This window comes from Paenacidovorax caeni (assembly GCF_001298675.1).
Classification (GTDB): Bacteria; Pseudomonadota; Gammaproteobacteria; order Burkholderiales; family Burkholderiaceae_C; genus Paenacidovorax; species Paenacidovorax caeni.
This window is the reverse complement of the sequence record NZ_CYIG01000015.1, coordinates 1-56,193: the sequence shown is the minus strand read 5'-3', so window position 1 is coordinate 56,193 and position 56,193 is coordinate 1. Positions and strand designations below refer to the sequence as shown.

Annotated in this window: 52 protein-coding genes (1 of these 52 only partly in view); 35 read left to right on the top strand and 17 right to left on the bottom strand. The window is 64.6% G+C overall.

What is annotated here, in order from left to right; translation table 11 throughout:
* The 3 genes in view from BN2503_RS08590 to BN2503_RS08580 are tightly spaced (at most 4 nt apart) and all read left to right on the top strand, a layout consistent with a single transcriptional unit that may run on beyond the window.
* Positions 1 to 15, top strand: partial view of a DUF3833 domain-containing protein gene (locus BN2503_RS08590; RefSeq protein ID WP_054256238.1) — the end only. 522 nt of this gene lie to the left of the window's left edge; the window shows 15 of its 537 coding nt (coding positions 523-537); the start codon falls outside the window, past its left edge; its stop codon occupies positions 13 to 15.
* A 4-nt stretch (positions 16 to 19) separates the two neighbouring features.
* Positions 20 to 802, top strand: coding sequence for an SDR family NAD(P)-dependent oxidoreductase (locus BN2503_RS08585; RefSeq protein WP_054256237.1), 783 nt, complete (start codon positions 20 to 22; stop codon positions 800 to 802).
* Positions 803 to 804: 2 nt separating this feature from the next.
* Positions 805 to 1,302: a nuclear transport factor 2 family protein gene (locus BN2503_RS08580; protein ID WP_054256236.1), complete on the top strand. Its 498-nt coding sequence runs from the start codon at positions 805 to 807 to the stop codon at positions 1,300 to 1,302.
* 69 nt (positions 1,303 to 1,371) lie between these two features.
* Here the strand turns inward: BN2503_RS08580 and BN2503_RS21240 are convergent, their stop codons facing one another.
* Complete coding sequence (locus tag BN2503_RS21240) at positions 1,372 to 1,497, bottom strand: hypothetical protein (protein WP_267887047.1); 126 nt, start codon at positions 1,495 to 1,497, stop codon at positions 1,372 to 1,374.
* 2 nt (positions 1,498 to 1,499) lie between these two features.
* Entirely contained in the window at positions 1,500 to 2,717 is a 1,218-nt protein-coding gene (locus BN2503_RS08575; RefSeq protein ID WP_054256235.1) for an MFS transporter, read from the bottom strand.
* Positions 2,718 to 2,817: 100 nt separating this feature from the next.
* On the opposite strand from BN2503_RS08575, the gene BN2503_RS08570 reads away from it, so the two are divergent.
* From BN2503_RS08570 to BN2503_RS08560, 3 genes are all read left to right on the top strand, one after another.
* A complete protein-coding gene (locus BN2503_RS08570) occupies positions 2,818 to 4,794 on the top strand; it encodes a DNA topoisomerase IV subunit B (protein WP_054256234.1) in 1,977 nt (658 codons plus the stop codon).
* Between the two features lie 56 nt (positions 4,795 to 4,850).
* Complete coding sequence (gene parC / locus BN2503_RS08565; RefSeq protein ID WP_054256233.1) at positions 4,851 to 7,193, top strand: DNA topoisomerase IV subunit A; 2,343 nt, start codon at positions 4,851 to 4,853, stop codon at positions 7,191 to 7,193.
* Positions 7,194 to 7,321: 128 nt separating this feature from the next.
* The gene (locus BN2503_RS08560) at positions 7,322 to 9,127 is read left to right on the top strand and encodes a methyl-accepting chemotaxis protein (protein WP_054256232.1); all 1,806 of its coding nucleotides are present in this window, start codon (positions 7,322 to 7,324) and stop codon (positions 9,125 to 9,127) included.
* A gap of 68 nt (positions 9,128 to 9,195) precedes the next feature.
* Here the strand turns inward: BN2503_RS08560 and BN2503_RS08555 are convergent, their stop codons facing one another.
* Entirely contained in the window at positions 9,196 to 9,657 is a 462-nt protein-coding gene (locus BN2503_RS08555; protein WP_054256231.1) for a RidA family protein, read from the bottom strand.
* 59 nt (positions 9,658 to 9,716) lie between these two features.
* On the opposite strand from BN2503_RS08555, the gene BN2503_RS08550 reads away from it, so the two are divergent.
* The gene (locus tag BN2503_RS08550; protein ID WP_054256230.1) at positions 9,717 to 12,098 is read left to right on the top strand and encodes a DNA internalization-related competence protein ComEC/Rec2; all 2,382 of its coding nucleotides are present in this window, start codon (positions 9,717 to 9,719) and stop codon (positions 12,096 to 12,098) included.
* Between the two features lie 135 nt (positions 12,099 to 12,233).
* Positions 12,234 to 13,328: an acyltransferase family protein gene (locus tag BN2503_RS08545; RefSeq protein ID WP_003359536.1), complete on the top strand. Its 1,095-nt coding sequence runs from the start codon at positions 12,234 to 12,236 to the stop codon at positions 13,326 to 13,328.
* Between the two features lie 65 nt (positions 13,329 to 13,393).
* Here BN2503_RS08545 and rnk read toward each other — a convergent pair whose 3' ends face one another.
* The 10 genes from rnk to BN2503_RS08495 all read right to left on the bottom strand — a co-directional run bounded on the left by rnk (position 13,394) and on the right by BN2503_RS08495 (position 22,575).
* Entirely contained in the window at positions 13,394 to 13,807 is a 414-nt protein-coding gene (gene rnk, locus BN2503_RS08540; protein ID WP_054256229.1) for a nucleoside diphosphate kinase regulator, read from the bottom strand.
* A gap of 79 nt (positions 13,808 to 13,886) precedes the next feature.
* Positions 13,887 to 15,575, bottom strand: coding sequence for a phosphoethanolamine transferase (locus tag BN2503_RS08535; RefSeq protein ID WP_054256228.1), 1,689 nt, complete (start codon positions 15,573 to 15,575; stop codon positions 13,887 to 13,889).
* A 25-nt stretch (positions 15,576 to 15,600) separates the two neighbouring features.
* Positions 15,601 to 16,437: an S-formylglutathione hydrolase gene (gene fghA / locus BN2503_RS08530; RefSeq protein WP_054256227.1), complete on the bottom strand. Its 837-nt coding sequence runs from the start codon at positions 16,435 to 16,437 to the stop codon at positions 15,601 to 15,603.
* A 181-nt stretch (positions 16,438 to 16,618) separates the two neighbouring features.
* A complete protein-coding gene (gene gltA, locus BN2503_RS08525) occupies positions 16,619 to 17,914 on the bottom strand; it encodes a citrate synthase (RefSeq protein WP_054256226.1) in 1,296 nt (431 codons plus the stop codon).
* 22 nt (positions 17,915 to 17,936) lie between these two features.
* Positions 17,937 to 18,230 carry an FAD assembly factor SdhE gene (locus tag BN2503_RS08520; protein ID WP_054256225.1) on the bottom strand — a complete coding sequence of 98 codons (294 nt, stop codon included), beginning with the start codon at positions 18,228 to 18,230 and terminating at the stop codon, positions 17,937 to 17,939.
* 4 nt (positions 18,231 to 18,234) lie between these two features.
* The gene (locus tag BN2503_RS08515) at positions 18,235 to 18,939 is read right to left on the bottom strand and encodes a succinate dehydrogenase iron-sulfur subunit (RefSeq protein ID WP_054256224.1); all 705 of its coding nucleotides are present in this window, start codon (positions 18,937 to 18,939) and stop codon (positions 18,235 to 18,237) included.
* 23 nt (positions 18,940 to 18,962) lie between these two features.
* Positions 18,963 to 20,768 (bottom strand): succinate dehydrogenase flavoprotein subunit, encoded by a 1,806-nt coding sequence (gene sdhA, locus BN2503_RS08510; RefSeq protein WP_054256223.1) that lies wholly within the window; start codon positions 20,766 to 20,768, stop codon positions 18,963 to 18,965.
* A gap of 23 nt (positions 20,769 to 20,791) precedes the next feature.
* Complete coding sequence (gene sdhD, locus BN2503_RS08505) at positions 20,792 to 21,157, bottom strand: succinate dehydrogenase, hydrophobic membrane anchor protein (RefSeq protein WP_054256222.1); 366 nt, start codon at positions 21,155 to 21,157, stop codon at positions 20,792 to 20,794.
* A 30-nt stretch (positions 21,158 to 21,187) separates the two neighbouring features.
* Positions 21,188 to 21,622 carry a succinate dehydrogenase, cytochrome b556 subunit gene (sdhC, locus tag BN2503_RS08500; RefSeq protein ID WP_054256221.1) on the bottom strand — a complete coding sequence of 145 codons (435 nt, stop codon included), beginning with the start codon at positions 21,620 to 21,622 and terminating at the stop codon, positions 21,188 to 21,190.
* Between the two features lie 164 nt (positions 21,623 to 21,786).
* On the bottom strand, positions 21,787 to 22,575 hold the full coding sequence (locus BN2503_RS08495; RefSeq protein WP_054256263.1) for a GntR family transcriptional regulator: 789 nt from the start codon (positions 22,573 to 22,575) through the stop codon (positions 21,787 to 21,789).
* A gap of 207 nt (positions 22,576 to 22,782) precedes the next feature.
* On the opposite strand from BN2503_RS08495, the gene BN2503_RS08490 reads away from it, so the two are divergent.
* From BN2503_RS08490 to acnB, 4 genes are all read left to right on the top strand, one after another.
* Positions 22,783 to 23,769, top strand: a complete 987-nt coding sequence (locus tag BN2503_RS08490; RefSeq protein WP_054256220.1) for a malate dehydrogenase — start codon at positions 22,783 to 22,785, stop codon at positions 23,767 to 23,769.
* Between the two features lie 217 nt (positions 23,770 to 23,986).
* Positions 23,987 to 25,000, top strand: coding sequence for an HpcH/HpaI aldolase/citrate lyase family protein (locus BN2503_RS08485; RefSeq protein ID WP_411914293.1), 1,014 nt, complete (start codon positions 23,987 to 23,989; stop codon positions 24,998 to 25,000).
* Positions 24,997 to 25,602, top strand: coding sequence for a hypothetical protein (locus BN2503_RS08480; protein ID WP_054256218.1), 606 nt, complete (start codon positions 24,997 to 24,999; stop codon positions 25,600 to 25,602). Before BN2503_RS08485 ends, BN2503_RS08480 begins: the two co-directional genes overlap by 4 nt.
* A gap of 92 nt (positions 25,603 to 25,694) precedes the next feature.
* Positions 25,695 to 28,280 (top strand): bifunctional aconitate hydratase 2/2-methylisocitrate dehydratase, encoded by a 2,586-nt coding sequence (gene acnB / locus BN2503_RS08475; protein ID WP_054256217.1) that lies wholly within the window; start codon positions 25,695 to 25,697, stop codon positions 28,278 to 28,280.
* Between the two features lie 553 nt (positions 28,281 to 28,833).
* Here the strand turns inward: acnB and BN2503_RS08470 are convergent.
* From BN2503_RS08470 to BN2503_RS08460, 3 genes are all read right to left on the bottom strand, one after another.
* Positions 28,834 to 30,399: an alkaline phosphatase D family protein gene (locus BN2503_RS08470; protein ID WP_054256216.1), complete on the bottom strand. Its 1,566-nt coding sequence runs from the start codon at positions 30,397 to 30,399 to the stop codon at positions 28,834 to 28,836.
* Positions 30,396 to 31,922, bottom strand: coding sequence for a GGDEF domain-containing protein (locus BN2503_RS08465; protein ID WP_054256215.1), 1,527 nt, complete (start codon positions 31,920 to 31,922; stop codon positions 30,396 to 30,398). The genes BN2503_RS08470 and BN2503_RS08465 overlap by 4 nt, the downstream gene beginning before the upstream one ends.
* Positions 31,923 to 32,010: 88 nt before the next feature.
* Entirely contained in the window at positions 32,011 to 32,988 is a 978-nt protein-coding gene (locus BN2503_RS08460; protein ID WP_054256214.1) for an NADPH:quinone oxidoreductase family protein, read from the bottom strand.
* Between the two features lie 120 nt (positions 32,989 to 33,108).
* On the opposite strand from BN2503_RS08460, the gene surE reads away from it, so the two are divergent.
* The 23 genes from surE (at position 33,109) to BN2503_RS08345 (ending at position 55,191) form a co-directional block, all read left to right on the top strand.
* A complete protein-coding gene (surE, locus tag BN2503_RS08455) occupies positions 33,109 to 33,894 on the top strand; it encodes a 5'/3'-nucleotidase SurE (RefSeq protein WP_054256213.1) in 786 nt (261 codons plus the stop codon).
* Entirely contained in the window at positions 33,894 to 34,664 is a 771-nt protein-coding gene (locus BN2503_RS08450; protein ID WP_054256212.1) for a protein-L-isoaspartate(D-aspartate) O-methyltransferase, read from the top strand. Before surE ends, BN2503_RS08450 begins: the two co-directional genes overlap by 1 nt.
* Before the next feature lie 12 nt (positions 34,665 to 34,676).
* Positions 34,677 to 35,546: a peptidoglycan DD-metalloendopeptidase family protein gene (locus tag BN2503_RS08445; RefSeq protein WP_054256211.1), complete on the top strand. Its 870-nt coding sequence runs from the start codon at positions 34,677 to 34,679 to the stop codon at positions 35,544 to 35,546.
* Positions 35,547 to 35,557: 11 nt separating this feature from the next.
* Positions 35,558 to 36,568, top strand: coding sequence for an RluA family pseudouridine synthase (locus tag BN2503_RS08440; RefSeq protein ID WP_054256210.1), 1,011 nt, complete (start codon positions 35,558 to 35,560; stop codon positions 36,566 to 36,568).
* Between the two features lie 148 nt (positions 36,569 to 36,716).
* Positions 36,717 to 37,355: an SMC-Scp complex subunit ScpB gene (scpB, locus tag BN2503_RS08435; protein ID WP_082366534.1), complete on the top strand. Its 639-nt coding sequence runs from the start codon at positions 36,717 to 36,719 to the stop codon at positions 37,353 to 37,355.
* Positions 37,318 to 38,556, top strand: a complete 1,239-nt coding sequence (locus tag BN2503_RS08430) for a pseudouridine synthase (RefSeq protein WP_411914292.1) — start codon at positions 37,318 to 37,320, stop codon at positions 38,554 to 38,556. The genes scpB and BN2503_RS08430 overlap by 38 nt, the downstream gene beginning before the upstream one ends.
* 100 nt (positions 38,557 to 38,656) lie before the next feature.
* Positions 38,657 to 39,082 carry a nucleoside-diphosphate kinase gene (gene ndk / locus BN2503_RS08425; protein ID WP_054256209.1) on the top strand — a complete coding sequence of 142 codons (426 nt, stop codon included), beginning with the start codon at positions 38,657 to 38,659 and terminating at the stop codon, positions 39,080 to 39,082.
* A gap of 41 nt (positions 39,083 to 39,123) precedes the next feature.
* On the top strand, positions 39,124 to 40,242 hold the full coding sequence (gene rlmN / locus BN2503_RS08420) for a dual-specificity RNA methyltransferase RlmN (RefSeq protein ID WP_054256208.1): 1,119 nt from the start codon (positions 39,124 to 39,126) through the stop codon (positions 40,240 to 40,242).
* Between the two features lie 33 nt (positions 40,243 to 40,275).
* Positions 40,276 to 41,100: a type IV pilus biogenesis/stability protein PilW gene (pilW, locus tag BN2503_RS08415; protein ID WP_139235405.1), complete on the top strand. Its 825-nt coding sequence runs from the start codon at positions 40,276 to 40,278 to the stop codon at positions 41,098 to 41,100.
* A gap of 4 nt (positions 41,101 to 41,104) precedes the next feature.
* Complete coding sequence (locus BN2503_RS08410; RefSeq protein ID WP_233495034.1) at positions 41,105 to 41,986, top strand: helix-turn-helix domain-containing protein; 882 nt, start codon at positions 41,105 to 41,107, stop codon at positions 41,984 to 41,986.
* 8 nt (positions 41,987 to 41,994) lie between these two features.
* Positions 41,995 to 43,254, top strand: a complete 1,260-nt coding sequence (gene ispG / locus BN2503_RS08405; protein ID WP_082366533.1) for a flavodoxin-dependent (E)-4-hydroxy-3-methylbut-2-enyl-diphosphate synthase — start codon at positions 41,995 to 41,997, stop codon at positions 43,252 to 43,254.
* Positions 43,255 to 43,412: 158 nt separating this feature from the next.
* Positions 43,413 to 44,708, top strand: coding sequence for a histidine--tRNA ligase (gene hisS / locus BN2503_RS08400; RefSeq protein ID WP_054256261.1), 1,296 nt, complete (start codon positions 43,413 to 43,415; stop codon positions 44,706 to 44,708).
* A gap of 17 nt (positions 44,709 to 44,725) precedes the next feature.
* Positions 44,726 to 45,400, top strand: a complete 675-nt coding sequence (locus tag BN2503_RS08395) for a YfgM family protein (RefSeq protein WP_054256205.1) — start codon at positions 44,726 to 44,728, stop codon at positions 45,398 to 45,400.
* Positions 45,400 to 46,554 (top strand): outer membrane protein assembly factor BamB, encoded by a 1,155-nt coding sequence (bamB, locus tag BN2503_RS08390; protein ID WP_054256260.1) that lies wholly within the window; start codon positions 45,400 to 45,402, stop codon positions 46,552 to 46,554. The genes BN2503_RS08395 and bamB overlap by 1 nt, the downstream gene beginning before the upstream one ends.
* A 19-nt stretch (positions 46,555 to 46,573) precedes the next feature.
* Positions 46,574 to 47,914: a ribosome biogenesis GTPase Der gene (der, locus tag BN2503_RS08385; RefSeq protein ID WP_054256204.1), complete on the top strand. Its 1,341-nt coding sequence runs from the start codon at positions 46,574 to 46,576 to the stop codon at positions 47,912 to 47,914.
* An 85-nt stretch (positions 47,915 to 47,999) separates the two neighbouring features.
* Entirely contained in the window at positions 48,000 to 48,254 is a 255-nt protein-coding gene (gene hfq / locus BN2503_RS08380) for an RNA chaperone Hfq (protein WP_054256259.1), read from the top strand.
* 60 nt (positions 48,255 to 48,314) lie between these two features.
* Positions 48,315 to 49,493, top strand: a complete 1,179-nt coding sequence (gene hflX / locus BN2503_RS08375) for a GTPase HflX (protein WP_054256258.1) — start codon at positions 48,315 to 48,317, stop codon at positions 49,491 to 49,493.
* Between the two features lie 49 nt (positions 49,494 to 49,542).
* Positions 49,543 to 50,880, top strand: a complete 1,338-nt coding sequence (hflK, locus tag BN2503_RS08370; protein ID WP_054256203.1) for an FtsH protease activity modulator HflK — start codon at positions 49,543 to 49,545, stop codon at positions 50,878 to 50,880.
* A 9-nt stretch (positions 50,881 to 50,889) separates the two neighbouring features.
* Entirely contained in the window at positions 50,890 to 51,801 is a 912-nt protein-coding gene (gene hflC, locus BN2503_RS08365) for a protease modulator HflC (RefSeq protein ID WP_054256202.1), read from the top strand.
* A 20-nt stretch (positions 51,802 to 51,821) separates the two neighbouring features.
* Positions 51,822 to 52,010, top strand: a complete 189-nt coding sequence (locus BN2503_RS08360; protein WP_054256201.1) for a DUF2065 domain-containing protein — start codon at positions 51,822 to 51,824, stop codon at positions 52,008 to 52,010.
* Positions 52,011 to 52,092: 82 nt separating this feature from the next.
* On the top strand, positions 52,093 to 53,241 hold the full coding sequence (locus BN2503_RS08355; RefSeq protein WP_054256200.1) for an ATP phosphoribosyltransferase regulatory subunit: 1,149 nt from the start codon (positions 52,093 to 52,095) through the stop codon (positions 53,239 to 53,241).
* A 29-nt stretch (positions 53,242 to 53,270) separates the two neighbouring features.
* The gene (locus BN2503_RS08350; RefSeq protein WP_054256199.1) at positions 53,271 to 54,647 is read left to right on the top strand and encodes an adenylosuccinate synthase; all 1,377 of its coding nucleotides are present in this window, start codon (positions 53,271 to 53,273) and stop codon (positions 54,645 to 54,647) included.
* A 19-nt stretch (positions 54,648 to 54,666) separates the two neighbouring features.
* Positions 54,667 to 55,191: a phosphoribosyltransferase gene (locus BN2503_RS08345; protein ID WP_054256198.1), complete on the top strand. Its 525-nt coding sequence runs from the start codon at positions 54,667 to 54,669 to the stop codon at positions 55,189 to 55,191.
* Positions 55,192 to 55,312: 121 nt separating this feature from the next.
* On the opposite strand, the gene BN2503_RS08340 is transcribed toward BN2503_RS08345, so the two are convergent.
* Positions 55,313 to 56,107, bottom strand: coding sequence for an IS3 family transposase (locus BN2503_RS08340; protein ID WP_267887049.1), 795 nt, complete (start codon positions 56,105 to 56,107; stop codon positions 55,313 to 55,315).
* Between the last annotated feature and the right edge of the window lie 86 nt (positions 56,108 to 56,193).

The following is a 56,193-nucleotide window of genomic DNA, read 5'->3' as shown; positions in this document are numbered from 1 at the left end:
TTCTCCAAGGAGTAGCGCCATGCCCCTCAACCCTCCCATCACCGACTGGCGGGGCCGACGTGTGTGGCTGATCGGCGCGTCCAGCGGCATTGGGCGTGCCGTGGCTGCGCTGCTGCATGCGCGTGGCGCGCAGGTGTGTGTGTCGGCGCGCCAGCAAGGCTTGCTCGACGCCTTCGTGCGCGAGCATCCTGGCAGCCAGGCGCTGGTGCTGGATGTGACCGATGCGCAGGCCGTCGCCAGTGCGGCGCAGCAACTGCTCGCGGCGGCACCGCTGGATCTGGTGTGCTACTGCGCCGGCCACTACCGCCCGATGTCGGCCAACGCACTGGATCTGGCCGAACTGCTTCGGCACCAGCGCGTCAACGTCACTGGGGTGCTGCAGGTACTGGCGGCCGTGGTGCCCGCGCTGGTTCAGGCGGCAGCGGCGGGGCGTACGCCGCACCTGAGCCTGGTGGCCAGCGTGGCCGGCTGGCGTGGCCTGCCGCAAAGCCTGGCGTACGGCCCCACCAAAGCGGCGCTGATCAATCTGGCGGAAAACCTGTTTCTGGACCTGCGCCCCCAGGGGGTGGGTGTCAGCCTGGTCAACCCTGGCTTCGTCGATACCCCGCTGACGGCGCAAAACCAATTTTCCATGCCGGCGCTCCTCACGCCCGAGCAGGCAGCGCAGGCCATCGTGCGCGGCTGGGAGCGGGGGCAGTTCGAAATGCACTTTCCCAAGCGCTTCACGGGCGTACTCAAGCTCATGCGCTGCCTGCCCTACCGCTGGTATTTCCCCCTCGTGCACCGTATCACCGGGCTTTGAACATGGACACGTTGCCTCCCATCGCCAGCGCCGATACGCCATCCGCTGCACAGCGGTTGATCGCGTTTTACGAGCAGCTGTCGCCGACCCATCTGGCCGCGCTGGACACCTATTACGCGCCTGACGCACGCTTCAAGGACCCCTTCAACGACGTGCGCGGCGTGCCAGCCATCGCACAGATTTTTGCCCACATGTTCGCCACGCTGGACGAGCCGCGCTTCACCGTGACCCAGCATATCGAGCAAGGCGACCAGGCTTTTCTGGGCTGGGAGTTCCGTTTTCGCATGCGCCGCTGGCGGCCGCAGGTGGTGCAATGCATCCACGGGGCCACCCTGGTGCGCTTCGATGCGCAGGGGCGTGTGACGTTGCACCGCGACTACTGGGATGCCGCCGAGGAGCTGTACGAAAAATTTCCCTTACTGGGCGGACTGATGCGCTGGCTGCGCAAATCAGCTTCCGCCACTGCCAACGCCAAGGATTCGCGTGGCCCTGTGCCCTGATGCTCGCTGGCGCTAGGCGATACCTGGGTTCACAGAGCGGGCGTTCGCACAAGCCGGGAGCGATTCACGCTAGAAGCACGCCCAGAGCTGGTCCGCCAGGGTGATCAGGAACTCGGGCTGCGTGTACAGCCCGAACACCGCCAGCAACGCCACCAGGGCTGCAGCGTAGGCGAGGGCCTGGCGCTTGCTGGGCATGGTCAGGCGCCTTGGGGGGCTGCGCGTTGGATGGCGTTTTCGCGCACAGGCAAGTTCACCAGGCCCGCGAGCACGCCCAGTGCGATGGTCAGCAGCCACACAATGTCGTAGCTACCCAGGCGGTCGTACAGGTAGCCACCCAGCCATACGCCCATGAAGCTGCCGATCTGGTGGCTGAAGAAGACGAATCCGCCCAGCATCGACAGGTGGGCCACGCCAAAAATCTGCGCCACCACGGCCGTGGTTGGCGGCACGGTGGACAGCCACAGCATGCCCATCACGGCGGAAAACAGGTACACGCTCATCGGCGACAGCGGCGCCAGCAGGAACACCGTGATGACCACCGAGCGCGCAAAGTAGATGAAGGCCAGGATGTTCTTCTTGGGCAGGCGCTGGCCCAGCGAGCCGGCGGCATACGTGCCAATGACGTTGAACAGGCCCACCAGCGCCAGCGCATAGCTGGCCACCTGGGGCGACAGGCCCTGGTCCTTCAGGTAGCTGGGCAGGTGCACGCCGATGAACACCACCTGAAAACCACAGACGAAGTAGCCCGCCATCAGCAGCTGGAAGCTGGGGTAGCTGAACGCCTCGCGCAACGCTTGGCCAATGGTTTGCTCGCGTTTCAGCAGGGCACCGCCAGCAAAACCGGGCTCGCGCAGGCCACGCGCCAGCGGCACGATGAGCAGCGCCGCCATGCCCAGCAGCACCAGCGCCTGCTGCCAGCCAAACTGGCTGATGAGCCAGCCTTCGGTCGGCACCATCAAAAACTGCCCGAATGAGCCCGCCGCCGCAGCGATGCCCATGGCCCAGGAGCGGCGCGAGCCATCAACGTTGCGGCCGATCACACCGTAGATGACCGCGTAGGTGGTGCCCGACTGGGCCATGCCGATCAGTACCCCGGCCGTGATGGCAAACACCAGCGGCGTGGCCGAATACGCCATGCCCACCAGTCCCAGCGCATAAAGAACCGCACAGCCGACGATGACCTTGAAAGCGCCGAAGCGGTCGGCCAGCATGCCCGCGAAAATGCCCGTGAAACCCCACACCAGGTTTTGCACGGCGATGGCCAGGGCGAAGTCCTGGCGTGTCCAGTCCATTGCTTGCGTCATGGGCTGCAGCCACAGGCCAAAGCCGTGGCGAATGCCCATGGACAGCGTAACGATGAGTCCCCCGCAGGCCAGCACTTGGCCTATAGACAGTTTTTGATTTTGTTTATGCATCGTGCGAATGTAGCCAATCCGGGAAAACTCTGCAGCGCGCCCTTGACAACCTGTTTTTTCATCCAGTGAGGCGGCGCCTGCCGCACTACAATCCGCGCCCATGGCAGTCAAACCCCCTTCCGCATCCGACTATTCCGAGGGCTCGATCCGCGTGCTCAAGGGCCTGGAGCCCGTCAAGCAGCGGCCGGGCATGTACACCCGAACCGACAACCCCCTGCACATCATCCAGGAGGTGCTGGACAACGCCGCCGACGAGGCGCTGGCCGGTTTTGGCAAAAAGATCAAAGTGACGCTGCATGCCGATGGCTCGGTCAGCGTCGAGGACGATGGCCGGGGCATTCCCTTCGGCCTGCACCCCGAGGAAAACGCGCCCGTGATCGAGCTGGTCTTCACCCGCCTGCATGCCGGCGGCAAGTTCGACAAGGGCAAGGGCGGCGCCTACAGCTTCTCGGGCGGCTTGCACGGCGTGGGCGTGAGCGTGACCAACGCGCTGGCCACGCGCCTGGAGGCCACCAGCCACCGCGAAGGCCAGGTGGCGCGCCTGGTGTTTGCGGGGGGCGATGTGGTCGAGCCCCTGGTGGCGCGCCCGCTGGAGGCCGGCGAGCGCAAGCAGGGCACCACCGTGCGCGTATGGCCCGACGCCAAGTACTTCGAGTCGAGCAGTCTGCCCCTGGGCGAGCTGACGCACCTGCTGCGCAGCAAGGCCGTGCTCATGCCCGGCGTGGCCGTGACGCTGGTCAACGAGAAAAACCGCGAAACCCAGACCTGGCAGTACAAGGGCGGCCTGCGCGACTACCTGTCGCAGACCCTGAGCGCCGACCCGGTGATCCCCCTGTTCGAAGGCGAAGGCTTTGCCGGTGGCGCCGACGAGAGCTTTGCCGAGGGCGAGGGCGCCGCCTGGGCGGTGGCCTTTACGGAAGAGGGCGCGCCGGTGCGCGAGAGCTATGTCAACCTCATCCCCACCAGCGCCGGCGGCACGCACGACAGCGGCTTGCGCGACGGGCTGTTCCAGGCCGTCAAGGGCTTCATCGAGCTGCACAGCCTGCTGCCCAAGGGCGTGAAGCTGATGCCCGAGGATGTGTTTGCCCGCGCCAGCTATGTTCTTTCCGCCAAGGTGCTGGACCCGCAGTTCCAGGGCCAGATCAAGGAGCGCCTGAACTCGCGCGATGCCGTGCGCCTGGTGAGCAGCTTTGTGCGCCCGGCGCTGGAGCTGTGGCTGAACCAGCATGTGGAGTACGGCAAGAAGCTGGCCGAACTCGCCATCAAGGCGGCGCAGACGCGCCAGCGCGCCGGCCAGAAGGTGGAGAAGAAAAAAGGCTCGGGCGTGGCCGTGCTGCCTGGCAAGCTCACCGACTGCGAGAGCCGCGACCTGGCCTACAACGAGGTGTTCCTGGTCGAGGGCGACTCGGCGGGCGGCAGCGCCAAGATGGGCCGCGACAAGGAAAACCAGGCCGTGCTGCCGCTGCGCGGCAAGGTGCTCAACACCTGGGAGGTGGAGCGCGACCGCCTGTTTGCCAACACCGAGGTGCACGACATTTCAGTCGCCATCGGCGTCGATCCCCACGGGCCCGATGACACGCCGGATCTCTCGGGCCTGCGCTACGGCAAGATTTGCATCCTCTCGGATGCCGACGTTGACGGCGCGCACATCCAGGTGCTGCTGCTCACGCTGTTCTTCCGCCACTTTCCCAAGCTCATCGAGGCCGGCCATATCTACGTGGCGCGTCCGCCCTTGTTCCGCGTGGACATTCCGGCGCGCGGCAAAAAGCCCGCGGCCAAGCTCTATGCGCTGGACGAGGCCGAGCTGGCCTCCATCCTCGACAAGGCCGCCAAGGACGGCGTGCCACGCGAGAAATGCCAGCTCAGCCGCTTCAAGGGCCTGGGCGAGATGAACGCCGAACAGCTGTGGGAAACCACGCTCAACCCCGACACGCGCCGCCTGCTGCCGGTGCAACTGGGCAGCCTGGGCTTTGCCGACACCGAAGGCCTGATCACTAAGCTCATGGGCAAGGGCGAGGCCGCTTCGCGCCGCGAGCTGATGGAGCTGCACGGCGACGCCGTGGAAGTGGATATTTGATGTTTTTGGCCGCTAGGGCTTATCCATCAAGCGCTAGCAGCTCCTATTTTTGAAGCATGAGCGACTCTTCTCTCCTCCTTCCCCCCGCTCCCGAAGCGGGTGACGCGCTCGACTTGGGCGGCTACGCCCAGCGTGCCTATTTGGAATACGCGCTGTCGGTCGTCAAAGGCCGCGCGCTGCCCGATGTGTGCGACGGCCTCAAGCCCGTGCAGCGGCGCATTCTCTACGCCATGGACCGCATGGGCCTGTCCTACAGCGGCAACGCCCCGGCCAAGCCCGTCAAGAGCGCGCGCGTGGTGGGCGATGTGCTCGGCCGTTTTCACCCGCACGGCGACCAGTCGGCCTACGACGCGCTGGTGCGCCTGGCACAGGACTTCAACCAGCGCTACCCGCTGATCGACGGGCAGGGCAACTTCGGCAGCCGCGACGGCGACGGCGCCGCCGCCATGCGCTACACCGAAGCGCGCCTGACCAAGATTGCCGGCCTGCTGCTCGACGAGATCGACCAGGGCACCGTGCAATTCGTGCCCAACTACGACGGCAGTACCGAGGAGCCGCGCCAGCTGCCTGCGCGTTTGCCGTTTGCGCTGCTCAACGGTGCCAGCGGTATTGCCGTGGGCCTGGCCACGGAAATCCCCAGCCACAACCTGCGCGAGGTGGCCGACGCCTGCGTGGCGCTGGTCAAGAATCCACAGCTCACCGAGGACGAACTCTTTGCCCTGGTGCCCGGCCCTGACTACCCGGGGGGCGGGCAGATCATCAGCAGCGCGGCCGATATCCAGGACGCCTACCGCAGTGGGCGCGGCAGTCTCAAGGTGCGCGCGCGCTGGAAGATTGAAGACCTGGCGCGTGGCCAGTGGCAGCTGGTGGTGACCGAGCTGCCGCCCGGCGTCTCGGCGCAAAAGGTGCTGGAAGAAATTGAGGACATCACCAACCCCAAGGTCAAGGCGGGCAAAAAGGCCCTGACGCAGGAGCAGACCCAGCTCAAGGCCAGCATGCTGGCCGTGCTCGACGGTGTGCGCGACGAGTCGAGCAAAGACGCGCCGGTGCGCATCGTGTTCGAGCCCAAGACCGGCAAGGTGCCGCAGCAGGAGCTGATCACCGCACTGCTGGCGCACACCAGCCTGGAAACCTCGGCCCCCATCAACCTCACCATGGTGGGGCTGGACGGTCGGCCCACGCAAAAGTCGCTGCGCCAGATGCTGGCCGAGTGGGTGGACTTCCGCCAGGGCACCATCACGCGGCGCAGCCAGCACCGCCTGGCCAAGGTGCTGGAGCGCATTCACATCCTCGAAGGGCGGCAGCTAGTGCTGCTCAACATCGACGAGGTGATTGCCATCATCCGTGCGGCCGAGGAGCCCAAGGCAGCGCTGATGGCGCGCTTCAACCTGTCAGAGCGCCAGGCCGAGGACATTCTGGAAATCCGGCTGCGCCAGCTTGCGCGCCTGGAGGCCATCAAGATCGAGCAGGAGCTGTCGGCACTGCGCGAGGAACAGGGACGGCTGGAGGACATTCTGGCCAACCCCGCTTCGCTGCGCCGTCTGATGGTCAAGGAAATCGAGGCTGACGCCAAACAGTTTGCCGACGCGCGCCGTACCCTCATCCAGGCCGAGAAAAAGGCCGTGGCCGAGGTCAAGGTGCTCGATGAACCCGTCACCGTGGTGGTGTCGCAGAAGGGCTGGGTGCGCACGCGCCAAGGACACGGGCACGAGGCGGGCAGTTTTGCCTTCAAGGCGGGCGACGGGCTTTATGGCACCTTCGAGTGCCGCACGGTCGACCAGCTCATCGTCTTCGGCAGCAATGGCCGGGTGTACTCCGTGCCCGTGGCCAGCCTGCCCGGCGGGCGCGGCGATGGCCAGCCCGTGACCACGCTGATCGAGCTGGAGGCGGGCACCCAGCTGCTGCACTACTTCGCCGGGCCGCCGCAGGCCCAGCTGCTGCTCGCCAGCTCGGGCGGCTACGGCTTTCTCGCGCAGGTGGAGAACCTGGTGTCGCGCCAGAAGGGCGGCAAGGCTTTCGTCACCCTGGGCGAGGGCGAGACGCTGTGCGCGCCCTCGCACGCGGCAGGCAGCAGCGGCAGCCAGCCGCTGCTGCCTGCCACGCACGTGGCCTGTGCCTCGGCGGGCGGGCGCATCCTGACGTTCGAAATCAGCGAGCTGAAAGCCATGGCCAACGGCGGGCGCGGCCTGATGCTGATCGACTTGGAGGACAAGGACAGCCTGGCAGGTGCAGCCGCGTACACGCGCAGCGTGCGCATCGAGGGCTTGGGGCGCGGCGGCAAGGAGCGCGAGGAACAGCTCGAAATCCGCAGCCTGAACAACGCCCGTGCCGCGCGTGCGCGCAAGGGCAAGGCTGCAGACTTGGGCTTCAAACCCCAGCGGGTGACACGCGTGGAGTGATGTTTATCGGGGTGCAGTGCGGCCAAAATTGGTGCTACGCTCTGTTGTAAAGATAGGTAAATTCCAAGCAGCGCCTGCCCGCAATAGACGCGGCGCAGCAACGAGAGACAAGGCACCAGGAGGAACAAATGCCGCAACTTCGCATGGCCCATAAACTGTGGTCGGCTGTCATTGCCATCGTCGTGGCGCTGGCGGCTGTGTTCGGGTTCTCCGGCTACCGAACGTCCCAGGCCCAGGCCCAGGCAGATGCCACATCGCGCGAGATGAGTACGCGCGTGGAATCAGCCTTGCGCTGGGCGGGGTTGACGGAAACCAACGCCGCGCGCACCCAGGCCCTGGTGGTGAGCAGCGATCCGGCGGTGGAGGCGGAGTTCAAGGCCATCATCCCCGCAACCTCGGCGCAAATTTCCGAGGTGCAAAAAAAGCTTGAAGCCCTGGCTACCGGCGAGGCCGACAAGGCTCAGATGGCCAAGATCGCTGCTGCGCGCAAGGCCATGATCGACCTGCGTGGCCAGGCGCTGAAGCTCAAGGCAGAAGGGCAAAACGATACAGCGGTGGCGCTGGTCAAGCAGTCCTATAACCCAGCGGTGGCGGCCTACCTGAAGACCCTGCACGACTTCGTGGAGCTGCAGCGGCAGCAAGCGCAGGCCAGCCAGGCGGACATCGCCAGCAACCGCTTGCTCACCGTGAAAATCGCGGCTGTGGTGGTGGGCTTGCTCATTCTGTCCATCGTCGTCGGCGCCTATTTCCTCATTGGCAGCATTCAGCGCCCGTTGGCCCAAGCGCGCCACTTGGCGGATTGCATTGCCAGCGGTGACCTGAGCGCACGCGAGGCGGTGACGCGGGGCGACGAATTCGGCGATCTGCTGCGCTCGCTGTACGCCATGAGCGAGGCACTGTCGCGCATGGTGCTGCAGGTGCGCCAGAGCACGGACAGTATCTCCACCGCCAGCGCGGAGATCGCGCTGGGCAACCAGGACCTGTCCGCGCGCACGGAGCAGACCTCCAGCAACCTGCAGCAGACGGCGGCAGCCATGGAGCAGTTCACCAGCACGCTGCAGCAAAGCGCGGGCAGCGCGCAACAGGCCAGCAGCCTGGCCGCAGGGGCCTCCGGTGTGGCCCGCCGTGGCGGCGAAGTGGTCGAGCAAGTGGTCTCGACCATGCAGGACATCCACCACAGCAGCCAGAAGATCGCCGACATCATCGGTGTTATCGATGGCATTGCCTTCCAGACCAATATCCTTGCCTTGAATGCCGCCGTGGAAGCGGCGCGCGCTGGTGAGCAGGGCCGAGGCTTTGCCGTGGTGGCTGGTGAAGTGCGCAGTCTGGCGCAGCGCAGCGCCGATGCGGCCAAGGAAATCAAAGGACTCATCACGGCCAGCGTGGAGCGCGTGGAAACCGGCTCGCGCCTGGTGGAAGGCGCGGGCAGCACCATGCAGGAAGTGGTGCAGGCCGTGCAGCGCGTGACCGACATGATTGGCGAAATCACCGCGGCTTCGCAGGAACAGAGTGCGGGCGTGGCGCAGGTCAACCAGGCGGTGGGCCAACTTGATCAGATGACGCAGCAGAACGCTGCGCTGGTGGAGCAGAGCGCAGCCGCCGCGCACAGCTTGCGCGAACAGGCCCAGCAGTTGGCCCAGGCCGTTTCGGCGTTCAAGGTGGCAGGCATGGCCACTGGGCAGGTGCCTGCCTACCAGGCGCCGCGTACGGCGGCGCCCCGACCCGCACCGGCCATGCCGGCGCCGGCCAAGCCGCGCGCGGTGCCAAGCAAAGCGACCGGCAAGGCGGCAGCCCCCGCGCCCCAGGTGGCCGCGCCCAAACCCGTGCCCAAACCGGCAGCCCAGCCTGCGCCCAACCCGCCCGCTGCGGCGCCACGTATCGCCACTGCGCCCAAGAAGGCGGTGCCTGACGACGGCGAGTGGGAAAGCTTCTGAACATTGAAAAAGCGGGCTGGGCCCGCTTTTTTTGTGCGGGCAGTGCATCCTGCCCGCGAGTGCGCCCGTCAGCCCAGCTCGGCGATCAGCTCAATCTCCACACATGCGCCCAGCGGGATCTGTGCCACGCCGAAGGCGCTGCGTGCATGCGCGCCCTTCTCGGCGCCGAAGACCTGGCCCAGCAGTTCGCTGGCACCGTTGGTCACCAGGTGCTGCTCGGTGAAGTCGCCGGTGGAGTTGACCAGGCTCATCAGCTTCACGATGCGCTGCACCCGGTTCAGGTCGCCACCGGTGGCGGCGTGCAGCGTGCCCATCAGATCGATCGCTACGGCTCGTGCGGCGGCCTGGCCTTGTTCCGTGGTCACGTCGCGGCCCAGTTGGCCCACCCACGGCTTGCCATCCTTGCGCGCGATGTGGCCGCTGAGGAAAACGAGGTTGCCCGTTTGCACGTAGGGCACGTAAGCTGCGGCAGGCACAGCCACGGGGGGCAGGGTGATGTTCAAGGCTTTCAATTGGTCGTAAACGCTCATGGTCTGGCTCGTTTCAGTCGGCGAATAAAGGGACACATGGTACCCGGGAGCGTGGCTACATGAATGCCTGGCGCCTGCCCTGGCTGCTGGCCGGTTTGCTTGCCGGGGCGGCCTTGCAACTGGTGCAGCCACAGCTGTGGCCGGGCAGTGCGTACGCCGTGGGCATGGCGGCTGCGGTTTTGCTGGCCATGCTGCCCTGGAGCCGTCAGCGTGTGGGCGTGATGGCGTGCGCTGCGCTGGCCATGTTCGCTCTGTGCGGCCTGCGCGCCGTGGCCTTCCAGGCCCAGGCGCTTGACCCTCGGCTGGAAGGGCGCGACCTGCGCGTGCAAGGCATGGTGGCGGCCATGCCGCAGCGCGGCGATGCCGGATTGCGCTTTCGCTTCGCAGTGGAGTCCGCGTGGCTCGATGGGCAGGCCGTGCGCCTGCCGCCCATGGTTGAGCTGGGCTGGTACGCCAGCGGCTGGCAGGGCGCCGATGCGCCGGACGAGCCACAGCGCCCGCTGCCGGCCCTGCGCGCGGGCCAGCGCTGGGAGGCCACCGTCCGCCTGAAGGCGCCACACGGCGCGCGCAACCCGCACGGCTTCGACTACGAACTGTGGCTGTGGGAGCAGGGCGTGCAGGCCATGGGCTACGTGCGCGCGGGCCGCAGGGACGCCGCGCCCCGGCTGCTGTCCGAGGGGTGGCACCACCCGGTGGAGCAATGGCGCCAGCAGGTGCGTGATGCCATCGTGCTGCGCTTGGTGCAGCCCCAGGCCGAAGCCGCGCAGCGCGAGCGCGCGGCACGCGCCGCTGGCGTGGTGGCTGCCCTGGTGACCGGCGACCAGCGCGCCATTGACCGCGCCGACTGGGACCTGTTCCGCGCCACTGGTGTGGCCCACCTCATGAGCATTTCGGGTTTGCATATCACCCTGTTCGCCTGGATTGCCATGGCCGCCGTGGGCTGGCTGTGGCGGCGCTCGCAGCGGCTGTGCCTGCGCTGGCCCGCGCAGCACGCTGCGCTGCTGGGCGGCGTGCTGCTGGCGGCGGGCTACGCGCTATTCAGCGGCTGGGGCGTGCCGGCGCAGCGCACGGTGCTGATGTTGGCGGCGATGGCGCTGCTGCGCCTGGCCGGGCGGCGCTGGCCCTGGCAGCAGGTGTGGCTGCTGGCGTGTGCCACCGTGGTGCTGGCCGACCCATGGGCCTTGTTGCAGCCCGGCTTCTGGCTCAGCTTTGTCGCTGTGGGGGTGCTTTTTGCTTCTGATTTCGTAGCTGGTAGCGCTTATGGGGCGAGCGCTGGAGGCCTTTTAGGCCATGTGCGCAAGTTCCTGCGTGAGCAGTGGGTGGTGACGCTGGCGCTCACGCCCCTGTCGCTGCTGTTGTTCGGCCAGGTGTCGGTGGTGGGGGCATTGGCTAACCTGGTGGCCATTCCCTGGGTCACGCTGGTGGTGACGCCACTGGCGCTGCTGGGCATGTTGTGGCCCCCGCTGTGGCAGGCGGCGGCGGTCAGCCTGGAGCCTCTGGTAGCGCTGTTGCAGGCCTTGGCCGCGTGGCCCGGGGCGGTGCTGGCCTTGCCGGCGGCGCCCCTGTGGGCTGCCGGGGGCGCGGTGCTGGGGGGCCTATGTCTGGCGCTGCGCTGGCCCTGGCGCCTGCGCGTGCTGGGCCTGCCGCTGCTGGTGCCCGCGCTGTGCTGGCAGCCGGCACGCCCTGCCATCGGGCAATTCGACCTGATCGCGGCCGACGTGGGGCAGGGCAACGCCGTGCTGGTGCGCACGGCGGGGCATGCACTGCTGTACGACGCGGGGCCGCGCTTCGGTCTTCACAGCAATGCGGGTGAGCGCGTGCTGGTGCCCTTGCTGCGCAGCCTGGGGGTGCGCCTGGACGCGCTGATGGTGAGCCACAGCGACAGCGACCACGCGGGTGGCGCCCCGGCCGTGCTCGCCGCGCAGCCTGGGGCCGCGCTGTGGGGTGTGGCGGTGGAGGGCACCACCGCTGCGCCCCGGCCCTGCACGGCGGGCCAGCGCTGGGAGTGGGATGGTGTGGTGTTTGAGCTGCTGCACCCGCCACCGCTGTTGGATGCGCGGCGCCCGAATGCCCAGAGTTGCGTGCTGCGTATTCGCAGCGCCCAGGGCGTGGCGGCCGTGCTGGCTGGGGACATCGAGCAGCCGCAGGAGCAGGCCCTGCTGGCACGGGGTGCGCCGCTGGCCGCCACGCTGTTGTTGGTGCCGCACCACGGCAGCAAAACATCGTCGGGCGCCGCCTTCATCGAGGCCGTGGGGCCGCGCTGGGCCCTGGTACAGGCCGGCTACCGCAACCGCTACGGTCATCCTGCGCCCGAGGTGGTACAGCGCTACCGTGTGGCGGGCACCGAGGTCGTGGACTCGAGCGCGTGCGGTGCAGCACGCTGGGATTCGGCCCGGCCACAGCAGATGCAGTGCGAGCGCACGCTGCAACGACGCTACTAGCAGCATGCTGGGGGGCGCTGATGCGGCCCTGCGGCAGCCTGCACGATCGGGCCAATCGGCGCACAATACGGGCATTCCTGCGCAGCACCGGCCTTTTTTGCGCCTGCAGTGCTGCCTGACACACCCCATCCTCCCATGCCATCCCCGTCACGCAATGCCCTGATCGACTCGGTCAAGGGCCTGGCTTGCGCCACCATCGTTGCCCACCACCTGGCCTTCTACGGCCCCATGTCGGACTCCGCCCACGACCTCATTCCCTCCGTGGTCGATGTGCTCTCCGAATACGGCCGCATGGCAGTGCAGGTGTTCCTGGTTTTGGGCGGCTATTTGGCTGCCGCCAGCCTGGCGCCCGACGGGGTGCTGCGGGAGGGGCCAGCGGCGCAGCACATCGGGCGGCGCTTTGTGCGCCTGATCGTGCCTTACGCTGTGGCACTGCTGGTGGCCGTGCTGGCGGCGGCGCTGGTGCGCCCATTCTTGGAGCACCCGTCCGTTCCGGGTGAGCCCGAACTGCACCAGCTGCTGGCCAACGCGCTGCTGCTACAGGACATCGTGGGCGAGGAAGCGCTCTCCGCCGGTGTCTGGTATGTGGCCATCGACTTTCAGCTGTTTGCCTGCGCGGTGCTGCTGCTGGCTGCGCTGCGCCATGCACCAGCGCGGGTGCAGCGCTGGGCGCCTGGCATGGTGGCGGCTGGTGGTGCGCTGTCGCTGCTGGTGTTCAACCGCATGCCCGATCAGGACATGTGGGCCTGGTACTTCTGGGGCTCGTACAGCCTGGGCATGTGCGCCTTCTGGGCCGCGCGTGCACCCCGGGCCTGGGCCTGGGGGCTTGGCATGGCGGCGGTGGGGCTGCTGGCGTTGTGGCTGGAGTTCCGCGCACGCATTGCCGTGGCACTGGTGGCGGCCTTGTTGCTGATGGCCGTGAAGCGCCACGGTGTGGCGTGGCGCGGGGCCGATTGGTTGCCGCGCCTGGGCCAGATGTCGTACTCGGTGTTCCTGGTGCACTTCTCGGTGTGCCTGCTGGTGAACGCCGTGGTGAACCATTTGTGGCCCGACGCGCCGTGGCCGAACTTGCTGGGCATGGTGCTGGCTTTCGGGCTGTCGATCGCTGCCGGACGCCTGCTGTACCTGCGCGTGGAGCGCCACGTGCCTTCCTGGAGCGTCGCGCTGCGCTGGCAGGCCGGCATGGTGGGCACGGGCATGCTGGTGGCGCTGGCCAGCAGCCGGTTTTGAATGCTCTTTATTTCGTAGCTGCTAGCGCTTGCTGGTAAAGGGCTAGAGCCCTTTTTTATCAGTGTTCAGCGGTGCAGTTCGCCCGCGGCTTCGGGCTGGTACACCACTTCCTTGACGCGCACCGTCATGGCCTTGCCGCCAGGGCCAGGCCAGGCCAGTTCGTCGCCTACCGACATACCGAGCAGTGCGCTGCCCACGGGGGCGAAGATGGAGACCCGGTCGGCGCTGCCATCCATGTCGCGCGGGTAGACCAGGGTCAGGCAGAACGACTTGCCTGTCTCGACGATGGTGAACTGCACCGTCGAGTTCATCGTGACCACGGTGGGCGGCATTTCCTCTGGCGCCAGTACGTCGGCGCGATCCAGTTCTGCCTGCAGATCGGCCTTGCCGGGAAAGGCACTGGCCGGGATGGCGGCGAGCAGGGCTTCGATGCGGTCCAGATCGAGCGAGGACAGAATGATTTGCGGCTTGCGTGACATGGCGTGTGTTCTTTCCGTGGAGATGAGAGCGTTGCCCGGGACTGTAGCGAAACGCCCATCCCGCACTGCCGCGCAGGGGTTAGCGGCAGGGCGCGAAGGCGTCCAGGCTGTCCTGGTACACGCTGGTGTGCACGTCCAGCAGGCCCAGCACGGAGTGGAAGTAATTGTCGTGCGAGAGGCGCTGGTGCGCCCACTCGCGTTGCAGACAGGCGGTCGTCACGCCGCTGCGCGCCTGCAGCGCGGGGGACAGCCAGGCGATCCAGGGCACGTGCTTTTGCACGTCGGGCGCGATGGCGTACGGCAGGCCGTGCAGGTACAGGTTGTTCTCGCCCAGCGATTCGCCGTGGTCCGAAACGTACAGCAGCGCCGTCTGCGCCTGGTGGGCGCGCGCCTGCAGCCACTCGATGGTGGCGTTCAGAAAGAAGTCCGTGGCGACGATGCTGTTGTCGTAGGCGTTGACGACCTGTTCGCGCGAGCACTGCTGCAGTGCGTTGGTCTGGCACTCCGGGGTGAAGCGCTTGTGCGCGGGCAGTGAGCGCTTGGCGTAGGCCGGGCCGTGGCTGCCCATCTGGTGCAGCACCACGACCACGCCACGTGCGCGCCGCTCGGGCGGCAAGGCCGCAATGTGCGCGTCCAGGTCGCGCAGCATGATGGTGTCCTGGCAGTCGCCGCCAGGGCACAACTGCGCATCGGCCAGGCGCGCGGTGCCGATCTCGGTCACGCGGTCGCACACGCCCTTGCAGCCCGACTGGTTGTCGATCCAGACCACGCCCAGGCCGGCGTGCTGCAGTACGTCGAGCAGGCCTTCGGCATCGGTCTTGCGCTTGCCGAATTCGGCGCGCCCCAGGTGCGAGAACATGCATGGCAGCGAGGCCGCTGTGCTGGTGCCGCAGGCCCAGGCGTCGGGCGCATTGGCCAGGTCTTGGCGGGCTGACAGCAAGGGGGTGGTGGGGCGTTCGTAGCCATTGAGCGTGAAGTTGGCGGCGCGCGCCGTTTCGCCCACCACGAGGACGAGCAGCGGGGGCTGGGCCTGCGTGGCGTAGCTAGTGCCCAATTGGGCGTCACGCCCCAGTGGCGCGAGCGTGCGCGTGTCCATGCGCAGCGGCCGGGTGGTGAGGTCGGCCACCGCATACAGGCTGTTGAGCGGGTTGATGAGGTAGCGCAGCTGGGTGTGGTTGCGCATGGTGGCGGCAAAGTCCTGGAACACCAGCAGCAGGCTGCCCACGCCCACCAGCACCGCCGCCAGGATCAGCAGCACACCGTGCCACAGCTGGCGCCACCAGCCCAGGCGGCGCACGGGGCGCCGCAGTAGCCACACCAGAGGCGGTGCGGCCAGCAGCAGCAGGGCGGCCGCCATGCGCCAGTTGAGCAGGTCGACGGCCTCGCGCGGGTCGGTTTGCAGCACGTTCACCAGCATGGTGGTGTCGATGACGATGCCGTAGCTCCACATGAAGTACACCCCGGCGGCGCCTGCCAGCAGCATCACCCCCAGCACGGGCTTGAGCGCGCGGCCCCAGGCCAGCAGGCCGATCACGGCCGCGTTACCCGCTGCTACCAGCACCATGAAGGCCAGGGCGAAACCCCAGCCGCGTAGGCCTTCGGTGCCCGGCAGCGCGGCTACGGCGCGCCACAGAGGCAGGTTGCACACGCTGGCCAGCCAAAGGCTCACCAAAACCACCAGGGTGGCGGGGTGCGAGGCGCTGGAGGCTGGAGGAAGGGGCGAGGACGCGGCGCGGGCACGGCGCAGCCGCTGCAGAAAGGCGGACATAGGTGCGCGATTGTAGGCAGCAGGTTCAGCCCAGCGCAGCCGCGTGGTGATGCAGGTGGTCGTCGATGAAGCTCTGGATGAAGTGGTAGCCGTGGTCATGGCGCGCGTGGCGGCGCAGGGTGAGGGGCTGTCCCACCTGGGCGCATGCGGCGACCAGGGCCTCGGGCTGCAGTTGCTGCGCCGCCAGCCAGGTATCGGCCAGTCCCTGGTCGACCAGGATGCCGCGCGGGTACGGCGGGCGGGCCTGGGCCGCCATCAGCGTACAGGCGTCGTAGGTCTGCCAGGCCTCGCGGTCAGGCCCTAGGCAGTTGCCGAGGGCCAGTTGGCCGCAGGAGCTGCTGGCTGCGCTGGCAATGGGTGCAAAGGCCGATAGGCTCCTGAAAAGGCCGGGGTGGCGCAGCGCCAGCATGAGTGCACCGTGCCCGCCCATGCCATGCCCCAGGATGCCCAGGCGCAGGCCATCGATGGGCAACTCGGCAGCTACCAGGGGCAGAAGTTCGCGCACCAGGTAGCTTTCCATGCGCCAGTGGCGTGACCAGGGCGCTTGCGTGGCGTCGAGGTAGAAGCTGTTGGCCGCTTCGGGCAGGTGCACTGCGCGCGGGCGCGTGTCAGGGGTGATCAGGGCCAGGCCCATTTCGGAAGCCAGGCGTTGGGCACCAGCGAGGCTGGCGAAGGTGTCCTCGCTGGCATCCACGTCTCCCAGACACAGCAGCGCGGGCACGGGCGCGCGGTGTAGCGCACGCGGCGGCAGGTAGATGCCGAACGGCATGTGCAGCCCGGTTTCTCGGGACGCATGGCGGTAATAGCGTTGCACGCCTCCGAAGCAGGCATGCGAGGCCACGAATTCGAGGGGTCTGTGCATGGCGGATGCTTTGAAAACGATAGCTGCAGGCGCTGGTTGTAAAAGAATCTTTCAGTGGAAACAAGCAAAAAATCTCACACAGCAAGCGCGTGCTGCTCACTTTTTCATACGACACGTGGACGTGTGCCGATAAAAAAGCCCGCAGGCGTGAGCCTGCGGGCTTTCGGGTGGGCAGCGGCGCTTACTTGACGTCGCGGCGCGGCGAGCCCGTGAAGAGCTGGCGTGGGCGGCCGATCTTGTACTCGGGGTCGCTGATCATTTCGTTGAGCTGGGCGATCCAGCCCACGGTGCGGGCCAGCGCGAAGATGCCGGTGAACAGGTTCACTGGGATGCCGATGGCGCGCTGCACGATGCCGGAGTAGAAGTCCACGTTCGGGTAGAGCTTGCGCTGTACGAAGTAGTCGTCTTCCAGGGCAATCTTCTCCAGCTGCTTGGCCAGGGCGAACAGGGGATCCTTTTCCAGGCCCAGCTCGGCCAGCACTTCATTGCAGGTTTCCTGCATGAGCTTGGCGCGCGGGTCGTAGTTCTTGTACACGCGGTGGCCAAAGCCCATCAGCTTGACGCCGGAGTTCTTGTCCTTGACCTTCTCCATGAACTCGCCGACCTTGGCCACGCCGCCCATGGCCTGGATTTCTTCCAGCATGTTCAGGCAAGCCTCGTTGGCGCCGCCGTGGGCAGGGCCCCACAGGCAGGCCACGCCGGCGGCGATGGCCGCAAACGGGTTGGTGCCCGAAGAGCCGCACAGGCGCACGGTGGAGGTGGAGGCATTCTGCTCGTGGTCAGCGTGCAGGATGAAGATGCGATCCATGGCCTTCTCAATGACCGGGTTCACCTTGTAATCCTCGCACGGGGTGCCGAACATCATGCGCAGGAAGTTACCGGCGTACGACAGGTCGTTGCGCGGGTACATGTAGGGCTCGCCCTTGCCGTATTTGTAGGCCATGGCCACCAGCGTGGGCATCTTGGAGATCAGGCGGATCGCCGCGATGTGGCGGTGCTCGGGGTTATTGATGTCGGTGCTGTCGTGGTAGAAGGCCGACATCGCGCCCACCAGGCCGGTCAGCACGGCCATGGGGTGGGCGTCGCGGCGGAAGCCACGCAGGAAGAACTGCATCTGCTCGTGCACCATGGTGTGGTCGAGCACGAGCTTGTGGAAGTCCGTGCGCTGCTTTTCGTTCGGCAGGTCGCCATTGAGCAGCAGGTAGCAGGTATCGAGGTAGTCGCACTTGGTGGCGAGTTCCTCGATCGGATAGCCGCGGTACAGCAGCTCGCCCTTGTCACCGTCGATGTAGGTGATGGACGACTGGCAGGACGCCGTCGAGAGGAAGCCGGGGTCGTAGGTGAACATGCCCGTTTGACCGTACAGCTTGCGGATGTCGATAACGTCCGGGCCGATGCTGCCGTGGTACATGGGCAGATCGATGCTCGGGCTGCCGTTGCTGAACGAGAGCGTTGCTTTGTTGTCAGCCAGTTTCATTTCCAGTTTCCTTCCTAGGGGGTTATGCCAGTTGAGCCGGTGCTGCGGGCGGGCGGCGCATGAGCTCCAGCACCTGCCTGACTTGCGGCGTGTCGAGGTCGCCCGAGGGCTCCTTGCGCCGCAGCAGGAGGTCGAGCAGGTCGTTGTCGGCCAGATCCATCAAGGCGACCAGACCCTGCGCTTGCGCGCGGGTCAGGCCATTTCCATGGGCCGCGAAGAATTGCTTGATGAACAAATCGTTCTCGACCAGGCCGCGGCGGCTGCGCCAGCGCAGGACGCCGCGTTCCCGTTCGTCGAGCAGTTGATCGTCTGCCATGGCTTCAGAGGGCGCGACGGGCCATCAATTCCTTGATTTTGCCAATCGCGCGGGTGGGGTTCAGGCCCTTCGGGCACACGTCGACGCAGTTCATGATGCTGTGGCAGCGGAACAGGCGGTACGGGTCCTGCAGGTTGTCCAGGCGGTCGCCTGTGGCGTCGTCACGGCTGTCGGCGATGAAGCGGTAGGCCTGCAGCAGACCAGCGGGGCCGACGAACTTGTCGGGGTTCCACCAGAAGCTGGGGCAGCTGGTGGAGCAGCTGGCGCACAGAATGCACTCGTACAGACCGTTGAGCTCCTCGCGCTCCTCGGGCGACTGCAGGCGCTCCTTGAACGGCGACACCGGGGTCTCGTTCTGCAGATAAGGCTTGATCGAGTGGTACTGCTTGAAGAACTGCGTCATGTCCACGATGAGGTCGCGGATCACCGGCAGACCGGGCAGCGGCTTGAGAACGATGGTGCCCGACAGGGTGTTCATGTTCGTCAGGCAGGCCAGGCCGTTCTTGCCGTTGATGTTCATCGCATCGGAGCCGCATACGCCTTCGCGGCACGAGCGGCGGAAGGAGATGGTGGGGTCCTGCTTCTTCAACTTCACCAGGGCGTCCAGCAGCATGCGCTCATGGCCGTCGAGCTCGATCTCGACGGTCTGCATGTAGGGCTTGCTGTCCTTGTCCGGGTCGTAGCGGTAGATTTGGAAAGTGCGCTTCATGTTGGTTTCTCGTGGGGCTACGGTTAGAAGGTGCGGACCTTGGGCGGAACGCTCTCGACCGTCAGTGGCTTGAGGTTCACGGGCTTGTAGGTCAGGCTGTTGTCGGCGCTGTGCCACAGCGTGTGCTTCATCCACTCCTTGTCGTTACGGCCCAGTGGGCACTCGGGGTGGTCGGCCGGGTGCTCGTAGTCGTACACCGTGTGGGCACCGCGGCATTCGTGGCGCGCGGCAGCGGAGGTCATGGTGGCTTGGGCGACTTCGATCAGGTTGTCCACTTCCAGCGCTTCCATGCGTGCGGTGTTCCAGACCTTGGACTTGTCCTGCAGCGTCACGGAAGACACGCGTTCGCGGATGGCGTTGATCTTGACCACGCCTTCGTCCATGCCCTTCTGCGTGCGGAACACACCAGCGTGCTGCTGCATGCTGGCGCGGATGTCTCCGGCGATGTCCTGCGCGTAGGTGCCTTCCTTGGATTCCTGCAGCTGGTTCAGGCGTGCCAGGGTGCGGTCAGCGCCGTCAGCCGGCATGGGCTGGTGGTCGCCATAGCCGTTCACGTACTGCACGATGTGCTTGCCAGCGGCCTTGCCGAAGACCAGCAGGTCCAGCAGCGAGTTGGTGCCCAGGCGGTTGGCGCCGTGCACCGACACGCACGAGCATTCGCCTACGGCGTACAGGCCATTGACCACGCGGTTTTGCACGCCGTCGTGCACCACCACCTGGCCGTTGATGTTGGTGGGGATACCGCCCATCTGGTAGTGGATGGTGGGCACCACAGGGATCGGCTCCTTGGTGATGTCCACGTTGGCGAAGTTGTGGCCAATCTCTTCCACCGAGGGCAGGCGCTTGCGGATGGTGTCGGCGCCCAGGTGGTCCAGCTTCATCAGGATGTAGTCCTTGTTCGGACCGCAGCCGCGACCTTCCTTGATTTCCTGGTCCATGGAGCGCGAGACGAAGTCGCGCGGTGCCAGGTCCTTCAAGGTCGGGGCATAGCGCTCCATGAAGCGCTCGCCGTTGCTGTTGAGCAGGATGGCGCCTTCGCCACGGCAGCCTTCGGTCAGCAGCACGCCCGCGCCGGCCACGCCGGTGGGGTGGAACTGCCAGAACTCCATGTCCTGCAGCGGGATGCCAGCGCGCGCTGCCATGCCCAGGCCGTCGCCGGTGTTGATGAAGGCGTTGGTCGATGCGGCAAAAATGCGGCCTGCACCGCCGGTGGCCAGCAGCACCGCCTTGGCGTGCAGCTCATACAGGTCGCCGGTTTCGAGTTCCAGCGCAGTGACACCCACCACGTCGCCCTGGGTGTTGCGGATCAGGTCCAGCGCCATCCACTCCACGAAGAAGTTGGTCTTGGACTTGACGTTCTGCTGGTACAGCGTGTGCAGCATGGCGTGGCCGGTGCGGTCGGCAGCGGCGCAGGCACGTTGCACGGGCTTTTCGCCGTAGTTGGCGGTGTGGCCGCCGAAGGGGCGCTGGTAGATCGAGCCGTCGGGGTTACGGTCAAACGGCATGCCGAAGTGTTCCAGCTCGATCACCACGTTCGGAGCCTCGCGGCACATGAACTCGATGGCGTCTTGGTCGCCCAGCCAGTCGGAGCCCTTGATGGTGTCGTAGAAGTGGTAGTGCCAGTTGTCCTCGCTCATGTTGCCGAGCGATGCCGACACGCCGCCCTGCGCGGCCACGGTGTGCGAGCGGGTGGGGAAGACCTTGGACAGGCAGGCCACGTTCAGGCCCGCACGGGAGAGTTCGAGCGAGGCGCGCATGCCGGAGCCGCCGGCACCCACGATGACCACGTCGAACTTGCGCTTGGTGATGTTGGCTTTGGTATAGCTCATTGTTTTCTTTCAATCGCGGGGAATCAGAGGCGCCACAGGGTCTGGAAGCCCCAGCCGGTGCAGGCCAGCAGCCAGACGATGGTGAAGATGTAGAGGGCGAAACGCAGGCCGTCGGCCTTCACGTAGTCCATCCACACGTTGCGCACGCCAACCCAGGCGTGCCAGACCAGCGCCAGGATCACGGCGAAAGTCAGTACCTTCATCCACTGGGCGGCGAAGATGCCGGCCCACAGGTCGTAGCCGATAGGGCCCTTGCTGAACAGCACCTGCGCCAGCAGGACGAAAGTGAACAGAACGATCACGGCGGCGGTGCCACGCTGGGCCAGCCAGTCGCGCACGCCGTAGTGGGCACCGACGACGGTGCGCTTGGAGCCATAGGTCACGGACATGGTGTTTTTCCTTCTAATCGGGGGGCGGGGTCAGTACAGGCCGAACAGCTTGGCGCCCAGTACGAGCGTCAGGCCCAGGCTCAGCACCAGCGTCACAGCGGCCGATGTGCGGCCAAATTCCTTGCTGACGATGTGGTGGTCGATGTCCATCCACAGGTGGCGCAGACCAGCGATCAGGTGGTGCAGGTAGGCCCAGATCAGGGCCAGCGCCACCAGCTTGACGAACCAGCCGGGCACGAAGCCCAGGCCCGCCGTGAAGGCGGCGCTGAACTGGGCGAACGAGATCTCGGACGAAAGCGAGGTGTCGAACATCCACAGCACGAACGGCAGCAGCAGGAACATGATCATGCCGCTGATCCGGTGCAGGATGGAGACCACCGCTGCGATCGGCATGCGGTAGGTGCGCACGTCTTTGAAGATGTTGATGTTGCGGTACTCAGGCCGCTTCTTGGCAAGCTCGGTCATGGCAAGTGCTTTCTCGTGGATGTAACTGCGTTGTAATCGCCGGGAGGCGAACAGCCCAAAATTCTATTGCAACGCAATAAACGGGGGCTTACAAAGAGGGATGTTTTTGCGATGAGTGCGGGATATGCCTTGTGGTGCGCGCCATTCGGGAGCTCGGCAGGGGCTCAGTTGAGCGCGTTGCGGTAGTGGTGCGTGTCGGTGCGGTACAGGCCACGGCGTAACTCCATGGGAACATCGTTGTAGGTGTAGGCGATGCGCTCCACGCTCAGCAGCGGCGTAGCGCAGTCCACGCCGAGCAGGCGGGCCTGGGCGGTGTCGGGTAGCACGGCGCGCAGCTTTTCTTCGGCGCGCACCATGCGCACACCGAAGTCGATTTCGAACATGGCGTAGGTCGGGCCGGGGTAGCTGGCCATTTGCTGCGCCGTCAGCCCCTTGAAGGCCTGGCCGGGCAGCCAGATGTCTTCCAAAATCGTAGGGGTGCCTGCGAAGGCGAGCACACGCCGCGCCTGCAGCACGGCGTCGCCCGTGCGCAGCTGCAGGGCGCGTGCGACGTCGGCGCTGGCGCGCACGCGCTTGCAGTCGATGATGCTGCGCTGCGCCGGACCTTCTTCGCTGGCGTCGCCGGTATCGGGCAGCAGGCGCAAGAATCGGTACTGCACATGCTGTTCGGCATGTGTTGCGACGAAGGTGCCCTTGCCCTGGCGGCGCACCACCAGGTTGTCGGCGGCCAGCTCGTCGATGGCCTTGCGCACCGTGCCCTGGCTCACGCGAAAGCGCGCAGCCAGCTCCATCTCGCTGGGGATGGCCTCGCCCGGCTTCCATTCACCGGCCTGCAGGCTCTGCAGGATCAGGCCCTTGATCTGCTGGTACAGCGGGCTGAAGGCGGGGGTGCCCTGGCCGCTACCGCTGATGGCAGCGGGGGCTTCGGGGGCGGCGGGCGTGGTGTTGGACATGGGGCGGTGCAATGGCGGCGCGCTATGCTGCGCCGCATCCGTCTGGTTGTCCAATCATATCTTATATAAGACATAAGACAAATTGACGCAGGCCTCGAATCGGCGCTACACTTGCGAGCTGTTCTGCGGGGCGCGGGCTGCTGGTGACAGACGCTGGTGCGACCTTGCACCACACCGTTTTTTTCCATCCTTGATTGGAGTCTCACCATGAGCAAGAAGCCCGTTCGCGTCGCCGTTACCGGCGCCGCTGGCCAAATCGGCTACGCCCTGTTGTTCCGCATCGCCTCCGGCGAAATGCTGGGCAAGGATCAGCCCGTCATCCTGCAACTGCTGGAAATCCCCGACGAGAAGGCCCAGAACGCGCTCAAGGGCGTGATCATGGAGCTGGAAGACTGCGCCTTCCCCCTGCTGGCTGGCATCGAAGCCCACAGCAACCCCGAAGAAGCCTTCAAGGACACCGACTACGCCCTGCTGGTGGGTGCCCGTCCGCGTGGCCCCGGCATGGAGCGTGCCGACCTGCTGGCCGCCAACGCCGCCATCTTCACCGTGCAAGGCAAGGCCCTGAACAAGGTTGCCAGCCGCAACGTGAAGGTGCTGGTGGTGGGCAACCCTGCCAACACCAACGCTTACATCGCCATGAAGTCGGCCCCTGATCTGCCGGCCAAGAACTTCACCGCCATGCTGCGCCTGGACCACAACCGCGCTGCTTCGCAAATCGCTGCCAAGACCGGCTGCGCCGTGGGTGACATCCGCAAGCTGACCGTGTGGGGCAACCACTCGCCCACCATGTACGCCGACTACCGCTTTGCCACCGTCAATGGCAAGTCGGTCAAGGAAACCATCAACGACCAGGTCTGGAACGCAGAAGTGTTCCTGCCTACCGTGGGCAAGCGCGGCGCCGCCATCATTGCCGCACGCGGCCTGTCGTCGGCTGCCTCGGCTGCCAACGCTGCCATCGACCACATGCGCGACTGGGCCCTGGGCTCCAAGGGCGAGTGGGTCACCATGGGCGTGCCTTCCAATGGCGAATACGGCATTCCGAAGGGCATCGTGTTTGGCTTCCCCGTCACCACCGAAAACGGCGAATACAAGATTGTCGAAGGTCTGGAAATTGATGCGTTCTCGCAAGAGTGCATCAACAAGACCCTGGCTGAGCTGCAAGGCGAAGCCGACGGCGTCAAGCATCTGCTGTAAAAAGCATAGCTGCTAGCGCTTGCTGGTAAAGGGTTTGAGGTGGTTAAAAGCCTTGAATCCTTACCAATCAAGCGCAAGCAGCTCTCTTTTTGATAGAGACATGATGTTGCCGCTGCAGGCTCTGCGTGCACCGCGCAGGTAGCCGGCGGGCAGTGGCAACACCATTTTTCCGTCACACCTCCCCAGCGCAACCCGCCAGGCCTCGATGACTGCCGCCATGCCCCACCCCAGAGAGATCCTGCTCGGCGCCCAGGCCATGGCCTGCTCCTTGCCAGTGTGCGACCACTACAGCGGCGTCGAAGTGCGCATGCGCAAGAGCCTGCAGCTGCAAGCCGAGCTGACGGCGGAATTCGGCCACTGCATGTTCGACGTCACGCTTGACTGCGAGGACGGTGCCCCTGTCGGCCAGGAGCGCGCGCATGCCGCGCTCGTCGTGCAGCTGGCGCAGCAAGCAGCCCCCGGGGCCCGCGTGGCAGCGCGCGTGCACGCCGTCGACCATCCGGCGTTTGCGGACGACATGGCCGTCATTGCGGGCGAGGCCGGCCAGCACCTGTGCCACATCATGGTGCCCAAGGTCGAGTCGGTGGACGACGTGCTGCACGCCGAGCAGGCCCTGCTGCGCGCCGGTGCGGCCCACTTGCCCTTGCATGTGCTGATCGAGTCGCCTGCCGCCGTGCAGCAGGCCTTCGCCATTGCCGCCCATCCGCGCGTGCAGAGCATCAGCTTCGGATTGATGGACTTTGTTTCCGCCCACGGTGGCGCCATCCCCGCGTCGGCCATGGGCGTGGCGGGGCAGTTCAGCCATCCGTTGGTCGTGCGCGCCAAGCTGGAGATCGCCGCCGCCTGCCATGCGCACGGCAAGGTGCCATCGCACTGCGTGGTGACCGAGTTCACCGATGCCTCCGCCATGCATGCCGCCGCCAGCCGCGCCGCCAGCGAGCTCGGCTACACGCGCATGTGGAGCATTCACCCCGCACAGATTCGCCCCATTCTTGCCGCCTTCGCGCCCGCACAGGGCGAGGTCGAGCAGGCCGCGCGCATCCTCAGCGCTGCCGCAGCCGCCGACTGGGCGCCCATCAGCAGCGCTGGGGTGCTGCATGACCGCGCCAGTTACCGTTATTACTGGCAATTGCTGGAGCGGGCCCATCAGACCGGCCGCGCGCTGCCCGAGGCCGTGCAGCGCTGGTTCTATGATGGATCCCCTTCTTCTTTCTCGTCGGAATCGCCATGAAATCGTTCCTCGTCTCCGCATTGCTGCTGGCCCCCGCCTTGGTCCTGGCCCAGGCTGCGCCCGCCAAGTCTGCCAAGCCTGCCGCCAAGGCACAGTCCAGCAAGACCAGCGCCAAGGCCGCGCCCAAGAAGGTTGTGGTGGCCAAGGCAGCTGCGCGCTCCAACCGCGCCGCAGCCACTGCTGGCACGGCGGCTGCGGCGGCTGCGGCGGCCGCCGCCGTGGCTTCGGCCTCCACCAGCGCTGAGCTTGGCCCGGAAGAGCTGGCCGTGGCCGAGCGCGTGCACACCGGCCACATTGCCTGTGAACTGGGTGCGTCGGTCAACGTCACGCCCGACCCCAAGGCGCCAGGGCGTTTCCACATCAGCGGCAAGGGCTTTGCGTACCACATGACCCCGGTGGTCAGCAGCACGGGCGCGGTGCGCCTGGAAGACACGCAACGCGGCGCTGTATGGCTGCAGATTGCCAACAAGTCCATGCTCATGAACCAAAAGCTCGGCCAGCGCCTGGCCGACGAATGCATGAGTCCGGCCCAGGTGCAGGTGGCCGAGGCGCTGAAGACCAACCCGCAGCCCAGCCTGTTGGACAAGCCCGCCGACAAATGACCGCGCCGGCCACGTCCCCGCACGGCACGTGATGCCCGACCGATTCCCAATAGCTAGCCCCACTTTTTGAAAACGACTGGAGAGAGTCAAACATGTTGAAAGCCTACCGCGACCACGTCGCCGAGCGCGCCGCCCTGGGCATCCCGCCGCTGCCCCTTGATGCAAGCCAAGTGGCCGAGCTGATCGAGCTGATCAAGAACCCGCCCGCAGGCGAGGCCGAATTCCTGCTCGATCTGCTCACGCACCGCGTGCCCCCGGGCGTGGACGACGCTGCCAAGGTCAAGGCTTCTTTCCTCGCTGCCGTGGCGCATGGCGACATCCAGGTGGGCCTGATCTCCAAGGCCAAGGCCACCGAGCTGCTGGGCACCATGGTGGGTGGCTACAACGTGCATCCCCTGATCGAGCTGCTCGACGACGCTGAAGTCGCTGGCGTGGCTGCTGAAGCGCTGAAGAAGACGCTGTTGATGTTCGACTTCTTCAACGACGTCGCCACCAAGGCCAAGGCCGGCAACGCCAAGGCCCAGGAAGTGATGAAGAGCTGGGCTGACGCCGAGTGGTTCACCAGCCGCCCCGAGGTCGAGAAGAAGATTACCGTCACCGTGTTCAAGGTGCCTGGCGAAACCAACACCGACGACCTGTCGCCCGCACCCGATGCCTGGAGCCGCCCCGACATTCCGCTGCACTACCTGGCCATGCTCAAGAACACGCGTCCTGACGCGGCGTTCAAGCCCGAGGAAGACGGCAAGCGCGGCCCGATGCAGTTCATCGAAGACCTGAAGAAGAAGGGCCACTTGGTTGCCTACGTCGGTGACGTGGTGGGCACCGGTTCTTCGCGCAAGTCCGCGACCAACTCGGTGATCTGGGCCACCGGCCAGGACATTCCCTTCGTGCCGAACAAGCGTTTCGGTGGCGTGACGCTGGGTGGCAAGATCGCCCCCATCTTCTTCAACACGCAAGAAGATTCCGGCTCGCTGCCCATCGAAGTCGATGTGTCCAAGCTCGAAATGGGCGACGTGATCGACGTGCTGCCCTACGATGGCAAGATCGTCAAGAATGGCGAAACCGTGGCTGAGTTCGCGCTCAAGAGCGACGTGCTGCTGGACGAAGTGCGCGCCGGTGGCCGTATCAACCTGATCATTGGCCGCTCGCTCACCGCCAAGGCGCGTGAGGCCCTGGGCCTGCCCGCATCGACCGTGTTCCGCCTGCCCAAGGCCCCGGCTGAATCCAAGGCCGGCTTCACGCTGGCGCAGAAGATGGTCGGTCGTGCCTGCGGCCTGCCCGAAGGCCAGGGTATCCGTCCCGGCACGTATTGCGAGCCGAAGATGACCACCGTGGGTTCGCAGGACACCACCGGCCCGATGACGCGCGATGAGCTGAAGGACCTGGCCTGTCTGGGCTTCTCGGCCGACATGGTGATGCAGTCGTTCTGCCACACCGCCGCCTATCCCAAGCCCGTGGATGTGAAAACCCACCGCGAACTGCCCCAGTTCATCAGCAACCGCGGCGGCGTGGCCCTGCGCCCCGGCGACGGCGTGATCCACAGCTGGCTCAACCGCCTGCTGCTGCCCGACACCGTGGGCACGGGCGGTGACTCGCACACCCGCTTCCCCATCGGCATTTCCTTCCCCGCAGGTTCCGGCCTGGTGGCCTTCGGTGCCGCTACCGGCGTCATGCCCCTGGACATGCCCGAATCGGTGCTGGTGCGCTTCAAGGGCGAAATGCAGCCCGGCGTGACGCTGCGCGATTTGGTCCATGCTATTCCGCTGTACGCCATCAAGGCCGGTCTGCTCACCGTGGCCAAGGCGGGCAAGAAGAACATCTTCTCGGGCAAGATTCTTGAAATTGAAGGTCTGCCAGACCTGAAGGTGGAGCAGGCGTTTGAGTTGTCTGACGCTTCCGCCGAGCGCTCGGCCGCTGGTTGCACGATCAAGCTCAACCCCGAGCCGATCGCTGAGTACCTGCGCTCCAACGTCGTGCTCATGAAGAACATGATCGCCGACGGCTACCAAGACGCGAAGACGCTGCAGCGCCGCATCGAGAAGGTCGAAGCCTGGCTGGCCAACCCGAACCTGCTCGAAGCCGACAAGGACGCCGAGTACGCCGCCGTCATCGAGATCGATCTGGCCGACATCAAAGAGCCCATCGTCTGCTGCCCGAACGACCCGGACGACGCCAAGTTCCTGTCCGAAGTGGCCGGCACCAAGATCGACGAAGCCTTCATCGGTTCGTGCATGACCAACATTGGCCACTTCCGCGCTGCAGCCAAGCTGCTGGGCGGCCAGCGCGACATTCCCGTCAAGCTGTGGGTGGCACCGCCCACCAAGATGGACCAGAGCGAGCTGATCAAGGAAGGCCACTACGCCGCCTTCGGCACCGCCGGTGCGCGTACCGAGATGCCCGGCTGCTCGCTGTGCATGGGCAACCAGGCCCAAGTGCGTGAAGGTGCGACGGTGATTTCCACCTCCACCCGCAACTTCCCCAACCGCCTGGGCAAGAACACCAATGTGTTCCTGGGCTCGGCGGAACTGGCTGCCATTGCCTCGCGTCTGGGCAAGCTGCCTACCAAGGAGGAATACCTCCAGGAGATGGGCGTGATCGATGCCGACAAGGCCAGCGTGTACCGCTACATGAACTTCAACGAGATCGCTGAGTACGCCGAAGTGGCCGCCAAGGTCTGACCGTCCTTCGCGGGTCACCAGAATGCCGGCCAGTGCGCAAGCGCTGGCCGGCATTTTTTATAGCGGCTGGCGCTTGATTGGAGCGGGTTCAATGCGGATTTTCTTGTTGAATCCAGCTTCTGCTCGCGAGCTTCAGTATTTAGCATGCAGCGGGTGCTGTGGGCCAGACTTCGGCTTGCAGCGGGTTATGTAGCGCGGTGGAGCGGCCCCTTCCCCTGGCGGTCGCTGCTATGAGTTCGCACGGATGTAGCCCATGAGGCTTGCTCGGGTAGATCAGGCTCAGCACGGGTGCTGTTTTGCGGCCCGTGCGCATGCTGCTAGCGAACAGCCGGTTTTGCCACCGTGATGGCATGAGGCTACGCTGGCGGCAGTGGAGATCATGCGGGCCGCCAGATGTCCTTGGTTTTTCAAGAAATGCGGCAACCGTTTTTTCCGCATCTTCCGTGTCGTGATGGTTTTGGGGCGGCGCGCTCGCAGTGTCCGCGCGTATTGAGGAAAATGGTCTGAAACCAATGCTGGTAGAGCGCTGACAGCTATTGAAAGAGGAGCGAGTTCAGGCGCGCTGCGGTCCGGGATGGCCATCCTCGACCACGAAGCGCGCCAGGCTGCTGGCACCGCTGTCAATGCGCAGTGGGTCGTCCAGTACGCGTAGCGTGGTGGTCCAGCGTGTGGGTGTTACGTCGGCCAGGCCATAGCCACGCAGGTCGCAGCGCGCAAGCAGCACGTGGGGGTTGTGCCGGGCGATGGCGTCCACCTTGGCCTGCGTGGCGCCAGAGCGTGAGGTGATGGAGGTGCCGCAGAATTCGCTCGCGAGCACCGCAGCGTGCGCACGGTCTGGCTCGGCAAGCACGTTGCATACGTAGTTCTGGTGGATGTCGCCGCCCAGGAACACGGTGTTGCGCTGTGGGTGGCGCTGCAGCGACTGCAGCAGGCGCTCGCGTGCGGCGGGGTACCCGTCCCAGCTGTCGGTGCTGCGCACGCCCGAGGGGTAGTGGCGCGGCGAGAACAAGGTCTGCTGTGCGATCACGCTCCAATGGGGGGCATTCTCAGACGGGTTTTCGGCCAGGCGCGCATCGAGCCATTGCTCCTGTGCGGCGCCTAGCAGCGTGCGCTGTGGGGCACTCCAGGTTGCGCAATCCGCCGGGCGCACACCACCTGCGCCACTGGTACCTTCCTTGCGGCAGGCTTGCCAGTCGCGGAACTGGCGCGTGTCGAGCAGGTGGATATGCGCCAGGCGTCCCCAGGATAGGCTGCGATATACCTGCAGCGCATCGACCCCGCGCGCCAGGCTGGCCGCACGCAGGGGCATGTTCTCGTAAAAAGCCTGCCAGCCTGCCTGGCGCATGGTTGGGAAAGCTGGCGTATCCCCGCCGCCGTCGCCGTCGCGCCCGCGTACGCCGGCGTAGTCGTTTTGCACTTCGTGGTCGTCCCAGGTCACGCTCCATGGGCAGGCGGCGTGCGCTGCCTGCAACAGCGGGTCGCTTTTGTGCAGGGCGTAGCGGTCGCGGTAGTCCGCCAGGGTGGATGCGGCGCGCAGTGCGTGCACGCGGGCCAGGCCCGTGGCGTCCCGCGGGCTGGCGTATTCGTAGATGTAGTCGCCCAGAAAAAGCACCAAATCGGGTGCGTCATCCACTGCATGGCGCCAAGCGGCGTAGTGGCCGTGCTCCCAGCGCTGGCACGAGGCGAAGACCATGCGCAGCCGTGCGGGCAGATCCTGCGGCGCTGGTGCTGTGCGGGTGCGGCCGGTGGCACTCACGGCGTCGCCGCACTGAAAGCGGTAGTGGTACCAGCGGCTGGGTGCCAGGCCCTGCAGTTCCACATGCACACTGTGCCCCCATTCTGGCAGCGCCGGGGCCTGGCCGCGCTGCACGATGCGGCGAAAGCCTGCGTCGTCCGCCAGTTCCCAGTGCACCGTGAGCGGCGCCAGGGGCGCGCCGTGGGCTGCCGGCACGAGGCGGGTCCAGAGGACCACGCCACTGGGCGTGGGGTCGCCGCTGGCAACACCCAGTGCGAACGGGTCGTGGCGCAGGCGTTCCTGGCTCCACGCCCAGCGCGGCACCTGGGTGGCCAGCGCTGCCAGGGCGGCGCGCTGCAAGAGGGCGCGCCGCAAGAGGCTCATGCCGCGACGACGCGGTTCTTACCAGCACGCTTTGCCAGGTACATGCCCTGGTCGGCGCGGCGCAGTGCTTCGGTGCTGGTCTCCTCCGTTCCGAGTTGGGCGACGCCGGCGCTGAAGGTGATGAGGATTTTCTCGTTGTTTTGCAGGAAAAACCGGGTCGTCAGTTCGCGTTGCAGCCGCGTCATGGCTTCTATCCCCTGGGCCTGGGTGGTTTCCGGCAGCACAACCACGAACTCCTCGCCGCCGTAGCGCGCCAGCATGTCCTGCGGCCGCATGGCCGAGCGTGCGACATTGGCCAGGTGCACGAGCGCCGCGTCGCCTGTGTCGTGCCCCAGACGGTCATTGATGGACTTGAAGTTGTCCACGTCCAGCAGGGCTACGCACAGAGGCGCACCGTTGCGCCGCGAGCGTGCGATCTCTCGCTCCATGACTTCGTCCAGGCCTTTGCGGTTGAGGGTGCCGGTCAGTGGGTCGTGGCGTGCCAGGGCGCTGGCGCGGTCGAGTTCGTCCTGTAGCTTGGCGATCTCGGCGTGTTTTTCCTCGGTGCGCTGGCGTAGCGCCTCCAATTCGTCGTGGGCCACCCGGCTGTCCAGCGCCATGGCGCGCGTGGCGCTCATGACCTCCTGCAGCACGGGCGTGATGTCTTCCAGGCGCGAGGCGCGGCCAATCAGTTCGGCGCAGCGCTCCATGGTGCCGTGGTAGCGGTCACTGGAGGAGCTGATCTTGGCCAGCCGCTCGATGAAGGTGGCGAGCAGCTCCTTCATCTGCTCCTGTGCTTCGGCGCTGCGTGCGCGTGCCTCGGTTTGCTTGTAGATGACGTCCTTGAGGCGGCGCTGTACGTCGTCGAGGCGGCGCAGTGTCAGCGGAGGGGTGGCAGCTGCCATCAGCGCTTCGGCTTGGCCACGCAGCCAGTCATCGTTGGGGCTGAGGGCCGAGATGTTCTCAAACACGAGGCGCAGCAGCGCCAGCAGGCCCAGGCGTATGGCGCCTTGCTCTTCGGTGGCGAACGACAGGCGGTAGGTGAAGTTGTTCAGCAGCAGCACCAGTGTGGACGAGGGCGCTGCGCCTTCGCGCAGCATGTCGACGAGTTGCACCGCCATGTCGTGCACGCGGGCATCGTCTTCACTGAGCGTGTTGAGAATGTTGTCCATCAAACGCGCGAGCTGCTCGGCAAGGTCCTCGGGCAGCACGGCGAGCGGCTCTGCGGCGGGTTCCTTCAGCGCAGGGCCTGTGGCGTGCAGTCCCAGGTTGGCGTAGCCTACCATGACGCTTTGCAGTGCCTGCCAGTCCTTGCGGTTGATTGCTGCGCCTAACTGCTCTAGCAGGCGGATCTGCGCTGGCGTCTGGCCTGGCAGCACGCGCAGGATGGCTCGCAGCGGTGCTTCGGGGAAGGGCACGTGCACTGGCCCGCCTTCGATTTCTGCATAGATGGCTTGGTAGTTTTCGGGGGTGGGGGGCAGCCTGCGCAGGGCCAGTTGCCGGAGTGTTTCGCGCGCGATGTCGGATATGTTTCGGTCTGCCATGTGCAAATTTACGCCAGGACGACCGGAGTTTGACAGAGGCGCCCGGCATTGACCAGATGCCGGGCTTTGGCGGGGCGCTTGCCAGTCTTCAGGCGTTGACGAGGACGAGCTTGCCCTTCACGGCGCGTGAGCCCATGAGGGCGAAGGCTTCGCGCAGCGCGGACATGGGAAGGGTGCGGTCGAGCACAGGCTTGACTTTGCCTTCGCCGTACCAGCGGGCCAGCTCGGCCATCATGGTGGCGTTGGCCTGGGGCTCGCGCTTGGCAAACTCGCCCCAGAACACGCCCACGATGGAGGCGCCCTTGAGCAGCGGCAGGTTCAGGGGAAGTGCGGGGATGGGGCCCGAGGCAAAGCCCACCACCAGGTAGCGTCCGCGCCAGGCGATGGAGCGCAGCGCGGGTTCAGCGAAATCACCGCCAACCGGGTCGTAGACCACGTCCGGCCCCTTGCCTGCGGTAGCGGCCTTGATGGCGTCGCGCAGGTTTTCGCGGGTGTAGTTGATGGTCGCATCGGCGCCCAGGGCTTGGCACAGTGCACATTTGTCATCGCTGCTTGCGGCGGCGATGACGCGCGCGCCACGCGCCTTGGCGATCTGGATGGCCGCCGTGCCAACGCCGCCGGCTGCACCCAGCACCAGCACGGTCTCACCAGGCTGCAGTTGGCCGCGGTCGATCAGTGCGTGGTGCGACGTGGCGTAGGTCATGATGAAAGCTGCGGCGTCCTCCAGCGCGAACCCGGGCGGCAGAGGCATGCACAGGGCAGCCTGCGCGATCGTGTGCGTGCCGAAGCCGCCGGTGCCGGAGAGGCAGGCGACGTTCTGGCCGGGCTGCAGGTGTTTCACGCCCTCGCCCACGGCACGCACTACGCCTGCGTACTCAGCACCCGGCACGAAGGGCAGGGGCGGCTTGATCTGGTACTGGTTCTGCACGATCAGCAGGTCGGGAAAGTTCAGGCTGGCGGCCTTGATTTCGATGAGTACCTCACCCGCTTTGGGTTCGGGTGTGGGCAGTTCGGTCCAGGCCAAGGCGTCGACGCCGGTCGGGGTGGTGCAAAGCCAAGCGTGCATGGGGAGTCTCCTTTTTTGAGAATGGGGGGCGCGTGAAATCGCGCCGCATGATAAGGAGCGCAAGCCGCCCGGGATTGTCCCTGGCGCGACCCTACAATCAGCGCAATCCGTTTTGCGACCATGAAGATCCTCATTTCCAATGACGACGGCTACCAGGCTCCCGGCATCACGGCGCTTTACGAAGCGCTGCGTACCGTTGCAGATGTCGAGGTAGTGGCGCCTGAGCACAACAACAGCGCCAAATCCAACGCCCTTACGCTGCATTCACCGCTGTATGTGCACCGCGCCGCCAACGGTTTTCGCTACGTGAACGGCACGCCCGCCGACTGCGTGCATATCGCCCTCACGGGGCTGCTGGGCTATCGGCCGGACCTGGTGGTCTCAGGCATCAACAATGGCGCCAACATGGGCGACGACACCATCTATTCCGGCACCGTGGGTGCTGCCATGGAGGGCTATCTGTTCGGCATTCCGTCGATTGCCTTCTCCCAAGTGGACAAGGGCTGGGGGGAGCTGGAGTCCGCAGCACGCAAGGCGCGCGAGATCGTGCAGCAGATGCAGTCGCAGCGGCTCGTGGGGCTGGGCGCGGAAGCGCAGCCCTGGCTGCTCAATGTCAATATTCCGAACATGCCGTACGAAGCGCTGCGGCCTCTGAAGCTGTGCCGCCTGGGGCGCCGCCATGCCGCGGAGCGTGTGATCACGCAAGAGAGTCCGCGTGGCGAAGTGATGTACTGGATTGGCGGGGCGGGTGCCGCCAAAGACGCGGCGGAGGGCACTGATTTCCATGCCACAGCGCAGGGCCACGTAGCCATGACACCGCTGAAGGTCGATCTCACCGACCATGACCATCTGGCCTATTGGGCGCAGACGGCGGCGCGTCTGGTCGCTGGTGCGGCAGGCGCGTGATGCAGTCGCGCCGCCCGGGCTTTCCTGCACGCCTGCCCTCATCGGCACCCGTCGCGGCGCCGCGCCCCGCAGGCCAGTCGTTGGCGCTGCGTCCCCAGGCGCCGGCGCCCCAGGGCGTGGGGTTGGACTCCGCCGCCGTGCGCGCGCGCATGGTGCAGCGGTTGGCGGCCGGTGGCATTACGGCCCCTGCTGTCTTGCAGGCTTTGCGGGATGTGGAGCGCCATCGCTTTGTTGACAGCGCTTTGGTAAACCAGGCGTATGAGGACACCAGCCTCCCTATCGGGCTGGGGCAAACGATCTCCAAGCCCAGTGTGGTGGCGCGTATGTTGCAACTGCTCCTGGGAGCGCCTTGCGCGACCGCTGGTCTGGGGCGTGTGCTGGAGATTGGTACGGGGTGCGGCTACCAAGCAGCCGTCTTGGGACGCGTTGCCCGCGAGGTGTATTCCATTGAGCGGCTGCGCGGTTTGCACGAGCGTGCTCGTGCGAACCTGCGCCCCCTGCGCTTGGCAAACGTGCACCTAATTTTTGGTGACGGCATGGCGGGCTATGGTCCTGGTGCGCCCTATGCCGCCATCATCGCCGCAGCGGGCGGCGAGGCTGTCCCTGGCGCCTGGTATGACCAGTTGGCGGTCGGCGGTCGTCTGGTGGCACCGATGGCGCACGGCGGGGGCCAGCAGGCCTTGCTGGTGGTCGATAAGACGCCGCAGGGCTTCAAGGAGAGCGTGCTCGAGGCTGTGCACTTTGTCCCTTTAAAATCGGGGGTTGCCTGAAAAGGATTGTTTATGTTGGTATCGCGTGGTCTTGTGGGTTGGGGTTCTGTGGTGTTGGCCGGTCTGCTGATGGCCGGTTGCGGGACTTCGCTCAACAGGGCTCCTGTCGAGGACAGAGGAACGGCCGCGGGCGCAGTCCCGTCCGCAACGCCGGGCACCGTGGTCGAGGCTCCGAAGCCGCTGCCCGGGGCTGAGAATGCGGGTAAGCCGGGCTACTACAGCGTCAGGCCAGGGGATACGTTGATCCGTATCGGCTTGGAAAATGGCCAGTCTTGGAAAGACATTGCGCGGTGGAACAACCTGGAGAACCCGAACCTGATCGAGGTGGGTCAGGTCTTGCGCGTGGTTCCACCAGGCTCGGCGGTGGCGGCGGCTCCTGTGGCGCCTGCGGTCGTTGGGGATTCCGGGGTCGTGACACGGCCAGTGTCCTCGTCGAGCGTGGCGCCGAGCACGGCAGCTTCGGCGCCAGCTGCAGTACCGGCACCTGCACCAGCACCAGCCGCAGCGGCGGACGACGGCTTGGGCTTTATCTGGCCGGCCGCTGGCAGTCTGCTCGCTGGCTTCGATGAGGCGCGCAACAAGGGCTACGACATTGGTGGTAAGGCGGGAGATCCCGTGCTGGCCGCTGCGGACGGTCGTGTGGTGTACGCGGGGGCCGGGCTGCGGGGTTACGGGAATCTGATCATCCTTAAGCACAACAACACCTACTTGACCGCCTACGCTCACAACCAGACGTTACTCGTTAAGGAAGACCAGTCGGTGCGCAAGGGGCAGAAAATTGCCGAAATGGGTAGCACCGATGCGGACCGCGTGAAGCTCCACTTTGAGATCCGCCGCCAGGGCAAGCCGGTCGATCCGTCGCGCTACCTGCCGTCCCGCTGAGACGCGCCGACATGGTTGTCGTCCAGCCTGCTGGCTGGCAAGAGCCCGAGGAGGATGAGCAGGCCCTAGAGTCCTCCGAGGTCGAGGTTCGCAGCCTGGTTGTTGGAGTCACCCAGCATGGTGTGCGTCTGGATAAGGCGCTGGCCGAACTGGTGCCGGAACTGTCTCGCAGTTACCTGCAGCAGTTGCTGGGTCTCGGTTTGGTTCGCCTCAATGGCGTGGCATCTCTCAAGCCTGCACACAAGGCCAAGGCGGGTGATGCCCTGGCGGTTGAAATTCGACCCACGCAGCAAAGCCAGGCATTCAAGCCTGAAGCGGTGCCCGTGCCCGTGGTGTTCGAAGATGACCACCTGCTGGTGGTCAACAAGCCTGCTGGGCTGGTGGTCCATCCAGCGCCAGGTAACTGGAGCGGTACGCTGCTCAATGGCCTTATGGGGCGCGATCCGAAAGCCATGCTCTTGCCGCGCGCAGGTATCGTGCACCGGCTGGACAAAGACACCAGTGGCCTGATGGTGGTGGCGCGTGAGCGTGCCACGATGGATGCCCTGGTGCGCTTGATCGCGCAGCGTCAGGTCAGTCGCCAGTACCTTGCGTTGGGGCATCGCGCGTGGCACGGGAGTACCTTGCGCACCGTCGATGCGGCGGTAGGGCGTGATCCGCGCAATCGCCTGCGCATGGCAGTCGTCGACTTGGCGCAGCATGCGGGCAAGCCTGCGCGCACCGATTTCGAGTGTTTGGCCGGGAATGATCTCGGCTGCCTTGTGCGTTGCACGCTGCACACCGGGCGCACGCACCAGATTCGCGTGCATATGGCGTCCATCGGGCACCCCCTGGTGGCGGATGGGCTCTATGGTGGTGGCATTGCCGCTGGCATGGCCCGCCAGGCGCTGCACGCTTATCGCTTGGCCTTCGTCCATCCGGTGACGGGGCAAGCGCTGGAGTTTCATGCCCCCTTGCCCGAGGATATGCAAGAGGCCGTGCTGCAATGGGCCCTGCGCTACAATGGCGCCGCAGCCGCTTGATGCGTACTGCTCTTCCCTCGTTGCCGGTAACCTGGCTTTCAGCACCGCCTCATTGCCTTGCGGAGCGCTGACATACCGAATCCTTCTTTTTGATTCTTGGCGTTGCACTTTCGGTGCAACGTGCCACTTCCCCGGAAGCCTCTGAACCATGAACTCGGTGGATGCCAAGAGGATCCTTGAGACCGCGTTGATTTGTGCCTCGCAGCCTGTGAGCGTGCGGGATCTGCGCATGCTGTTCAACGATATGCTGGGTGCCGACAGTATCAAGGCGCTTCTGCAAGAGCTGCAGCAGGACTGGATGCAGAAAGGGGTGGAGCTGGTGTGCGTGGCCAGTGGCTGGCGTTTTCAGAGCAGGCCGGAGATGCGCGAGTACCTTGACCGGTTGCATCCCGAAAAGCCTCCGCGCTATACGCGCGCCACGCTCGAGACGTTGGCCATCATCGCCTACCGCCAGCCGGTAACACGGGGCGACATTGAGGATATTCGCGGTGTGACAGTGAACAGCCTCATCATCAAACAGCTGGAAGATCGCGGGTGGGTCGAGGTCATCGGCCACCGTGAAACGGTGGGGCGGCCTGCGTTGTTCGCCACTACCCGCCAGTTTCTGGATGACCTGGGGCTGCAGTCGCTCAACCAGTTGCCCATGCTGGACGACACGCGTGCGCAAGCCGGGGTAATGCAGTCACTTGGCGCGCTTGAGGAAGCGCCTGTGGTGGGCGAGCTTTTTGAAACATCTTTGAACGAACAGGGTGCCCCCTCGGGTGGCACAGCACTCAGCCATGAATGACAACACTCCCTCCGACGCTGTAGAGACGGGCGGGCCGACCGAGCCAGCCAAGGCTAATGCGCAGCAGGCCCCGCGCAAAAAGGCGCCACGACCTGCGGCTGTAGCCGAGACCGAAGGCTACCGGTTTGCCGATGTGATTTCTGGGGCCTTCGATGAGGACGAGGCGCGGGCCGATGTGCCAGTGCCCAAGCGGGTACTTTTGCCGCAGCCCGAAACACCAAAGTTGCACAAGGTGTTGGCCCAGGCCGGACTGGGTTCGCGCATCGAGATGGAGCAAATGATCCTGGAAGGGCGCATCTCGGTAAACAATGAACCCGCCCATGTCGGCCAGCGCGTGCAGTATGGTGACCAGGTCAAGGTCAACGGCAAACCCATCCGTTTCCGCATTGAGCCACCGCCCGTGCGTGTGATCGCGTACCACAAGCCGGTGGGGGAGGTTGTGACGCACGACGATCCGCAGAACCGCCCCACGGTGTTTCGCAGGTTGCCACGCCTGGCGCAGGGCAAATGGCAGTCGGTGGGGCGGTTGGACCTCAATACCGAGGGCTTGCTGTTGCTCACCAGCTCCGGTGATCTGGCCAACAAGCTGATGCACCCACGCTTCGGCTTGGAGCGTGAGTACGCAGTGCGCGTTCTCGGTGCCTTGAGCGATGAGGAGCGCCAGACGCTGCTCGACGGTGTACAGCTCGAAGACGGCCCTGCCGCGTTCGGCTCCATCGAGGACGGTGGGGGCGAGGGTGCCAACCGCTGGTATCGCGTCACGATTTCTGAGGGGCGTAACCGGGAGGTGCGTCGTCTCTTCGAGGCTTTGGGCCATGCGGTGAGCCGGCTCATTCGTATTCGCTACGGCGCCATGCTGCTGCCGCGCGGCCTCAAGCGCGGAGCGTGGATGGAGCTCGATGAGCAGGATATCCGTGCGCTTATGGCAGCGGCTGGTATGCAGGAGCGGCCACGTGCCGTGCAGGGGCAGGGTGCAGGTCGTGGTCGGCGCACTGGAGCTGCTCCACGCGGTGCAGGAGGCGCCGCGGGGGGGCGCAAGGGGCAAGGTGCATCGCAGAATGCGCCGCAGCGTGGTCGGGGCGCTGGTGCGAGTGCGCAGCCCGATCCCATGAAGACATCGCTTGGGTATATTGGTGCAGACAGTCTTTCGCGCCAGCGCCTTGGACAGAAGCGTAGCGCCTCCCGCAAAAGTGGGCGCTGATCTGGCATGTCCGGGTTAACGGGCTGGACACCAACGCGCCCGCTAGAATTGAAGGTTTTGTCTGTTGGACAAAAAAATCGAAACTTTTAGGAATTTGAAAATGGCTATCGAACGTACCCTCTCCATCATCAAGCCTGACGCTGTCGCCAAGAACGTGATCGGCCAAATCTACGCTCGCTTCGAGGCTGCAGGCCTGAAAGTCGTGGCCGCCCGCATGGTGCACCTGTCGCGCCTGGAGGCTGAGCAGTTCTACGGCGTGCACAAAGAGCGTCCCTTCTTCAAGGACCTGGTGGACTTCATGATCTCCGGTCCGGTGATGGTGCAGGCCCTGGAAGGCGAGAACGCCATCCTGAAGAACCGCGAGCTGATGGGCGCTACCGACCCCAAGAAGGCTGAACCCGGAACGATCCGTGCAGATTTCGCCGACAGCATCGACGCCAATGCCGTGCATGGTTCCGATGCGGCTGAAACGGCTGCCGTGGAAGTGGCCTTCTTCTTCCCTGGCCTGAACATCTACTCGCGTTGAGTGTGCTTCCCGTGCCGTCTGGCACGGGTGCATGACTGGGCATGACGACCAATCTTCTCGATTTCGACCTCGACGGACTGGCCGCCTTTTGCGAGGGGCTAGGGGAGAAGCGTTTTCGTGCCACGCAGCTTTTCCGCTGGATTCACCAGCGTGGCGCGCACGATTTTGGCCAGATGAGCGATTTGGCCAAGTCGTTGCGCGAAAAACTCAAGGATCGTGCCTGCATCACCGGCTTGCCCGTGCTGACGGAGCAGGCGTCGGCGGACGGTACGGTCAAGTGGCTGTTCGACGTCGGCGGTGGCAATGCCGTCGAGGCGGTCTTTATTCCTGAAGACGACCGAGGCACGCTGTGCGTGTCTTCACAGGCGGGCTGCGCTGTGGGTTGCCGCTTTTGCTCGACGGGCCACCAGGGGTTCAGCCGTAACCTCACTACTGGCGAAATCCTGGCCCAGCTTTGGTATGCCGAACACCACCTGCGCCAGCGTCTGGGCCGCAGTGACCGCGTGATCTCCAACGTCGTCATGATGGGCATGGGGGAACCGTTGCAGAACTACGGTGCTCTGGTGCCTGCATTGCGGGTGATGCTGGACGACCACGGCTATGGTTTGTCCCGCCGCCGCGTGACGGTATCCACTTCCGGCGTGGTGCCGATGATGGATCGGCTGGCGCTCGACTGCCCGGTGGCACTGGCGGTGTCGCTGCATGCCCCTAACGATGCGCTGCGCGACCATTTGGTGCCGCTCAACCGCAAGTACCCACTGGAAGAGTTGCTCCAGACCTGCATTCGCTACCTGGACCACGCGCCGCGCGACTTCATCACCTTTGAATACTGCATGCTCGATGGCGTCAACGATCAACCCGAGCATGCACAGCAGTTGATCCGGCTTGTGCGCAGCCATGCCCAGGGCAAGGTGTGGTGCAAGTTCAACCTGATTCCTTTCAATCCCTTCCCAGAGTCTGGCCTGCTGCGCTCACCGCTTCAGCGGGTGTCTGAGTTTGCCAAGCTGCTCAGTGATGCGGGGATTGTCACCACGGTGCGCAAGACGCGCGGCGATGACATCGACGCGGCCTGTGGCCAGTTGGCAGGGGATGTGAAGGACAGGACACGTGCCGCCGAGCGCATGGCGCGGCGGCGCACCATTGAAATCAAGCCGGTTTAGCGGTTCGTACCGCAGTTATCGAGGAGGCTCTGCATGATGGGAACGGTTGTGGATTGGCTGCAGCGGGGCCGCTGGGGCTTGGTGGCCGGTGGCATGGCGCTGGCGGTGCTGGGCGGCTGTGCAACGCCTGGAGGCACCACGTCGAGCGACGGTTCTGACATCGTGACGGCCTCCGATGAAACGGAAACCCACCGCCGCGCCCGCATCCGACTCGAGTTGGCCGCAAGCTACTACGAGCGTGGTCAGCTTACGGTGGCGTTGGACGAGATCAAGCGTGCCCTGGCCATCGAGCCCAACTATGCCGATGCCTTCAACCTGCGTGGCCTGGTTTTTATGCGCATGGACGACTACGGTCTGGCGGAGGAAAGTTTCCGGCGCGCGATGGCGCTACGTCCCTCCGATCCTGATGTGGCGCATAACTATGGCTGGTTGCTGTGCCAGCAGAAGAAGTTCGCGGAGGCTGATCAGCACTTCGAGCGCGCCCTGGCCCAGCGCAACTACACGGCACGTAGCAAAACCTACATGGCGCAGGGGCTGTGCCATGACGCCGCAGGCCAGGCCAGTCAGGCCGAGCAGGCGCTGCTGAAATCCTATGAACTCGACCCTGGCAACCCGGTGGTCGCCTACAACCTGGCCTTGCTGCTGCAGCGCCGGGGCGATTTGACGCGTGCGCAGTTCTACATTCGGCGCCTGAACAACAGCGAGCTGGCGAATGCCCAGTCGCTCTGGCTGGGGATCAAAATCGAGCGCGCCCTGGGCAGCGACGTGGCCATGCGCCAACTGGGCGAGCAGCTGCAAAAGCGATTCCCGGAATCGCGCGAACTCGGCGCCTACAAGCGGAGGGCGTTCGATGAATGACACCATGACCCACGAAAGTCAGGCGGGCGCCAGCGCTGGGGCGCTGCTGCGCCAGGCGCGCCAGTCTGCGGGCATGGACATCGCGGTACTGGCCAGTGCGCTGAAGGTGCCGGTGAGCAAGCTCCAAGCGCTAGAGAACGACGACTTTACCGTGTTGCCAGACGCGGTGTTCGCGCGTGCCCTGGCGTCCAGCGTGTGTCGCACGCTCAAGGTCGATCCGGCGCCTGTGTTGGGGCAGTTGCCCCAGGGACAGGCGCCACGCCTGGTGGGCGATAAGGATGGGTTGAACGCAAAGTTCAAGGATCCGCAGGACAAAGCACCGCCTTTGCGTCTGCCGGTGGCCTCGCGCGGCGTGAGCCTGACGGTGCTGGTGCTGTTGGCCGCTGCGGCTGCGGTGTATTTCTTGCCCAGCGGCATGTTGGAGTTCGATCTGGCGCGTGCTCCTGTGCCCGCACCGGCACAGGCTGTGGTTGAGGCTTCCCAGGAGAATGGCTCTGTCTCTGAGCCGGTGCCAGGCGCGGAGTCGGCTGTGTCGGCGCAATCGCCAGCCAGCGACGTGCCTGCTGCAGCGCCAACGGCTGCGGTGCCCGCTGCAGCGGTGCCCATGGTGGCCGCCAGCGTGGCGTCCGCTGCCGGTACGGTCGTTGCTTCAGCACTGCTGGAGTTCCGTGCCACGGCGGAATCCTGGGTGCAGGTGCGCGATGCTGCGGGTGCAGTGGTGTTCGAGCGCACCCTGAAGGCCGGCGAGTCGGCCCAGGCGCCGGGCAAGCCGCCCTTGTCTGTGGTGGTGGGCAAGGTCAATGCCACCGAAGTGATGGTGCGCGGCGCACCGTTCGACCTGTCCGCAGTCGCGCGCGAGAACGTTGCGCGCTTTGAGGTGAAATAGTGCAAGCAATGAACAGCGAGGAGCAGCCGATCGCGGTGGCCGAGCCCCGGGCGCGTCGTACGCGCCAGGCACGGGTTGCGTGGGGGAGCCGCGTGGTCACCGTGGGCGGCGACGCCCCCGTACGCGTGCAATCGATGACCAACACCGACACGGTGGATGCCATCGGTACGGCCATCCAAGTCAAGGAGCTGGCCCAGGCAGGCTCCGAGTTCGTCCGCATCACGGTGAACACGCCGGAGGCTGCGCAGGCCGTGCCCTACATCCGCGAACAGCTCGATCGCATGGGCCAGGATGTGCCGCTGGTGGGGGACTTCCATTACAACGGCCATCGCCTGCTGACGGACTTTCCGGCCTGTGCCGAAGCCCTGTCCAAGTACCGTATCAATCCCGGGAATGTCGGCAAGGGCGACAAGAAGGACAAGCAGTTTGCCCAGATGATTGAGGCCGCGATCCGCTGGGACAAGGCCGTGCGCATCGGTGTCAACTGGGGCAGCCTGGACCAAGAGCTGCTGGCGCAGCTGATGGACGCCAACAGCCGCCGTGCCCAGCCGTGGGAGGGGCGCCAAGTGATGTACGAGGCGCTGATCACCTCGGCCATCGAGTCCGCCCGGCAGGCCGAGGCCCTGGGGCTCGACGGCAGCCAGATCATCTTGTCGTGCAAGGTCAGTGGTGTGCAGGACCTGATCGCGGTCTACCGTGAACTGTCGCGCCGCTGCGACTACGCGCTGCACCTGGGCCTGACCGAAGCGGGCATGGGTACCAAGGGCACGGTGGCGTCGGCGACGGCCCTGTCGATCTTGTTGCAGGAGGGCATTGGCGACACCATTCGCGTTTCGCTCACGCCGCAGCCCGGCGAGGCGCGCACGCAAGAGGTGGTCGTGGCTTCGGAAATCCTGCAGGCCCTGGGCCTGCGCGTGTTCGTGCCCAGCGTCACGGCGTGCCCGGGCTGCGGGCGCACCACCAGCACCACGTTCCAGGAGCTGGCCAAGCAGATCGACGACTACCTGCGCGCACAGATGCCGGTGTGGCGCGGGCGCTATCCCGGGGTTGAAGCCATGAAGGTCGCCGTGATGGGCTGCATCGTTAACGGCCCTGGCGAGAGCAAGCATGCCGACATCGGCATCAGCCTGCCCGGCACCGGTGAAGCGCCGGCAGCGCCAGTGTTTATTGATGGCGAGAAGGCCATGACCCTGCGCGGCGACAACATCGCCCGAGAATTTCACGACATCGTCGAGCAGTACGTGCAGCGCCGCTACGGTGTGCGCTGACCTTTGGTTGCTATCATTTAATGAGCTTCTAGCGCTTGCTGCATAAGCGCTAGAGGCCAATTTTCTTTGTATTTATATTTCTTCGGGAACCCCTTGCCGTGAGCGTCACCCCATCCTCCGCGCCGAGCAAAGCGCAAAAGCTCAGCGCCGTTAAAGGCATGAACGACATCCTGCCGGCCGCCGTGCCGCGCACAGAGAAGCTGCCCAGCTCCGAGCGCTGGCAGTGGTTCGAATCCGCCGTGCGCAAGGTGCTGGCGCGCTATGGCTACCAGTACCTGCTGACACCTGTGGTCGAGCCCACGGCCCTGTTCGTGCGCGGCCTGGGCGAGGTGACGGACATCGTCGAAAAGGAGATGTACTCCTTCACCGATGCCATGAACGGCGACCAGCTCACGCTGCGCCCCGAGGGCACCGCGGGTGTGGTGCGGGCCATGATCGAGCACAACGCGCTCTACAACGGCCCGCTGCGCTTGTGGACCGCCGGTCCCATGTTTCGCCACGAGCGGCCTCAGAAGGGCCGTTACCGTCAGTTCCACCAGCTTGACGTAGAGGCGCTGGGCTTCGCGGGGCCGGACGTGGATGCTGAAATGATCCTCGTGGCGCGCGCGCTGTGGCGTGAGTTGGGGCTGGTCGAAGGCCAGCATGTGCGCCTGGAAATCAACAGCCTGGGCCAGAGCGCCGAGCGCCGCGCGCACCGGGATGCCCTGGTGCGCTACTTCGAGGACCACGCCGACGCGCTGGACGAAGACGCGCGCCGACGCCTGCACAGCAACCCGCTGCGCATCCTCGACAGCAAGAACCCTGCGATGCAGGCGCTGATCGAGGCCGCGCCGCAGTTGATGGACTTCCTCGGCGCTGAGTCGCGCGCCCATTTTGATGCCGTGCGTGCCGCACTCGATGCCGTGGGCCTGGCGTACCGCATCAACCCGCGCCTGGTGCGTGGCATGGACTACTACAACCTCACCGTGTTCGAGTGGGTGACCGACCAGCTTGGCTCGCAAGGTACGGTGTGCGGAGGCGGCCGCTACGACGGCCTGATCGCCCAGCTGGGTGGCAAGAGCGCGCCTGCCGTGGGCTTTGGTCTGGGCATCGAGCGCCTGCTCCTGCTGGCGCAGGAGCTCGACCTGCCCATGCCGTCCAGCGCTGCCGATGCGTATGCCGTCGTGCCGCCCGGCACACCTCTGGCTCCTGTGGTGGCTACGCTGGAGGCCTTGCGCGCCCAGGGCGTGCGTGTGATCCAGCATGCAGGCAGTGCCGATGGTGTGGGCAGCATGAAGTCGCAGTTCAAGAAGGCCGATGCCAGCGGCGCGCGCCATGCCCTGGTGTTCGGCAGCGAGGAGCTGGCGCGTGGTCAGGTCCTCGTCAAAGCGCTGCGCGACGGCAGTGGCGCCCAGGTGGAGCGCTCGCTGGCTGACGTGGCGCAGTGGGCAGCCACTCTACAATCCAACGCTTAAATTTTGCAACGCATTCCATGGCACATCACCTCGACCTCGAAGAACAAGAGCAGCTTGACCGACTCAAGCATTTCTGGAACGCCTGGGGCACGCTGATCAGTTCGGTGCTGTTGGTGGTGTTTGGCGCCCTGGCCGCCTGGAATGGCTACCAGTACTGGCAAAGCCGCCAGGCATTCCAGGCCTCGGCGCTGATGGATGCCGTGGATGCCGCCGTTGCCGCCAAGGACCAGGGCCGTATGGAGCAGGCCTTCGCTGATTTGCGCGAGCGCTATGCGGGCACGGTGCAGGCCGGTCTTGCCGGGCTGCAGCTGGGCAAAGCGCAGGCCGATGCGGGTAACTTGGACGGCGCCAAGGCCGCACTCACCTGGGTCGCCGATAAGGCAGCCGATCCTGGCCACCAGGCGCTGGCACGCCTGCGTCTGGCCAGCGTGCTGACGCAGCAGCAGGCCTACGATGAGGCGCTCAAGCAGCTGTCGTCTGGAATTCCTCCGGAGTTTGATGCCGCCGCAGCCGATCGTCGGGGGGATATTTATGCCCTGCAGGGCAAGAAGGCCGAAGCCATCGAGGAATACACCAAAGCCTATCGGCGTTTTGACGAGGGCCAGGAGTATCGCCGTATCGTAGAGGTGAAACTCAACGCACTTGGTGTCGATCCGGCTGCAGGGGCGCCAGCCCAAGGGGGGGCGAAATGATGCACAGCGTTTTGCACGCGCGCTTGGCGCGTCCGCTGGGGATGCTGGCGTTGGCGTCCGCCGTGCTGCTGTCCGGTTGTTCGCTGTGGGGTGGCGGCTCGAACAAGCCGAAGCCACTGGAGCTGGGCGCCATGGAGCCGGTGCTGGCCGTGCGCCAGGCCTGGCTGGCCAAAGTCGGTCCGGTTGATCGCCTGGCGCTGGCTGTCCATGTCAACGGCTCGGTGGTGACCGTCGCCTCTGACACGGGTGCGGTGGCGGCGATCGATGCCCGCACAGGGGGCGATGTGTGGCGCACCCAGCTGGGGCAGCCGCTGATCGCAGGGGTTGGTAGCGATGGGCAGCGTGCGGCCGTGGTTTCGGACAGCAATGAACTCATCGTGGTGGCCGATGGCCGCGAAGTCTGGCGCCGACCGCTAACGGCACAGGCCTACACGGCGCCGCTGGTCGCCGGGGAGCGCGTTTTTGTCCTGGCCGCTGACCGTTCGCTGGCAGCTTACGACGCGGCCACGGGCCAGCGCCTGTGGCGCCAGCAGCGCCAGGGTGAGCCTCTGGTGCTGCGCCAGCCCGGTGTCCTCATGGCGGTCGGCGACACCCTGGTGGCTGGCATGGCGGGGCGTATGGTGGGCTTCAATCCCGACAATGGCACGGTGCGCTGGGAGGCGCCTGTTGCCACGCCGCGCGGCACGAACGATGTGGAGCGCTTGGTCGAGCTCGTCGCCCCGGTGAGCCGGGTGGACGACAGTGTCTGTGTGCGCGCTTTTCAGGCAGCCGTTGGCTGCGTGAACACGGCCCGCGCCGCGACCCAGTGGAGCCAGGTTGCCAACGGTGCTACGGGCATTGACGGTGATGGCACGTTGCTGTTTGGCACGGAAAGTAATGGCTTTGTGCAGGCCTGGCGCCGTGCCGATGGCGCACGCGCCTGGTCGTACGATCGTCTGCAGTACCGCAAGCTCACGGCACCGTTGCTGCTGGGCCGCTCGGTGGTGGTGGGTGATGATGCCGGCTGGGTGCATTTGCTCTCGCGTGACGACGGGCAGCCGCTCAATCGCTTCGGCACCGACAACTCCGGCATTGCCGCCACGCCAGTGGTTGCGGCCAACACGCTGGTCGTCGTGACGCGCAATGGCGCGGTCTACGGCTTCCGGCCCGATTGATGTGCGGGAGTCACAGGGCATGAAACCTGTTATTGCGCTCGTTGGGCGCCCCAACGTCGGTAAATCCACGTTGTTTAACCGCCTGACCAAGTCACGTGACGCCATCGTGGCTGACTTTGCCGGTCTCACGCGCGACCGGCATTACGGTAATGGCCGCCAGGGCAAGTACGAGTACATCGTCATTGATACAGGCGGCTTTGAGCCAGATGCATCAAGCGGCATATTCCGCGAGATGGCCAAGCAGACCCAACAGGCTGTGGCCGAGTCGGATGTGGTGGTTTTCGTAGTTGACGCCCGCGCAGGCGTATCGGCGCAGGACCATGACATTGCCAACTATCTTCGGCGACTGGGCAAGCCATGCCTGCTGGTAGCCAATAAGGCTGAGGGCATGCAATCGGGCGTGCAGCTGTCCGAGTTTTACGAGCTGGGGCTGGGCGAGGTCTACCCCGTCTCGGCAGCACATGGCCAGGGCGTTCGTGGTCTGGTGGAGCAGGCTCTGGAGCCGCTGAACCTGCCTGAGCCTGAAGACGATGGTGGGCCGCAGGAAGGGAGCGGCCCGGTCAAGCTGGCCGTTGCGGGGCGTCCCAACGTTGGCAAATCCACCTTGATCAACACCTGGCTGGGCGAGGAGCGCTTGGTGGCATTCGATATGCCGGGCACGACGCGCGATGCCATCTCCGTTCCGTTCGAGCGGCAAGGACAGAAGTTTGAGCTGATTGATACGGCTGGCTTGCGGCGCAAGGGGCGGGTGTTCGAAGCTATCGAAAAGTTCTCGGTAGTGAAGACCCTGCAGGCGATTGAGTCTGCCAACGTCGTGCTGCTGCTGCTCGATGCCACCCAGGGTGTGACGGATCAGGACGCACACATTGCCGGCTACATCCTCGAAAGTGGCCGTGCCGTGGTCATTGCGGTGAATAAATGGGATGCGGTAGACGACTACCAGCGCCAGATGCTGGAGCGTTCGATCGAGACGCGGCTGTCGTTCCTGAAGTTCGCCAACCTACATTTCATCTCGGCACAAAAACGCCAGGGGCTGGGCCCGGTGTGGACTTCGATCGTACAGGCCCACAAGGCAGCCACTTGCAAGATGCCGACACCCATTTTGACCCGGCTGCTGCTGGAGTCCGTGCAGTTCCAAACACCTAAGCGTGTGGGGGGCTACCGGCCCAAGATGCGCTATGCGCACCAGGGCGGAATGAATCCGCCGTTGATCGTCATTCACGGCAATTCGCTGGAACTGGTCACCGATGCGTACAAGCGCTTCCTCGAAGGCCGGTTCCGCAAGGAGTTCAACCTTGTGGGCACGCCGCTGCGCATTGAGATGAAGACCTCGCACAATCCGTTCGTGGACAAGGAGTAGCGGCGAAAGCCCTTGAGTCCCGAATAAGCGATGCGCTGTGGTAAGGTGGCGTATTACAACAACATTCTTGAACACGGAGAATATCGTGAGCAACAAAGGCCAACTCCTCCAAGACCCGTTCCTGAACGCGCTGCGCCGCGAGCACGTGCCGGTCTCCATCTATCTGGTCAACGGCATCAAACTGCAGGGACAGATCGAATCCTTTGACCAGTACGTTGTGCTGCTGCGCAACACCGTGACGCAAATGGTCTACAAGCACGCTATCTCCACCATTGTTCCGGGCCGGGCTGTGAATTTCTCCACGGCGGACAATGCGGACGGCGACGCCAGCGTTTCCTGAGTTTGCGCTCTACTACCGCCCCCCGTACGTGCGGGGATGCTGGCCCAGAGGAGGGCTTTCGTGGGTTCTGATGCTTCGGCGCAGCACAAAGGCGCTGCGGTAGTTTTGGTCGGGGTAGATTTCGGTTTGCCCCACTTCGATGCCGAACTCGAAGAGCTGGGTTTGCTGGCACAAACCGCTGGTCTGGATCCCGTGGCCCGGTTGACTTGCAAGCGCAAAGCGCCCGATGCTGCTCTTTTTGTGGGCAGTGGCAAAGCGGATGAAATTCGTCTGCTGGTGCAAATGCATGGCGCGGTGGAGGTGCTTTTCGATCAGGCGCTGAGCCCGGCCCAGCAGCGCAACCTGGAGCGCCACCTGGAAGTTCCTGTCTATGACCGCACCCTGCTCATTCTGGAAATTTTTGCCCAGCGCGCGCGCAGCCATGAAGGCAAACTTCAGGTTGAGTTGGCGCGGCTGCAGTACCTGAGTACGCGCCTTGTGCGCCGCTGGTCGCACCTTGAGCGACAGCAGGGCGGCATCGGCATGCGAGGCGGTCCTGGAGAGACGCAGATCGAGTTGGACAAGCGCATGATTGGGGACGCGATCAAGCGTACCCGGGAACGTTTGCTCAAAGTCAAGCGCCAACGCTCGACGCAGCGCCGCCAGCGTGAGCGCCGTGACACCTTCAACATCTCCCTGGTGGGGTATACGAACGCAGGCAAGTCGACGTTGTTCAACGCACTGGTCAAGGCGCGCGCCTATGCCGCTGACCAACTTTTTGCCACCTTGGATACGACCACGCGGCAGTTGTACTTGGTTGATGCGGGTCGGTCGGTGTCGTTGTCGGATACGGTGGGTTTCATCCGCGATTTGCCTCACGGTCTGGTCGATGCATTCCAGGCCACCTTGCAGGAGGCCGTGGATGCGGATCTTCTTCTGCATGTGGTGGATGCTGCCAATCCGCATTTCCCGGAACAAATTCAGCAGGTACAAAAGGTGCTGGCTGAAATCGATGCCGTGGATATCCCCCAGTTGCTGGTGTTCAACAAGCTCGATGCGCTCGCGCCGGAGCAGCGGCCCCTACAGTTGCAAGATAGCTATGAGATGGATGGTCGACCTGTGCCGCGCGTATTCCTGAGTGCGCGTACAGGAGAAGGGCTGCAGGCGCTGCGCCAGCAATTGACCGCGACCGTGATCGCTGAGCGGGGCCGGGGCATGACCCCTGGCATTGCTCCTGAATTACCGGAGGATCTGGTCTGATTGGGCAGAATGCCCGATTGCCCTGCATCCAACAATTCTGAGACATTGCATGATTTTTCCAATTTGCGCCCCGCGTTGGGCGATGCTGCCGCAGCGTATCCGGGGAATGTTCAATTTGAACGATCCGCGTTGGGGCCGTGGTGATGACAAGCCGGCGGACGATGCCCATCGGCCGGACGACCGTCCCCCTCAGGGGCGGCGTAATCCTGGGCCGGGAGGCCAGCCCCCTGATCTGGATGAGCTCTGGCGCGACCTTAACCGCAAGCTGTCAGGCCTGTTCGGCGGTGGCAGTGGGGGCGGGCGTGGCGGCAATGGGGGCGGCTTTCAGCCAGACATGCGCAATGCGGGCATCGGGGCAGGGCTGATCGCAGGTATCGCCTTTGTCATCTGGATGGGAACCGGTATTTTCATCGTCCAGGAAGGCCAGCAGGCAGTGATCACCCAGTTTGGCAAGTACAAGGCCACTGTGGGGGCAGGTATCAACTGGCGGCTGCCCTATCCGATCCAAAGGCATGAGCTCGTTTTCGTGACACAGATCCGCTCTGCTGACGTAGGGCGAGACAGCGTGATCAAAAGCACGGGGCTGCGTGATTCCGCGATGTTGACGGAAGACGAAAACATCGTCGAAATCAAGTTTGCGGTGCAGTACCGTTTGAACGACGCGCGAGCATGGTTGTTCGAGAGCAAGAACCCGGCCGATGCCGTGGTGCAGGCTGCAGAAACAGCGGTGCGCGAGGTCGTGGGCAAGATGCGGATGGATACGGCACTGGCTGAGGAGCGCGACCAGATCGCCCCACGCGTGCGCCAGCTGATGCAGACCATCCTGGATCGCTACAAGATCGGTGTCGAAGTTGTGGGCATCAATCTGCAGCAAGGTGGTGTTCGTCCTCCCGAACAGGTGCAGGCGGCGTTTGACGATGTGCTCAAGGCAGGGCAAGAGCGCGAACGCGCCAAGAACGAGGCGCAGGCCTATGCCAATGATGTGGTGCCCCGTGCAGTGGGTACAGCATCTCGCCTTGGCGAAGAGGCAGCAGCCTACAAGGCGCGTATCGTTGCCCAGGCCCAGGGTGACGGGCAGCGCTTCAGTGCCTTGCTGGCCGAGTACCAGAAAGCGCCCCAGGTCACACGTGACCGCCTGTATCTCGAAGCCATGCAGCAAATCTATGGCAATGTAACCAAGGTGCTGGTGGAGTCGCGCCAAGGCTCGAACCTGCTGTACTTGCCGCTGGACAAGATCATGCAAGGCGTGGCCCAACAGCCGTCCGTGGCTGCGGTCGACGGTCCGCCCGCAGGCCCCAGCTCTGCGCCTGCTGCCGCCCCATCGGGGTTTGGCAATGATTCCCGTACCCGTGACAACAGCCGCTCGCGTGACCGCGAGCTGCGCTAGGAGAGCCTTGTGAACCGAGTCGGTTTTTTTGTTACGACTATTCTGCTGGCACTGGCAATGGCCAGTTCCATGCTCTTCGTGGTGGACCAGCGCCAGTTCGGTGTGGTGTATGCACTGGGGCAGATTAAGGAAGTCATCACCGAACCAGGGCTGAACATCAAGCTGCCGCCGCCGTTTCAGACGGTGGCCTACATCGACAAGCGCTTGCTGACCCTCGACAGCTCTGACACCGAGCCCATGCTCACGGCAGAGAAGCAGCGGGTGGTGATCGACTGGTACGTTCGGTGGCGCATTTCCGAGCCGTCGGAGTACATCCGTAACGTAGGTATGGATGAGAATGCCGGTGCACTGCAACTCAACCGGGTGGTGCGCAACGCCTTCCAGGAAGAAATCAACCGTCGTACGGTGCGTGAGCTGCTCTCCACCAAGCGCGAAGCCTTGATGGCGGATGTGAAGAAGGAAGTGCTTGAAGCGGTGCGTGGCGCCAAGCCCTGGGGCGTGGATGTGGTGGATGTGCGGATCACCCGCGTGGACTACGTCGAAGCGATTACAGAATCGGTGTATCGCCGCATGGAGGCAGAGCGCAAGCGGGTTGCCAATGAACTGCGCTCGACCGGTGCTGCGGAAGGCGAAAAAATCCGGGCCGATGCGGACCGCCAGCGTGAGATCACAGTCGCAAACGCCTACCGTGACGCGCAGAAGATCAAGGGCGAAGGCGATGCCGAAGCCGCACGGGTGTATGCCGAGGCGTTTGGCAAAGATCCGCAATTCGCCCAGTTCTATCGCAGCCTTGATGCGTACAAGGCGAGTTTCAATAAGAAAAGCGATGTGATGGTGGTTGATCCGTCCTCTTCGGAGTTCTTCAAAGCCATGCGCAATGGCGGCAGTGCAGCGACTGCCCCAGCAGCGCCGCGCAAGTAGTCAGCGGCGCGCTACCTGTCATGGAGTGGAGCGACAGCCTTTGGCTTGCCTGCGCCTTGGTGCTCGTGCTGGAGGGTTTCATGCCCTTTGTCGCGCCGTCGCTGTGGCGCAGGACGTTCTTGCAGATCGCGCAGATGCGCGATGGGCAGATTCGCTTCTTTGCGCTGTGCAGCATCCTCGCCGGCCTTTTGATGCTGGTTTGGGCTTGAGGGTCTTGGTTTGTCTCCCCTGACCAAGGTCGCCTGAACCCCAGCCGGTAGAATCGCGTTTTTAACAGCCTCTCCTCCTCCCATGTCTGCTTGGGTCCTCCCGGATCACATTGCCGATGTCCTGCCTTCCGAGGCGCGGCACATTGAAGAACTGCGCCGCGGGCTCCTGGATACGGCACGCAGCTACGGTTATGAGCTCGTCATGCCTCCGATGCTTGAGCACCTCGAGTCTTTATTGACGGGCTCGGGTGAAGCGCTCGATTTGCAGACGTTCAAACTCGTTGACCAGCTTTCAGGCCGTACCCTCGGTTTGCGTGCGGACACCACGCAGCAGGTTGCCCGCATTGATGCGCATTTGCTCAATCGCCAGGCAGTGACCCGCCTGTGCTACTGCGGGCCGGTGCTGCATACCCGCCCGGATCGTCCGCATGCCACGCGCGAGCCATTGCAGTTCGGTGCTGAAATTTACGGCCATCAGGGACTGGAAGCTGACCTTGAAGCGTTGCGCTTGGCGCTTGATTGCCTGCGTGTTGCCAAGGTGCGTGATTTCAGTGTCGATCTTGCCGACGTGCGTCTTGTGCGCAGTCTCTTGGCCGGCCTTCCTGTTACTGCAGAGGTGCTGCGCGGTGTGCATGCAGCGCTGGCCAGTAAGGATGCCAGCGAACTGGCTGCGCTGACGCGTGACTTTCCTTCCGCATCCCGTGACGGTTTGCGCGCCTTGCTGACTTTGTACGGCGACATCCAGGTGCTCGATGAGGCTGAAAAAGCCCTGCAAGGCATAGCTGGAGCGCGCGAGCTGCTATCAAATTTGCGTGTTGCTGCATCTCGCTTGGGGGAGGTGCCCGTCACATTTGATCTGGCGGATCTGCGTGGGTATGCCTACTACAGCGGTATGCGTTTCGGCATTTATGCCCGTGGTGCGAGCGATGCGTTGGTGCGCGGCGGCCGCTATGACGAGGTAGGCGCGGTATTTGGGCGCAACCGTCCTGCCGCTGGGTTCAGTCTCGATATTAAGCAACTGGTGGCGGTGGTGCCTCCGCATCCACTCAAGGCGGCCATTCGTGCGCCTTGGAGCGAGGCAGCGGATTTGAACGCAGCTATCGCGGCTTTGCGTAGTCAGGGCGAAACTGTGGTCTGCGTGCTACCAGGCCATGACAGCGGAGTGGATGAGTTCCGCTGCGATCGTGAGTTGGTGTGCATAGCGGGCCAATGGGTCGTGCGCACGCTTTGATGGATTCAAGAAATCAACCGGATTTGGACATGAAAACGAACAAAGGTCGCAACGTCGTCGTGGTCGGTACCCAGTGGGGTGACGAGGGTAAAGGAAAGCTGGTCGACTGGCTTACCGAAAGTGCCCAGGGCGTGGTCCGTTTCCAAGGGGGGCACAACGCAGGCCATACCTTGGTGATCAACGGTGTGAAGACAGCTTTGCATCTGATCCCTAGCGGGATCATGCGTCCTGGCGTCAAGTGCTATATCGGTAATGGCGTCGTACTGTCCGCCGCCAAGCTGTTCGAGGAGATCGAAGGTTTGGAGAAGGCGGGGGTGGAGGTGCGTTCGCGTCTGCGTGTCAGTGAGGCCTGCCCGCTGATTCTGCCGTTTCACGCTGCACTGGATGTAGCCCGTGAAGCCGCGCGCGAGCAAGGCGGGGCAGAAAAGATTGGCACCACAGGCCGCGGCATTGGCCCTGCCTACGAAGACAAGATCGCCCGTCGCGCGCTGCGGGTGCAAGATCTCAAGTACCCTGAACGCTTCGCTGCCAAGCTGCGCGAATTGTTGGCGCTGCACAACCATGTGCTGCAGACATTCTTGGGTTCGGGGAGCTTTACCTTTGGCGATGCCCTCAAGCCTTACATCCGTGATGGTGCTGTGCAGTTCGAGCCCGTCTATGAGGAAGCCATGCGCCATGCGGAGTTGCTCAAACCCATGATGGCTGATGTGTCCCGTGAGCTCAATGAAGCCCACCAGGCAGGCGGTAATCTACTGTTCGAAGGGGCGCAGGGTACGCTTCTGGACGTAGACCATGGCACTTATCCCTATGTGACGTCGAGTAACTGCGTGGCCGGCAATGCTGCTGCAGGGTCTGGCGTTGGGCCCGGCATGCTGCATTACATCTTGGGGATCACCAAGGCCTATTGCACACGCGTCGGTGGAGGGCCATTCCCGACGGAACTTGATTGGGAAAAGCCTGGTACGCCGGGCTATCACATGAGCACCGTGGGCGCTGAAAAGGGCGTGACGACGGGCCGTAGCCGCCGCTGTGGCTGGTTCGATGCGGCCTTGCTCAAGCGCAGTGCACAGGTTAATGGCTTGTCGGGTTTGTGCATCACCAAGCTTGACGTGCTCGATGGCTTGCAAGAGCTCCAGCTGTGTGTGGGCTACGAGCTTGACGGCGAGCGCATTGATCTTTTGCCCATGGGGGCAGACGAAATTGCGCGCTGCAAACCGATCTACGAAACGCTTCCTGGCTGGAGTGAGTCGACGGTCGGCGTCACTGTGTATGAGCAACTGCCGCAGAGCGCACGCAATTATTTGGAGCGCATCACCCAGGTCACGGGCGTGCCTATTGCCATGATCTCGACCAGCCCGGATCGGGATCACACCATCATGATGACCCATCCTTACCAGGCTGGTTGATCAGACTCAGGAGCCTTTCATGTTGACCGAAGACGGCAAGCATCTGTACGTAAGCTACGACGAGTACCACAACCTGATTGAGAAGCTCGCGCTCAAGGTGTATCAGTCCGGATGGGAGTTTGACACCATCCTGTGCCTGGCGCGCGGAGGCCTGCGCCCAGGCGACATCCTGAGTCGTATTTTCAATAAGCCCCTGGCCATCATGTCGACGAGTTCGTACCGTGCCGAGGCTGGCACGGTGCAGGGGCACCTAGACATTGCGCGTTTCATCACCACCCCCAAGGGCGAGATTGCGGGGCGCGTGCTGTTGGTCGACGATTTGGCTGACTCGGGACACACGCTCAATGCGGTCATCAAGATGCTCAAGACCAGCTACGCACCGATCACCGAATTGCGCAGTGCCGTCATCTGGACCAAAGGGGTGTCGACCTTCACGCCCGACTATTCGGTGGAGTTTTTGCCGACCAACCCTTGGATCCATCAGCCTTTTGAGGGCTATGACAACATGCACCCGGACAAGCTCCTAGAGAAGTGGAAGGTCTGACGCTTCCCTACGTGTCATCAAGACAAAGAGCCCTTCAAGGGCTCTTTGTCTTTGTGTGCAAGAAAAAGTGTGGAGCGTCTTCTTTTCGGCATTTTGAAGTCCCCTCGAATTTCTGAGCCAATCAGAAGTAGAGGTTGGGGAACAGTTTGACACGGTACTCAACCGGTGGGATGCGGCCGAGGGCTTCATGGGGGCGATGGTGGTTGTATCGGTGCAGCCAGTCGGCCGTCATGTCACGCACCTCCTGCAGGTTGTCAAAGACGTAGCAATCGAGCACCTCGGTACGGTAGGTCTTGTTGAATCGTTCGACATAGGCGTTCTGCGTGGGCTTGCCAGGCTGGATATGGTTAAGGGCAATGCCCTTGGACTTCGCCCATTCGGACAGGGCATGGGCGATGAACTCGGGGCCGTTGTCCAGGCGAATCGACAGTGGCGCACCACGCACCTCCACCAGTTCGTTTAGGGCCCGGATGACGCGAGTAGCCGGTAGGCTTGTGTCGACCTCGATGCGCAGGCCCTCGCGGTTGAACTCGTCGATGACGTTGAAGGTCCTGAAGCGCCGGCCAGACCACAAGGCATCGGCCATGAAGTCGCAGCTCCAGCCCTGGTTGGGCTGAGCTGCCGCGTGCAGGGGCTGCTTGATGCGCGCTGGCAGCCGTTTCTTGCCACGACGTGGCAGGTTCAGCCGCAGCTCGCAGTACACGCGCCAGAGCACCGTCTTACCCCATGGCTTGCCCTGGTGGCGGGCACTGTCGTACAGCAACCCGAAGCCGTGGCGCGGGTTGAGCGCCATGTAGGCCTGGATGAAGGTGATGACCCCGCAGGCGTCGCGTGCAATGGGTCGGTAGCGCAGCGTGGAGCGGGCAATGCCGCTGGCCTGGCAGGCGCGGCGCTGGCTCATGCCGTGCTCGACCATAAGACCTTGGACAACCATCTCGCGACGCTCCGGGGTCAGAGCTTTCGGTCAACAACGTCCTTGAGAGCGTGGTGCATCAGTGCCAG

Coding starts and splice junctions, on each gene's coding strand:
- BN2503_RS08360 (WP_054256201.1), top strand. CDS start 51,822: ATGGAGTGGAGCGACAGCCTTTGGCTTGCCTGCGCCTTGGTGCTCGTG.
- BN2503_RS08570 (WP_054256234.1), top strand. CDS start 2,818: ATGGCAGTCAAACCCCCTTCCGCATCCGACTATTCCGAGGGCTCGATC.
- gltA (WP_054256226.1), bottom strand. CDS start 17,914: ATGAAACTGGCTGACAACAAAGCAACGCTCTCGTTCAGCAACGGCAGC.
- BN2503_RS08585 (WP_054256237.1), top strand. CDS start 20: ATGCCCCTCAACCCTCCCATCACCGACTGGCGGGGCCGACGTGTGTGG.
- BN2503_RS08345 (WP_054256198.1), top strand. CDS start 54,667: ATGTTGACCGAAGACGGCAAGCATCTGTACGTAAGCTACGACGAGTAC.
- BN2503_RS08515 (WP_054256224.1), bottom strand. CDS start 18,939: ATGAAGCGCACTTTCCAAATCTACCGCTACGACCCGGACAAGGACAGC.
- BN2503_RS08355 (WP_054256200.1), top strand. CDS start 52,093: ATGTCTGCTTGGGTCCTCCCGGATCACATTGCCGATGTCCTGCCTTCC.
- sdhC (WP_054256221.1), bottom strand. CDS start 21,622: ATGACCGAGCTTGCCAAGAAGCGGCCTGAGTACCGCAACATCAACATC.
- BN2503_RS08340 (WP_267887049.1), bottom strand. CDS start 56,107: ATGGTCGAGCACGGCATGAGCCAGCGCCGCGCCTGCCAGGCCAGCGGC.
- pilW (WP_139235405.1), top strand. CDS start 40,276: ATGATGGGAACGGTTGTGGATTGGCTGCAGCGGGGCCGCTGGGGCTTG.
- rnk (WP_054256229.1), bottom strand. CDS start 13,807: ATGTCACGCAAGCCGCAAATCATTCTGTCCTCGCTCGATCTGGACCGC.
- BN2503_RS08495 (WP_054256263.1), bottom strand. CDS start 22,575: ATGTCCAACACCACGCCCGCCGCCCCCGAAGCCCCCGCTGCCATCAGC.
- BN2503_RS08485 (WP_411914293.1), top strand. CDS start 23,987: ATGCCCCACCCCAGAGAGATCCTGCTCGGCGCCCAGGCCATGGCCTGC.
- BN2503_RS08490 (WP_054256220.1), top strand. CDS start 22,783: ATGAGCAAGAAGCCCGTTCGCGTCGCCGTTACCGGCGCCGCTGGCCAA.
- BN2503_RS08445 (WP_054256211.1), top strand. CDS start 34,677: ATGTTGGTATCGCGTGGTCTTGTGGGTTGGGGTTCTGTGGTGTTGGCC.
- BN2503_RS08520 (WP_054256225.1), bottom strand. CDS start 18,230: ATGGCAGACGATCAACTGCTCGACGAACGGGAACGCGGCGTCCTGCGC.
- BN2503_RS08560 (WP_054256232.1), top strand. CDS start 7,322: ATGCCGCAACTTCGCATGGCCCATAAACTGTGGTCGGCTGTCATTGCC.
- BN2503_RS08575 (WP_054256235.1), bottom strand. CDS start 2,717: ATGCATAAACAAAATCAAAAACTGTCTATAGGCCAAGTGCTGGCCTGC.
- der (WP_054256204.1), top strand. CDS start 46,574: ATGAAACCTGTTATTGCGCTCGTTGGGCGCCCCAACGTCGGTAAATCC.
- acnB (WP_054256217.1), top strand. CDS start 25,695: ATGTTGAAAGCCTACCGCGACCACGTCGCCGAGCGCGCCGCCCTGGGC.
- rlmN (WP_054256208.1), top strand. CDS start 39,124: ATGACGACCAATCTTCTCGATTTCGACCTCGACGGACTGGCCGCCTTT.
- BN2503_RS08440 (WP_054256210.1), top strand. CDS start 35,558: ATGGTTGTCGTCCAGCCTGCTGGCTGGCAAGAGCCCGAGGAGGATGAG.
- BN2503_RS08535 (WP_054256228.1), bottom strand. CDS start 15,575: ATGTCCGCCTTTCTGCAGCGGCTGCGCCGTGCCCGCGCCGCGTCCTCG.
- BN2503_RS08580 (WP_054256236.1), top strand. CDS start 805: ATGGACACGTTGCCTCCCATCGCCAGCGCCGATACGCCATCCGCTGCA.
- fghA (WP_054256227.1), bottom strand. CDS start 16,437: ATGCACAGACCCCTCGAATTCGTGGCCTCGCATGCCTGCTTCGGAGGC.
- BN2503_RS08555 (WP_054256231.1), bottom strand. CDS start 9,657: ATGAGCGTTTACGACCAATTGAAAGCCTTGAACATCACCCTGCCCCCC.
- BN2503_RS21240 (WP_267887047.1), bottom strand. CDS start 1,497: ATGCCCAGCAAGCGCCAGGCCCTCGCCTACGCTGCAGCCCTGGTGGCG.
- ndk (WP_054256209.1), top strand. CDS start 38,657: ATGGCTATCGAACGTACCCTCTCCATCATCAAGCCTGACGCTGTCGCC.
- BN2503_RS08480 (WP_054256218.1), top strand. CDS start 24,997: ATGAAATCGTTCCTCGTCTCCGCATTGCTGCTGGCCCCCGCCTTGGTC.
- BN2503_RS08470 (WP_054256216.1), bottom strand. CDS start 30,399: ATGAGCCTCTTGCGGCGCGCCCTCTTGCAGCGCGCCGCCCTGGCAGCG.
- BN2503_RS08550 (WP_054256230.1), top strand. CDS start 9,717: ATGAATGCCTGGCGCCTGCCCTGGCTGCTGGCCGGTTTGCTTGCCGGG.
- BN2503_RS08350 (WP_054256199.1), top strand. CDS start 53,271: ATGAAAACGAACAAAGGTCGCAACGTCGTCGTGGTCGGTACCCAGTGG.
- hflK (WP_054256203.1), top strand. CDS start 49,543: ATGATTTTTCCAATTTGCGCCCCGCGTTGGGCGATGCTGCCGCAGCGT.
- surE (WP_054256213.1), top strand. CDS start 33,109: ATGAAGATCCTCATTTCCAATGACGACGGCTACCAGGCTCCCGGCATC.
- hisS (WP_054256261.1), top strand. CDS start 43,413: ATGAACGACATCCTGCCGGCCGCCGTGCCGCGCACAGAGAAGCTGCCC.
- parC (WP_054256233.1), top strand. CDS start 4,851: ATGAGCGACTCTTCTCTCCTCCTTCCCCCCGCTCCCGAAGCGGGTGAC.
- BN2503_RS08465 (WP_054256215.1), bottom strand. CDS start 31,922: ATGGCAGACCGAAACATATCCGACATCGCGCGCGAAACACTCCGGCAA.
- sdhA (WP_054256223.1), bottom strand. CDS start 20,768: ATGAGCTATACCAAAGCCAACATCACCAAGCGCAAGTTCGACGTGGTC.
- ispG (WP_082366533.1), top strand. CDS start 41,995: ATGAACAGCGAGGAGCAGCCGATCGCGGTGGCCGAGCCCCGGGCGCGT.
- BN2503_RS08410 (WP_233495034.1), top strand. CDS start 41,105: ATGACCCACGAAAGTCAGGCGGGCGCCAGCGCTGGGGCGCTGCTGCGC.
- sdhD (WP_054256222.1), bottom strand. CDS start 21,157: ATGTCCGTGACCTATGGCTCCAAGCGCACCGTCGTCGGTGCCCACTAC.
- BN2503_RS08450 (WP_054256212.1), top strand. CDS start 33,894: ATGCAGTCGCGCCGCCCGGGCTTTCCTGCACGCCTGCCCTCATCGGCA.
- BN2503_RS08395 (WP_054256205.1), top strand. CDS start 44,726: ATGGCACATCACCTCGACCTCGAAGAACAAGAGCAGCTTGACCGACTC.
- bamB (WP_054256260.1), top strand. CDS start 45,400: ATGCACAGCGTTTTGCACGCGCGCTTGGCGCGTCCGCTGGGGATGCTG.
- scpB (WP_082366534.1), top strand. CDS start 36,717: ATGAACTCGGTGGATGCCAAGAGGATCCTTGAGACCGCGTTGATTTGT.
- BN2503_RS08460 (WP_054256214.1), bottom strand. CDS start 32,988: ATGCACGCTTGGCTTTGCACCACCCCGACCGGCGTCGACGCCTTGGCC.
- BN2503_RS08545 (WP_003359536.1), top strand. CDS start 12,234: ATGCCATCCCCGTCACGCAATGCCCTGATCGACTCGGTCAAGGGCCTG.